Raw genomic sequence first — 46,345 nt, forward strand, 5'->3', positions numbered from 1 at the left:
ACTAAATGTAGCAAATTTGTAGCAAATAATTTAAAAATGAAATTTGCTACAAATTCTAAATAGAACTTAGAATATCTAATGAGCGCTCTTCTTCAACTGCACGGTGTTGACTTAATAGGTGTGTATATACACGTAAAGTCATAGATACATTAGTATGACCTAAACGTTCAGATACATATTGAATATCCACACCTTTTGATAGAAGCCAACTAGCGTGGGTGTGACGCAAACCGTGAAAAGTAATTAATTTATCTGAATTTATTTGATTCAATATATATTTTAATTCTTTATTTGCTGCTGCGCTAGTTATTGGTTTATTCGCATTATTATTAAATACAAAGTCGTTTGCTTTTGAAACTGGTTTCCAATTGATAATCTCGTTAAAAACATTCTTAGGTATTGATATTATTCTGTTGGAAGAGTCTGTTTTAGTGGTACTTAGTTTATTATCTAGGCTAATCCACGCTTTGTTGATATTAATTGAATTATTTGAAATATCTTTCCATTTAAGCCCGGCCAATTCTTCATATCGAGCTCCCGTAAAAATATCAAGGTAAATCATCATATCGGAAGCGGAGCGCTGAGAAGAGGGTTTATGGAGAATATATGAAATCAAATCAGTTATTTGTTTTTCTTCTAAAAATTTTAATTCTTTATTTTTACCATCTTTACCAGTTGCCTTTATATCAGCCATAGGGTCTCTAATTATAATACCGTCATATATAGCAGATTTTATGGCTTGATGAAGTTGATTTTTGACTTTTTGAACTGTTTCGAGAGAATATTTTTTACCAAGAATATTGATAAATCTTTGCGCTTCAGTTCTATTAAACTCTTTTAATTTAATACCTGGCATATACTCATCAATATAGAACTCGACTCTCTCATACCAGGTTTTTGTAGAGGTTGATACATCATTTTTATAAAGTTCATGCCAATTTTTAAAATATTTAGAGAGAAGTATATCTGATACAGAAATATTAAACCCGGTGTTGTTTAATTGTTCTTGTTCGGTGGCCCAAGTTTTTGCTTCTGTTTTCGTTCTGAAACCACTTTTAGTTTTTTTAGCGTATTTATTATTTTTTTTGATTGAAACAGAGGCGGTGTAAGTAGAACCGCGTTTGTAAAAGCTAGCCATTAATTTAAACCTAACCTTTCGATCTTATTAATAGCAGTTTAAAGACATGCTCAGGTCTGGTATAATAAATATCAGAAAAGAGCTAGTAATAGTTATTTTTTGTTTAACGCATATCCCGTTTACTTTGGTCGGTAGGGGATATGCGTTTTTTATTGTTTAACGGCGTTCATATTTTCTGAGAATTTAAGTTTTATTTTTTTGCTTGCAAAAATATATTCTGAAAATATCCCCCGCTTATTGGCAGAATAATTCAAATTATAGGCAAAACGTTGATCAGCATTTTGATATATAGTATTAATTTGTGGAGTGTAGTCATAAGTAGTTATCCAATAATACTCATTTAGGTCAAGAATATTGTTGGCCAAGGATATATGTTGATCTTGATTAAAAAAAGATAGGTATAGATTCTTGCCTTGCTCATAGTAAGGGGGATCAAAGAATATAAAAGAATTTTCCTTATCATAGTATTTATTATTTTTAATAATATTAATTAATTCATTAGCATCAACATTGTACAAATCTATTCTATTTTTTTCTTTTGATATATCTTGTATTTTTTTAATTAATGTTTTTTTATTAAATCTAGCATCGATTTTGTACTTACCAGATTGTTTTCTGCCACCGATTGGGCCACCATTAATAATACCGCTAACGTTCATACGATTAAGCATTAAAGTTGAAAAAGCATTCTCTATAGAGTATGGTTCATCAGCGACAGAAGAATGATTATTTTTTTGCTGTAACCAATATTCAGATAAAAATTCATTTGAGCAAATTCCAGGGGTTGTATAATCGAAAGGAACTTTCTTAATTAAATTAATTAATTTTTCGCTATTGTTGATAATGTTAAACCATAATGAGTGTATACTGGGATCGTAATCATTTATAACAATTTTAGATACCGTATTATGTAATAAAAGATCTATGGCCACACCAGCACCACCGGCAAAAGGCTCAATGTATGTTCCGGTGATGTTATTAACTTGAAGAGTGTTCTTTATAAACTCAATTAGTTGCGACTTTCCCCCGGGATAACGAAGGGGAGTCATTGTTGTTCTTGACATAATTTGACTCCTTTCGTAGTCACCTTATCATATAAAAAGAAGCTTGGCCAGTAACTTGTAAATATCATTCCGCAAAATACGAAGAAAATTTAATTCTAGAAACTGACTTGTTGGCTTGAATGAGACTCTGTCCAAATGTATGGATGCATTGTTTATTGTAATCTGATTCATTAGACCAAAATTGGAGAAGTTGTGTGTCGTTTGCAAATTTGAATAGGTATGCATTGGATTCGGGATCTTTTTTCATTTTTTGAAATGTGCGTTTTTTTGTAAATTCAATATCAAGAAAATCTTTTCGAATAATATCAGGATTCCATTGGAATTTTCCTGCTCTTATTAAATCGCTCCAGAATGGTTGGTATGAATTTTCTACGTAATTATACATTATATGAAAAATTAATGCTTCTGGAGCAAATCCGGTTGGAAGTATAACTTCATTCGATGATAGATTTCGGGTTGTTTTATGTTGTTCAGGATTATATTCGCCTCTAATAGTATCCCAGTTAGCAACCATCTTTTCCTCGTCAGAGTTATGTTCAAATCTACCATCACCATCTAGTAATATGATAGATTTAGAAAAATTATCATCTATTTCATTTAACGTTTGAAGTTGAAGCTTACCTAAACCTAACGGAATTATTTGAAATGAGTTGAGGTCAATATACTCTTCAGGGTATTCAATATTGAAGGCATCAACTGCTAAACGTAATAATTTTTCTCCTGCTTTATCCTCTGTATATATCTTGACTTTAGGTTTGTATATGGTTGAGTCCAAATACATATTCGAGAGAATGGAATAATAATCAGGATGATCGTCAACCATAGGAGCATCACGATTTATAATACTTAAAAGTCTATAATTGTCAGTTCCTCCTGTATTGACCAGTTTGTTGAAGAATTTAACAGCGGAGATTGAATGTGTGGTTAAAAATATTTGTATATTTAGAGTTTCAGATAATTCATTTAATAAATCTAATAATCTTTCCTGGGCATCAGGATGGAGAGATATGTCAAATTCATCGATAGCAAGAACCCCACCCTCATATTTTGGATCATCCTTAATTATCCAAAATTCAAGTAATGCAGAGATTATTTCTGATAGTGAGTCTTGACCAGTGGAGATAGATTCAGTTGCGGCGTTTTTAATCGGCATTTCATAGCGATGAGAGCTAGTACCTTTTTTGGTATCTGTTAAATAACCGTTTTCAGAAATACTATCTCTTAGTACACGATTATACCAACATGAATACATTTTTTTCATTTCGTCGGGAAGGGATTTTTTGTTAACAACGTCCAATTTATCCTGTCCACGAGGGAATACGCGTGCTAAAGAAATATATTTTGTTGGATATGGAAGACGAGTTTCTTTCTTAACATTAGGATAAATTTTTTGCAAACGTAAAATGGCATCTGATATTTTTTTGTCAGTTGATGGACTTTTTTGGGTTCTTGGTACAATGTGAGAGGCTCTTGTATCATCATCTGTTTTAAAATCTAGTTTTCTAGTGAAATTTTCGCTATTGTCATAGTTAGAATATTCAATGGATGCATCATATTTAGAAAAGTCTTCAGCAGAACTAATACTGAAATAATCAGAGTAATCGGGCTGCATTTTTCCTAATAATTTACTTTTTGAATCAAATAAATTTTTTGGGGTTCCACTTGCTGATGATAGCAATGCTAATATATTAGACTTACCAGTACCGTTGTGACCAATAATCATTGTAATTTTACGTCCAACATTAAATGTCATATTGTTAATATTGCGGAATTTTTTAATATTTACTTTTGATAAAGTTATTTTCATAATGATACCTCATATATTATTTTAAAATACAATGGACCCTGTCAGACTCGAACTGACGACCGAACGGTTATGAGCCGTTTGCTCTAACCAACTGAGCTAAAGGTCCGTGGCAGTTTAACGACGTACAGGTCGATATATAACAATAACAAATTAAATTACCTAGTGTCCAACTTCCCAATGATAACCTGCAGGTAGAGAACCACCAGGTTGAATAATATGCGAATGGCCCTTACGCGTCTCCCAAGTATAACCGTCTTGAATGGCCCAATGAGTACCATTATTAGATCCTCCAGAATTACTTGGAGAAGTTTGCGTATATTCATCTTGTTGTGCTTGTTGATAAGATTCACTAGCTTTTATCGAATCAGCTAATGAGATAGAGTTAGCTGTAGATTCTGAATCAGCCATTCTTTGAGATTCCGCAGATTGACTAGCAGAAATTGATTCAGACTCTTCCTTTGTGGCTTTTTCTATACTTTCGGATTTAGCCTTAGCTTTGCTTTCGGACTGAGCATCTGCTTTATTTTTTGATATTTCTCTTGCTTTAGCTTTGTCCTCGGCGTCTGTTTTTTTAATGGCTGATGTTGTGTCTTCGTTTTTCTTATTAACTTCTTTTTGGTAAGAAGGATTGCTTGAGCCAATGATCATTGGGGCTATTCCCGCCAATAGTAAGTAATTAGGATAAAATCTATTTGGTTTCTTTAATATGAATTTTCTTATATAAGAAACAATAGCATAGATGAATATTCCAAACCCCAAAACAATGGCAATTGATGGTAGTACGTAAGAAAGTAAGATAGCTATTAATATACTAATTATTTTAAACCACCATGTAGTGTTCCATAACTCTTTAATTTTATTCATGTTTAACTATAAACTCCTTAAAACGAGCCTTTTAATGTGGATGCTTAGCACATATGTATCCCGCAAGAGCGGGGGGGGATAACTATTTTACATCTGATACTTGAATACCTTTGCTCAAAAGAATGTCCTTTGAAGCGTCATCTGCTGGCATAAATCCTTGAGATAGTAAATCTTTAATGTATAAATTATTATAAATAAATGCAAAAACAAGGCTAATAATCCAAGTACCGTATCCCATTGTAAAACTACCTACGACTAATTCTGCTAAGAAAATAATTCCAAACCATTTCCAGTCTCCTCGGAATAAGGCTGGGAAGAATCCAAAAAATAGAGTGGTCCAAGAAAAGCCTGCTTTAACTTGCTTAACTTGATTAGTGACGGTGTTCTTTAAATTGGCTTTCATATTGCCGTGCTCCTTAAAATTAACCTTTTAATGTGGATGCTTAGCACATATGTATCCCGCAGAGCGGGGGGAGTTAATTATAAATAGCCAAAGCATTCATATTGTTATTTGCAGTTTCAGTTTCTGAAACGAAGGAATTAAAATTACCGTGAGGATCAGTAACTAATTTATTATAGTTAGAAAGAACTTTGATGGCGTCTTTTGCATTATCTAACTTGTCGTCAAATTTGGTTCCAGTGTACTTGGCATTCTTTTTTAATTTGTCTATATCAGCATTGATACTAACAATATCTAAAATAACTGACGTGTTATTCTGTTCGTTTTCTTCTAAAACTTGCTGTATATTATCATTAAAATCATCGTCATCCTCGTCATAAATTGAATCTGACCAAGCATCCTGAATGTCATTATTTTCGTCAATTAAAATAGAGTGGGCATCATATAATTTAGATTTAATGGATCTGTAAGATTGATTAGATTCTTTAATAGCATCGGACTTGGTAATATTATATTGGCCAAATAACAATAAACTTAAAGCAATAAAAACAGCTAAAATAATTGAATTAGCTATTGTTAATTTTTTAAAAATGTCATGCCTATTATTTGATATGGGCGTTTTTTTATATAATATACTAAGAATTATTAGTGAAAATAACGTAATCACAGATAAGACACAAAATATAATAAGTGAAATAAACATAATACTCCTTAAAACGAGCCTTTTAGTGTGGATGCTTAGCACATATTCATTTCGCAGAAGCGGGGGAGTGTTTTATTTGTTTAGTAATTTTTGTTTTTGTTTATCAAATTCTTCTTGGGTTAATATTCCTTTGTCTAATAGATCTTTGTATTTTAGAATGTCTTCAGCTGTATTATCAGAAGATTTAGTATCTTGCTGTTCGGTATTTTCAACCTCATTTAAAGAGTCTCTAAGGGCTGATTTAAATAATTCCATTTCTTTTTGAACAGCATTTTTTTGGACAGGGCCTAATCCAAAATTTTTACTGGTTATTATTATAGAAGTGTTGGCGTCATCTTTATAATTGATAGTGTATGATGTTTTAGCTTTCCACTGAAAAGCTACTTCACCCAATGTACGGTTATTAGAAAAACTTCTATACTTCACCATCGTTTTATCTAATATTTTTTGTGATTTATTTAAATCAAAAGGTAAAATTTGCTCTTCAATAATCTTAGACATATGAAACAATACTCCTTGAACCTTTTAGTGTGGATGCTTAGCACATAATTTCACAATAATGAATAAATTAATACTCGTATTGAACGTCTGTAATGGCGTCAATAACTGTATTTTCATATGTTAAAACTGGAAGATGAAAAGCTTCCATAAAATTGTATGGGTTGCGATATTCCAGTGGTGTATGTTTAAAAGAAAGGTGGGCTAAAATGTTAACCATTCCAGTGTTAGCAATGACCTCAGCTTCGTTTCTTAATCCAATAGAGAAGTTGTAAAGAGAAGGCTCAGAACTTCCATACAGGACATGAGACAGCTCGTGCGCTTTTCTAGCTACGACAGGAACATCAGTATTGAAATTTGTATTAATGATGATAATAGCAGGTTTATTTTCACGAATAATAACTGTGTCTGGATCATCAACTTCAAATTCATCAAAATATAATTCTATATTTTGAGAACAGATAAGCTTATCAACTTCTTCTTCCAACAGTTCAAATTCCATGCATTAATCCTCGTCGCCATCTACTAATTTAATAATGTCTAATATTCCTCGTTTAGCTTTGTCAGAGAGCTCTTTACCTTGGAAACGCATTACAACACCTTTATCCTCTAAAGCAGCGTCTAAATCAATTTCCTCAGGCTCAGTGGATGGGCCTTTTTTATTTGGTATCATTTCATCAGTATTACCTAGCAAATAATCAACGGAAACGTTTAAGACTTTGGCAACTGCACTCAACGCTTCAGAATTAGGAGTTTGTGTTTTCCATTTGTATATGGCATTCTTGCCTAAATTAGCCGTATCGTTTATTGAAACAAGGCTTAATCCTCTTTTTTTTGCGATTAATTTAACTCTTTCAAATATTGTCATTATGCCATTCCTTAAAGTATATTGAATAAAATTAGACATTTGGGGTAATTTTATGTTGATATTTTTAGACAAATGGGTTATATTTAACTCATCAAGTAATTAAGCAACAAAAAAACAAGCAATAATCAATGTAACTGTGGTCAGGAACATTAATATAGCGAGTTTAAGTTGTAATTTTTAGTATGCCTTTATTTTAGACGATTAGCTAATAAAAAGCAATGATTACTTGAAAATTACTTTAATTTATCGAGGAGGGAATAATATGTCTGTTCAAGAGGCAGTTATAACATTACGCAGAGCGCGACGGAATTTTAAAGATCACATAGATGATTATGGTTACGAACGCGAAGAGTTAGCAAAGGTAATCGGTACTTCGCCCCAATACTTATCAAGTTTGCTAAATGGCAATGCCAATGGTAAGACGGCTCGTGAGAAATTACGTAAATTATTTAAGTACACAGGATATTCTGGCGACAACTGGTTGCAACCATAAGGAGAAATAAGAATGAGCGTAAAAAATACTGAATTATTTTATGTTGTCACGTCTGATTCTAATAAAATTTTTGGTCCAAGCCGTATGTTAATGAGGTTAAAAGATGGTAGCTATCATTTTGAACCAAAGAAATTTAAAGACGAGTATGTTTGTAAATTTAGTATGGAAGAAATAAAACGGCTGGAACATAAAGGTGGTTTTAGTTTTAGCCCGTTTCTTGTTAAAGCGAATTAATTATATAGGAGAAGAATTATGAATGAAGTGCAAATTTTTGAAAAATTAAAATACAAGGAAATTAACGGACATTTATTATTTGACGCCGAAGATGCTGCTCGAATGATTGGATTGGTAAAAACTTCAAAAGGAAACACCTATGTTCGTTGGGAACGTGTGAACGAATATGCGTTGTCCACTTTTGGACAACCGGAAATTAGGCGTGGAGATTTCATCACTGAACAGCAGGTTTATAAAATAGCAATTAAAGCAAATTCGCAACAAGCTGAAAAGTTTCAAGATTGGTTAACAACAGAAGTTTTGCCAGCTATTAGAAAAAACGGTGGATATCTAACTGATTCAAAAATTGAAGAAGTTCTTACCGATCCAGATACCATTATTAATTTGGCAAAGAAGTTAAAAGAAGAACGAAATCAAAAGCTAATGCTGCAACAGCAAGTGGCTGAAAGTCGTCCCAAAGCCGATTATTATGACCGGATTATGAAGTCGAAATCATTAGTTGCAATTAGTCAAATTGCTGAGGACTATGGTTGGTCAGCACAGAAGATGAACGCCAAGTTACATGACTTGGGGGTTCAATATAAAGTTGGCAAACAGTGGTTGCTTTATGCCAAGCATAAAAATCACGGTTACACTTTCAGCGAAACGGTTGATATTACTAAAAAGGATGGCAGCAGCGACGTAAAGATGAATACAAAGTGGACACAAAAAGGTCGGGTATTCATTTATAACTTGCTTAAAAATGACGGAGTACTGCCAACCATTGAAAGAGATGATGTGGCCTAAGTGTGGAGGTATAAAAGATGACTACTAAAAAATCTGATATTAAATTGCCTTCTGAGCTAATACTTGCAGTAGATGCAAAAACAGCAGCTGCAATGTTATCGAAAGGTGAAACCTATTTTAAAGAACACATTTTGGGAAGTGATAGGTTTAGGCGTTTGCACGTAGAAATACCGGAATCTCCTGGTAGCTTTTCAGTATCTAAATTGAAATTGTTCGCTGATGGGGAGAGTAGATATGAGTAATAATATTGCGATATATATTTTAGGTGTGTGTGCTCCCATAGTTTTGAAGCAATCTATACAAGCGCTTAGAGCCATGCACAAGCCGGTTACTGCTAAAGGTAAAGAACTTAGCGGTGAACTGTTTGGCCGTGGTGAAGTAGTAGGAGGTTCAGAATGGACGATTTAATTATTTTCATTTCCGGCGGACTGGCAGTACTTTGGTCATGGTTGATTTTAGAACATTTAGATAGACCACATAAGGTTCAAGACAGCAAGCAAAAGTTATTAGAGCCTTGGCAGGTAGCTGACCAGTGGTATAAGCATATTTCAGGAGATAAGTAATGAAAAAAATTGATTACAACGTAATTGAAACAGTTCAAAAATTCGTCATATCGACACTAGAAGACGAACAAACTAAATACAACCCAGGAATGGTTGAAAGTATAGCTAAGATATTAGGTGTAATAGAAGAATACGACCAACATATAATTGATGCTGTCAAAGGGTTCGTCGTAGAGACATTAGGGGACAAAACAAAAAACAACTCAGAAATGGTTGCAGCCATTGCTAAGTTGTTAGATGTAACTACTGATTAATCTTTAATTTTCAAAAATGTGACACTGTCAGGGTCAATAAAATATTTAGTTTCATGATCACCAAGAGAATCAGAAACTTCTAGTGAAACTTTTAGAACGTCAGTTAATCCTAAAAATTTATTGGCTTTAATATGTTCACCAGACGTCAGGTGAATTTCAACTGAGTTATCGTTTGAAAGAGCTTCTTGAATAAATCCTGTTACTGCTTTCATTTAGCTTTCTCCTTTCATTTAGGGACTAGGCAAATGAGCCAGTAAATTACTTGTATCAAAGCGGGAGAGAACAACAATGAAAAAGTCACAAAAAAAGACTAGCCGCCGCCAAGCTTAGCTAGTCAATAAAACAAAATACAGGAGAATTTTATCATGAATGAGCTAAAAATTGTAACTGAATTTGGCGAAATATACGGAATGAGCCAATTAACTAAACAACAAATCGCGAATATGTCTAACGATCAGTTAGAAGAATTTGCCTATATCAGTAAGTATATTGAACCCACTTTCAAAGCTGCCAAGGATGAATTGAAGAGGCGCTTTGAGACAGGGCAAAAGTTTAATCACGCTCAATATACAGAAAGTATGCGGGCTACTATTCCTGACAATGAGAAGAATAAACAGGCATTTTTTAAAAAGTACGGGTTAGATGCGTTTGCTATTAAAACTCCAAAGCAATTAAAGACTAAGTTTGGGGAAGACATTGAATCAGATTTAGATAAAGTGACTGTCTATAAACCTACGCATATTTTGAATTTGAAATAAGAGGCAAATTATGAAGATGTACAAAGCTGGAGAAATACCCACAGTTGGGAATATGTATTTCGTTTATGGCGACGGTGGTACTGGGAAGACAAGCCTAATCCGACAGTTCACTGGTAAAAAATTGTTACTAAGTTACGATGGATCAACTAATGCTATTGCAGATACTGATGATATTGATGTGATTGCGTTTAATTCAGAAGATGCACCGCAAATGCAAGGTCTGACGTTAACAGCGCTAACGAAGTTTATAGAGGGTCACGACGTTATCTTTATTGATAACGTAACCGCTTTACAGAACTGGGTACTGGAAAATATTGACGGTGCTTCAAAAGATGGCCGGCAAAATTATCAGAAGTTGCAACTATGGTTTCGAAATTTAGGAATGTGGTTGCGTAGTTCTAATTTAACAATTGTAGCTACAGCTCACCAAATTGATAACGGTCCGTCTGGATTAGATGGTAAGGGACGATTTGAGCCCGATATGAATACTAAAACATTCAACGCGTTTACTGCGCCGTTTGATGTAGTTGGACGTATTTATAAAGATGGTGATAAGCGTTGGATAGATTTAGACACAGAAAATGGAAATCACGCCAAAAATAGGTTAGATGATCGGAAAATGATTAACGCAGCAGAACTAATTCAAAACAAGGAAGAGGGATAAATATTATGTTTACAGTAAATTCAAAGAAAAAAGCAGGAACACGAATTGTAGAATTCGCAGGTAAGTATAACGTTGAAATATCAGCAGCAGAGTTTAAAATGTCGCAATCAAACCGAGAAATGATGGTTATAACTTATCGGGTCTTAGATGGAGAACAGGAAGGCAACATTATTCCTTATGACAGGTTAGTTGATGATAGTGCTGACGAGGGGGTTACGAATAAAACATATTTTTCTTATGAACGCATTAATTCTTTTCTTGTTGATGGATTACAGGTCGAGAACGGCATTCAGTTCGACTTAAGGCAAGCGTCTCAATTAGTCGGAAAACAATTGTCTGTGAATGTTGGATGGAAGAAAGATAACTACGATAACAAAACAAAATATCAATTAAAGGTGAAGTCATATCATCCACTAATGCAAGACGGATCGAAGCCAGATATGAATAAGCCTCGGCCGCAAGCACCAGACAGCAATTCTGGCAATAGTAATGCATTTAGTAATAGTCAACCATCTTTTGGTGCACAGCCCACAAACACAACCAGTAATCAGGACAATGCGAATTTTGGCAATGCGCAGTCTAGTCCGTTCACACAACAAGTCGCGCAAAGTCAAAAAAGTCCATTTGTTGGCGGGCAAACTGTTAATGATGACGATTTACCATTTTAGGAGTTAGTAATGGCACAAAGAAGAATGTTTAGTTCAAGGATTACTAGTAGTGCAAAGTTTTTAAAAATGCCATCCAGCACTCAAAATCTTTACTGGCACTTAGGACAAAATGCAGATGATGACGGAGTAGTAGAAGCTTATAACGTTATTAATTTAATTGGCGCTAAAGAAGATGATTTACGATTATTAGTTACGAAAGATTTTGTGAAAGTTTTGAACGAAGATTTGGTTGTTTTTATAACTGACTGGCGAGAGAACAATCGAATACGATCAGACCGCAAAATCGATTCAATATATAAAGATCTATTACTTCAGATAATGCCCGATGTTGAATTATTGTCCTCTAAACCCCGAGCTGATGCCAAACCAAAGGCCCAACAAAGTGTTAATAATCAGTTGACGTCCACTGGACGTCCAGATGACAACCAACGGTCCGCACAGGTTAGGTTAGGTAAGGTTAGGTTAGGACAGGTTAAGGATGATGATGATGATGAATATAATCAATCATTAGAAATTCAAAAATCGCCAGAAATTTTCCCTAAAACAACAATCGCTGAATTGTTAGCTGAAAATCCACAAGTGGAAGGATTGGTTAACGACTTGTTTTCAGATTTGATTGTAGATAATCCAGACCAAGCTTTTGAAGCAATTAATGCAGTCGTCGGTCAGTATTGGCGATTGAGAACGCTGTTAGATGATGGCAACGAAGTGCTTATTTTAAAAGAACAAGTACACGGCAAAGGTCAGGGAATACTTGCAGTTATTAAAGAGGCGTCAGAAGCCCAATTAGAGTACATGAAGGTACATTTAGCAAACTTTATTATGTTTGGCCGGTACTTTGAAAATGGATTGATAGACAGGATTAATACGGCAATTTCAAGCGGAGGTATCAGTAATGGCAATTAGTAATTTTGAATTGCAAAAGCTTGAAGGTAAGCGAGATGAATTGAAAAGAAGTTTTGATAAAAAAGCTGAAGATTTATTGAATTTATATGCCGGTGATGATGCAGTTCCAGGACTACTGGAAGATTTAATGGACTTGAATAAACAGTACAAGGATCAAGATGATTTTATCGAGAATAGAGGCTACAACGAATGATTCACCATAAGTTCAGATTTGACATTGAACCGCAGCAACAAGAACGCCCTCGTTTTTCGAAACGGGGCAGTTTTGTTAAAGTTTACGACCCAATCAAAACAGCTAACTATAAAAAGCGGTTGCGACTGATGGGAACAAAGTTCGCTGAAAGTGTGCCTAAAATCGACGAGAAGACGCCTATCCACCTTGAAGTTACGTTTTACCGTCAATTACCTAAAAGTGCCACAAAGTGGCAGAGAAGGCTCGTTAAGCTTGAAAAATGGTTACCGGTAACTAAACCAGATTTATCGAATTATATTAAAGCGTTCGAAGATGGATTAAATACTGTTTTGTGGCACGACGATAGTCAAATTGTCGACATTGTGGCCAAAAAGCGGTTTGGCGATCCACGAATTGAAGTGGAACTTATTGAATTGGAGCAAGGAAAGAAAGATGGATAAAGAGTATAAATACAAAGCACGCAATCTAATCAAAGCACTGTATTTGATAATGGAATGGCTAGTAGTCTGCGCTCTATCAACTTATTGGGTACTTGTAACTGTTGATTTCGCTTTGAAGATAATGACAATCGGATACATTTTTACAGCCGGTGGCACGTTGATTTTGGCGCTGATGGGTATTTATTCAGTGTTTATTATCAAAAAGTTAATTGATGATTTTCGGAGGATCAGAGATGAATAGAATTAAAGAGTTACGGGAGAGTCAGAAAATTTCACAGACGTCATTAGCTTGGAAACTCGATATGCCCCAAAACACGATTAGTCAGTGGGAATCTGGTAAAAGAAAACCATCGAGATATGCTGTTAAATTTTTAGCTGATTATTTCAAAGTTAGTTCCGACTATTTAATGGGTTATGAAGAATGAAGTACGCATATAAAAATAAAGACGGGCTTTATTTCAAAGAACACTATCTGAAAAGTGGTAAGAGAGATTGGCAGTTTACTGATGATTTAAATCAAGCTTATACAGAACGCATGAATACTGCACAGTATGGACGACATATTAAGAATAAGTTTGATGGGCACGAATTTGAAGAGGTTGAGCTATGAAAGGTAAAAGAGCAAAATACGTAGTTTATGATCGAGATGAATTACTAGTGACGTTAGGTGATGTATTTGATGTTTCTGACTTTTTAGAATTGACAGTAGCTTCAGTTTACAGCGCAGTGACGAGAAAAAGTGTTACACAAAGTGGATATACAGTTGAAAGGTTGTAGATGGTGACTAGGGGGCAATAGATGGCTGATAAGTTAGATAAATTACTGACTGATTATTTCACTGGTAGATTGGATATATTAATCAAGCAGAGGGAACAAGAGTTGAGAAATCCAAAGCGTCCAGAAGACCTAAACAAGGATATTAAAGCAGCTAACTCATACAGCAATGCAGTTGAAAATATACTGATGAAACTGGAAGATGATGATACTTTGCAACAGTTAGAGAATCTAAGAGGACAAATTAAAGCTTTGGTTGATATGTTTGATGATCAGCATAAGCAAGTTTACTTTGCGAGATATCGAAATAAATTGAGTTGGAAGACGATCGAGTGGACCTATTTTGTTGATGAACGAACAGGACGTAGGTGGTGCAATGAATTAAAGATTTTGCTATCAGAATATAATATTATATATTATTGAAAGCGATGAGTTATTGTTAAAAGATTAATTATTTTGATTTAGTAATTTGGATTAAGTACAATATATTAATACGATTAGGTTATAATTAACATCTAAAATTAAATATTGGGGAATGCCAAAAAAATGAAAAAAAAGAATTTATTAGTCAAGCCATTTGTAAAATGGGCGGGTGGAAAAAGACAATTACTAGAAGATATAGAGTATTTTTTACCAAAAGGAATAAAAAATTATTATGAACCCTTTGTTGGAGGGGGTGCCGTTTTTTTAAGTATGCAATTTAAAAATACTACGATAAATGATTTTAATTCAGAGTTAACAAACGCTTATATGGTTGTTAAAAATAATGTAGAAGAATTAATCGAAGTTTTGAGAATGCATCAGAATAATAATAGTAGTGACTATTATTATTCTGTACGTGCGTGGGATAGAAATTATGAGATTGATAAAAAAACTGATATAGAACGAGCAGCTAGATTTATATATTTAAATAAAACAGGATTTAATGGATTATTTAGAGTTAATTCGCAAGGGCAAATTAATGTACCTTATGGTAGTTATAAAAATCCAGCAATAGTAAATGAAGATATCTTGAGGGCAGATTCAAGGTATTTGAATGAAAACAATATTAAGATATTAAATGGAGATTATGCAGAAGCATTAAAAGGTGTACAGAGAGGTGATTTTGTTTACCTCGATCCCCCATATGCTCCTGTTTCAGAAGATAAGAATAGTTTTGTTGGATACACGTTAAACGGATTTGGTTTTGAGGAACAGCAAAGATTATTGTCTATTTTTGATGAATTAACCAAAAAAGGTGTATATGCTATGATGTCTAATTCTAGTGTACCTGCTATACATGATTTATATAAAAAATATGCTAAAACTACGGCCATTGTTGGAGCTACTAGAAATATAAACAGTAAGTCTTCTGGTAGAAATAAAGTTGATGAAGTAATAGTCATGAATTATAATTACAAAAACAATGAAATTATAAAGGACTAATATTAATGTCAAGCAAATTAGATGAATCCTGGGAAAAATTATTTGATAAATATAATATATTAAGTGAAATTGAGAGTAACAATATTTTTGAAATATCAGCCGATGATATTAAAGAATTTAGAGAGCCTAGGCTGATGACTAAATTTGATTGGTCAAAAAGCAGGCCTGAATTATTTCGGAAAAATCAATTATCAATATTGCCAAATAGTAGAGGTACTTATGTTATTGGTAAATTTAAAGCTTATGAATCGTTGAATTATCAAGAGCTAAAGCCAATTAATGTTTCAAAACCAGACTGGGTTAGATCGTTTGATAAATTCTCTGTTACTTCGGAATCGGTCGCGTTAAATTTAGCTCAAATGACTGGTATGATAGATCAAGTTATGGGAACAAATGTGGGAGAGCCTGATGCTGTTGATACTATAACAGGTAGATTAAAGTCAGGAGATTTTAAATATAATATTGATTTATTAGGTGGAATGGGGGATAGTTTTGAATTTGAAGTAGGAAATTCTCAAGTTGAAATTGATGCTGGTTATGAAAATATAAGTAATCTTGCTGTTATTGAAGCGAAAAATAGAATACCAGAAGATTTTATGATTAGACAACTTTATTATCCGTACGTGGGATATAATAATTTAAATACAAGAAAAAAAGTACTACCAATCTATTTTACGCATGCTGATGATATATATGGATTTCATATATTTGAGTTTAAAGATATAAATAATTACAGTAGTATAAAGAAGGTTAAGCAACTCAATTTTATTATTGATGAAAATTTAGAAATTCATTTAGATGATGTAAAGTATATTAGTAAAAACAGCCCAAATAATGATGAACCGAATAATATACCATTCCCACAGGCTGACAATTTTACAAGGATTTTAGATATACTCAAATATTTAGGTTCTCCCCAAAACGGTGAAAATTTAGCAATTAATTATGGATTTGATAAAAGACAAGGTGATTATTATGGTAATGCCCTTGTATATTTAGGACTAGCTTTTAGAAATAATCATAAGTTCGAATTAACTGGAATTGGTAAAATAATATCTAAAATGTCTAACAATAATTCTAGAAATAAAAAAATAATAGAATTGGTTTTATCACATAAAATATTTAATTTAGTTTTCGAAAACACTTTAAATAGTGGTGGTGAGTTCGATAATGAATATATTAAAAAAACACTTTTACAATATTCTCCAAGCGTAGGTTCAGAGTCCACTGCTAGTCGTAGAACTAGTACAGTTAAAAACTGGATTAGTTGGGTTTTGGAACAAATTATATAAAAAGCTATACTATTCAAGTTTTTTTGATGTATAGCTTTTTTATTTTGAATTACTAAATTTTAAAAGTATTGATTTTTAATTACAGATATATAATACTTTTAATTAAAATAAAATTAAGAGGGTGGTATTTATGATAAAGGGTGGTTCTGGTGGTGAAAAAACCAATTTGAATGGACTAACATTTGAAAATTCTACAGATTTAGTTAGTAAAATTAATGATGATTTATCAGACAAATATGAAATAAAAGAACATATTTTTCCGAAATCATTTAAATCAGTGTTTAAGAAAAATAAAAACATATGGGATGTTTATCGCAAAGATGAAGATAAAAAAATTGGAATTATAACAAAAAAGAAACAATTTTATAATGTTTTGAGGGAAATATACAATTTAGAGAACATACATTCTAAAACTTGGGAACCAGATGAAGCTTTTTTTAACTTAGAGAGAGGGACGGTATTTATCGTTGAAAAAAAGTTTCAGACAGGTCCCGGTTCAGTCGATGAGAAACTTTTTGGATTTAACGCTAAGAGAATAATATACCAGGAAATTTTTAATCAAGAAGATAAAGAACCTAATATTCCGATCGAATTTGCTACTTTATTAAACTCATCATATTGGTTACATAGAAAGTATAAAGACGAAAATGGTGTAGAAAAAGTAAAAAGTAATTATTATCACGATTACTTTAATTCTTTAAGAAATAATGGTATTCGGATAATGTTCGATAAATATGATTATTGGTGGTTCGGCCTATAAATAATATAAGTATATTAATATTTCGGAATAATTTAAATGCTAATTTTAAAGTTACATATAGGACATATCTATTTAATATAAATCACGCGTTAAATAAATGATTCCAAATTTTTTTGAAATCTCACCCTAAATTAATAGCAATGTCTATAGGGTTGTTGATTTTTTATTTTAAAAAATGAAAGGTATCGATATGGCTACAGAAGAGTTAACAGGTTATATATTTCCACATCCCAAGAGAACAGAATTTTTAGTTGACTTAGATGAACTTAATCGAAATGATTTACGAAAATTGGCTGGTGTTAATGATTTTGGAAAATTGCGTAAATGGAAAATTTTTGCAGACGATTTAAAAGGGAATCAAGATCCGTTTGTTTGGAATAAAAATTTTTTGAATTCATATTGCAAGAAACCTTGGAATAGAAAATATTGGAATGGTATTAAATATATTATTTGGGTGTCATCAACAGACGACGGTAAAATATATTGTGATTTAGTTATGTTGATAAAAGAGTATTCTGCTTGGGAAAATTTTGTAACCCCGCTTTATGATGGTAATTTGTTTGCAAATAGAGATCATTATGCTAGATTCGAAGAACATACCACAGATAATCAAAGAAATAATGCTAATAATATGACTAGAACAACCTTAAAAGGCGATTCTGATAAAAGTTTTCAGCCTTTGGATGAAAATGGAGAGTTAATAGAGATTAGTGATATATTACGTAGTAATAATGTGTCTATTATAAAAGCAAAGGATAAAAACGGTAAAAATGTTCAGAATAATATTATAAAATTATATGATTCAAATTCAAAACAAATTTATGAAGACATTATTGAAAGAAGTGCTTTTAAAATTAAAGGAAATAGTTTAGCAAAAATAAGAGCTTTTATGAATGATGAAATAGATAAATTTATTAATACATGAAATTATATTTATTTAGATTAAATGATGTCCGTTTTTGTCTAAAAAAAGGTGTTAAATTTGTATTATCGAATAATTAATATTGAAGCAGTGATTCAAGGCGTCGAATCATTGCTTTTTTATTCGATTAAATAGTGGTAAATGCAGGAGTTGATCTTGTTCAATTAATGTATTGATAGATTATAAAATTCTTGTAAGTTGCAACGATTAACCACTATGTACTAGTACCAGGTCGACAAAAGCAAGCCAATTCTAAAGTTATTTTAAAAATAGAAATTGGTTATGAAACCGCATGCTGGTCAGGTTTCAAAAATAGTTGTTATTTAGGTGATTTTTTAATCAGGAAGGTTAATAGTATGGACTTGTATAATCGTTTGGATAAAAATAATGCAGCCGTTTTGATGGTTGATCATCAAACTGGTTTGATCTCAGGATTCGTTCGTGATTTTGGTGTTGATGAATATCAACAAAATGTTGAAGCAATGGTAGACATTGCGAATTACTTTAAATTACCAACTGTTTTATCTACAAGTATGGAAAGTGGACCAAATGGACCGCTTATGTCATATATTTCAGAAAATCTACCTAATGCTCCGAAGATTGAGCGCCCTGGAGAAATTAATGCGTGGGATAATCCTGACTTCGTTAAGGCTGTTGAGGATACTCAGAAAAAGCAATTAATTATTTCTGGTGTGGTTACGGATGTATGTGTAGCTTTTGTTGCTTTGTCAGCTATTAATGCAGGTTATGAAGTTTTCGTTGTAGCGGGTGCATCAGGAAGTTATGAAGATAAAATTGCTCGTGACGCTCTTAATCGTATGACTAGCGCGGGTGTTCAGGTTATGAGCTGGTTCTCAGTAGCTAGTGAATTACACCGTGATTGGCGTAATGATGTTGAAGGATTTGGTCAATTGGTTCAGTCACATTTCCCTGCATACAAAAATGTTGTAACTAGTTTCAATGCTAAGAATTAAAAATATTTAGAAAGATTAGGTAAGATAATTTTCACTAAATATTAGATGTTTCTTAGTTAATGTTATAGTAGTGGCGGAATAGGTAGACGCATATCTTTAGGCAGGTTGAAATAGCCCACGAATACTAAGATAGATTTAAAATCCAAAATCATGTAAGGTGCAAATCCTTACCTACTATGTTAAAGCAATGATAAATTTACCCATTTCCAATGTACCTAGTATTTATAGCTATCTTTTTGTACTATGTATGTATTGGAGGATGAAAGCTATGAATAGAGAAGGTTTGTTAGAGATGATAAATAATCCAGAATCAATATTAAAGGCTGATAAAAAACACTTGAGGAAAGAATGAGGCAGCGAAAATTAACTGCTGATGAGCAAACGGAAGCTATGATTGATACATTAAAAGATAAAGGTCGAGAATCTGTGTTGAATATACTAAATGGAGATTTAGGGAGTCTCATTTTTGATGTAATTGAAACTGGTGATAAACTAGGACAAAATATAGCTGATATGAAAAAATCTTTGGTAATTGCTTCTTACGTGCAAAAATCAGATGATCACGAAAAGGCGTTACAACATATTATTGAATTAATTACAGATCCATATGGACTGACATTATATTCAAAATTAACTTAAATACTTAATGGTTCACCAGCAGATAATGATACATTAGATGTTTTAGCAAACGTTTTAAGAAATATAAGTGATGATGATGATTTAAAGGAACACTTTTCAGATAAGAGAGTTGTACTTTCTATGATTGCCAAACTATCACCACTGGCACTTTTGGTACTGCAAAGAAATACTATTTACTGGCCGATTATGAAATTGCCGAAAGGTGGGGGTTTCATTTCTGGTGGAGTATTGAGCGGTGACCATAGTGAGTATATCGCTCAGGAGTTATTAAAGAGTGGAAAGTTTAACAATATTTCAAAAATGTCTTTAGGGTTAGCAATCAAAGAATTAGAAGCAAATGGGTTATGTTTTACAAGTGCAGGAAATATTACAGGAACGCCTGAATATCAAATTATGATACAAGAAGTTCTAACAGAGGCAGGCAAAGATGTATATGACTTAATTAAGTGATGTCAATAAGGTATATTTAATAGGATATTAGATTTTGTATTATTACTCCGATATTTTTTAGCGGTATATGATGTTTATCATATTGAAGCAATGACTTAGGTTGTTGCTTTTTGTTATAATCTATCTTTGGAGGTAGGTTATGTTAAATAATAGAATTGCTGAAAAAGTTGATTATACAAATGTAATTGATATATGGGATCGGTCAGTTAAGGCTACTCATCATTTTCTATCAGAGGAAGATAAAGATTTCTATCAAAATATTATTCCTAATTTTTTTGAGGAAGTTGAATTGATGTTATGGTATGACGATGAAGCGTTGATTGGATTTAGTGGTGTAGACGGTCAAGAGTTAGTAATGCTATTTTTGGACCCACAATTTATTGGTAAACATTATGGAACTCGAATTATAGATTGGCTGAAAATGAATAGAAACATTAACAGTATCGACGTTAATGAGCAAAATGAAAATGCATTAAAATTTTATTTGAAGCAGGGATTTGAGATAGATTCAAGAAGTGAAAAAGATGGGTTTGATAAGCCATATCCAATTTTACATTTAAAGAATATTAGCGTCTAATATTTGTTAGGCGTTTTTTGTTATAATTCATCTTTGGAGGTGTGTATGAAAAAAATAATAGAACATCAAAAACCAGAAATATATATAGATAGCTTTCCAGTCGTTCCTGTAGATGATATTTATTATAAAATGAACGACTCTTTTAATGATGAAAGATATGATGAAACTGTTAGTTACGCTCGTTCGATGATTGAATCCACATTCAAATATGTATATGGGATAATTAAAGGAAATAGTGTTTCTGAAGATTTAAAAAGACAACCTAAACTACATGAATTATCAGTAATGACATTGAAAATATTTAACAATGAACTAGCCAATAGTGAAAATGTCATTAAAATGACTAAACAAGTTATAGATATAATTGATGCAATTGGAAATATGAGAAATGATACTGATTCAGCTCATGGTCCAGAAAGACGAACTATTCCAGTCAATAAAATAGAGGCTAGATTTGTAAAATTCAATGCTGAGAGTATTGTTCAGATGATGTTAGATTTGCTCTTTACTAAGACTCATTCGTTAAAGAGAAATGCTGTAAATGGAATAATTGATACAAATGGATTAAAAAAATATAATGCTTCATCCTATAAGGATGAAGAAAGAGATATCAGTTATTTAGTTTTGCCCGATTCTGGCATTATTCATCAAGTTGAATTAACTTTACCTAGTCATACAAATTTAGAATTAGATAGTGAATTTTTCTCAGAACATATTGCTGATTTTGTTGAAGACGATGTTACGTCGGAAGATGTTTCTGAAAATGGTATTCATAAATATAGGTATTATTCTAAAAAGAAAGATTTTTATTATGATGTACTAATTCAAAATAATGTCATATATATTTCAAGAGAATTTTAATTACAAATAGATTTAATTAGATATATGGGCGTCTAACAAATGTTAGGCGTTTTTTTGTAGGAGAAAAAAACATGCTATTTAACATTATATGTGTATTAGGTTTGACAGTAATGGGACTGCTTTTGTTTGGGGCGGTTCTATTTTTGTTTTATATGGTTGTGATGGTTATTGAAATGATGATTAAAGAACTAATTAAAGTGTGGAAGGAATGAGCAAAGATTATAGACGATTAGAAGATCAGATAATTGGTCGATTGGATAAAGAGAAGAAGCGATAGCAAGAAGCTAAGAAGAAAGGTGGTGGTGATATGACATGACAGATAAATGGGAACAGGCAGAGAATGATTATTTAGCTGGAATGAAGCAAAAAGACATAGCCGCTAAATATGATGTTTCATTAAGTGCTGTAAAATCTTGGAAATCTCGAAAATGGGGCAAAGAAAAGGTCGCAACCAAAAGCAAAAAGGTCGCAAAAAAAGTTGCAGCTAAGTCGCAAAAGGTTGCAACCAAAAATAACGTTAATGATGTGATTGATGAGCTAGATGAATACGGACTTACGGATAAGCAGAACCTGTTTGTAGTGCGGTATTTGAAGTCATTTAATGCAACTCAGGCCTACATGGATGCATATAAAGTTGACTACAATACTGCTAATGCAAGCGGCCCAAGGATGTTAGTAAATGTTAGTATTCAAAAAGCTATCAAACGTATCAAAGCAGCTCGATTTAAGGACGTTGCAGTTGATGAAAATGATTTGATTGCACAATTGGCCAAGCAAGCATTTGCTGATATTGGTGATTATGTGATTATCGGAAGTCACGATGAATATAAAACCGATGAAAACGGCAACGTTTTGGATGTTGATGGCAATCCAGTGATTCATCACAAATCTTACGTTCAGTTAGTTCCGGGTGATCAAGTTGATACGTCGTTAATTAAAAAAGTGACCGTCGGAAAAGACGGCCCGATTGTTGAACTGTTTGATAAGACTAGGGCGCAGGAAAAGCTTTTGGATCTATTGCTTGGTGTTGATGATGCTAAGGTCCGAAAGACAATAACTGATGCAAATATAGCAGAGGCTAAGTTGGAACAAATAACAGCAAAACAAGACGATATTGAAACCGGATTGACCAACGTGATGGATTTGTTGATGAAGGGAGAAGACAATGATAGAGACGCTTAAAAATGCATATACATTAAAGCAACGCGAAGCTTTACATGTAGCATTTGATGGGGATTTTCGGATGTTAATACTTCACGGAGCTGTGCGCACAGGTAAAACTGTTGTCAATAATGATGCCTTTGTAGCTGATGTCTTGAGAATTAGCCGTTTACCTCAACAGGAACGTGGTAGGCGTCCTCAATATATATTAGCTGGTTATTCAAGTTCCACACTTCAAAACAACGTCTTGAATGAATTGACTAATAAATATGGGTGGGAGGCTAAATTTGACCGTCACGGTAATTTCATGCTGTTTGGGGTACAAATTGTCGTTACTTATACTAATTCAGAGCGTGGGGTTGGTTCTATCCGTGGTATGACAGCTTATGGGGCCTACATCAATGAGGCTTCATTAGCTAATCGTGCTGTATTTGATGAAATTTTAAGCCGTGTGTCTAAACCAAACGCACATATTTTTGTTGATACTAATCCAGATACTCCAACACATTGGTTAAAGACAGATTACATTGATAATAAAGATCCAGATGCCCGGATAAAGAGTATCCAATTTGTTTTAGATGATAATACTTTTTTGTCAGATGACTATGTTAAATCGCTAAAAGCTGAAACTCCTAGCGGGATGTTTTATGATCGCAAAATTCTCGGACGTTGGGTTAATAGCGAAGGAGCTGTTTATCGCGATTTTGATGAATCTAAAAACTTCGTAAAAATTGATGACATTCCACCAATAGTGAATTATTTTGCTGGCGTTGACTGGGGATATGAGCACAAAGGTGTAATACAAGTCTGGGGTGAGGATAATAACGGAGCTGTATATTTGTTAGATGAACAAGCTAAGCAGCACCGAGAAATTGATTATTGGGTAGACATTGCAAAGGGCTATGAAAGTAAATATGGCAAGCTTGTATTTTGGTCTGATTCAGCTCGTCCTGAGCACGTTGATAGGTTTATTGAAGAAGGCTTAGATGCTCGTAATGCCGATAAACGCATTCTGAAAGGTGTTGAAGATGTGGCTCAGCGCATTAAGCTAGATAAGCTATTCGTAGTTAAGGATAATGCTCAAGAATTTGCCAAAGAAGTATTTGATTATGTATGGGACGAGCGTAGTGGAAAGCCTATTAAAGAGAATGATCACTCAATGGATGCTGCTAGGTATGCTATTCATAATCAATTCGCCGAAAATAACAAAGTTCAGATTTTGGAAGGTATTTTTTGATGGTATTAAAATTTAGAGATGATAAGTTGTTGGCCGACGAAAACGATGTATTCTATTTTGATCAACAAAGCGATGAAATTATAGACGAGAAAGAGCTAGGAGAATTAATTAGCGTACATTCACGTAATGTTGTAAGACGCTTCAATAAATTGATGCGTTATTACTTAGGTAAGCACTCAATTTTAAATAAGCAAAGCAAGTCGAAAGGTAAGCCGGATAATCGAATTATTATTAATTTTGCGAAAGAAATTGTTGATAATGAAGTGGGATATTTTGCTGGAACACCAGTTAAATTTGATTATGATGAAAATGGTGTCAGCAATAATGAAATTGATAAGCGAATCGCCGACTTTGTAAATATTAATATGTTGTCTGACACAGTAGCCGAGTTAGCCAAGCAGGTCGATATTTTCGGACGAGCTAACGTGTTGTTATACCAAGATGAGGATGCTAGCACTTTAGTTAAGCCTATTGATCCTAGGCAGTCATTCATCGTTTACGATACCAGCATTAATAAAAATAAATTATTTGGAATCTATTACAATCAAATTAAGCGAAACGGGACAGTGCGTGGAGTTCTTTATACTAAAACGCAATGTTTTGAGTTTACAGGTAATACGTCCGGGGAAATTATTATGGGAGATGCAATTGATAATGTATTTCAAGACGTCCCATTGGTGGAATTTTATGCATCTGTTGAACGGCAAGGGTTATTTGAACAAGTAATATCACTGATTGATTCAGTTGAGCAAGCATTTAGCAATAAAAATAATGATATTGACTACTTTGCTAATACAATTATGAAGATCGTGAATGCTGCTATTAAGCAAGAAGACGTTGAGGCAATGATTGATAAACGTCTATTAAATGTTAAAAGTGTTTCTGGTGAAGGCGGTGGAGTTGATATCGATTTCTTAAATAAGCCCGATGCCGATAATATTCAGGAGCATTTCTTAGAACGCGCAATCGATTTTATTTATTCAAAATCAAACAGTGCTAATTTTAATGATGAGGTGTTTGGTAATGCGTCAGGAACGGCACTTGAGTTTAAGCTTCAGTCAATGTCTAATGCTGCAGGTATGAAGGAACGTAAATTTAAGACAGCACTGAAACAGGTTTTCAAGCTTGCATTTCAAGTAGGGGCCACGCTTCCATACGCTCCAGGAGCTGAAAAGAATATCAGTATGACATTTAAGCGAACGATTCCGCATAATGTTCAAGATGAAGCTAATACAGCTAAAACGCTGTTAGATGTCACTGATGAGCACACGGCCCTTTCTGCATTATCGATTGTTGATGACCCAGATGCTGTAATTGAAGCAAAGAAGAATGACCAAAGTGGTAAAGCGGAAAATATGTTGGATATGATAAAACAGACGGAGAGCAGCGACAACAATACTTCTGACAAGGAGTAGTTAGTATGACGTTATTAGAAGAAAAGATTCATTTATTAAATACACAAAAACACGATGTTGAGCTTGATAAACAGGTATCAGATATCATTGAACAATATGAACCTTCAATTAGCGCTGAACTAAGCGCTTTTTTTGTTGGCCACAGTATTGACGGTTATATGAATACAAACATTTTAAAAACAGCTCCTAAAACGAGTGATATATCTAAGTTGAAGCAGTGGGTTAAGCCTATTCACAAAATTAATGAAAAGCAGGTAAATAAACGTAAATTAGCGTATGTAAGCTTAGGTTTGGCAGATATGGAAATGTATATTCAATCAATGGTGGGATTGTTGTTGCTACCTACGGGGATGTACCTATATCAAATGTTTACTGAAGAGCTATCCAAGCAGTTTACTGATGAGTGTCAGCGACAGGGTGGGCAACAGCGAGGATTAAAGTCTGATGTTGCAAAACGTCTTTCCAAAATTAGCTTTAATGATTTAAAGCCAGAGCAGGCTTTTTGGAAGAGCTTTGACTTAACTGTGGCTAATTTATCATTGGAGCTAAATGAAGCGGTTAAACAAGGCGTTAGTAGCCAAGAATGGCAAAAGATTGTAGGTGGCTAGATGGACTACGAAGATTATTCAGATAGTGACTTTGAAGCTGAATTAAGCGCCTATGTTAAAGACCATAAAAATCAGCAGGAAAAAGATGACGCCGAAAAGCACAAACGGTTAGGTGAAATGGTTGGTGGTTTTATGGGCTTGTGGTGGTATTTGCGCTCATTTCGTAGCTCCGCCATTCGTAACATTAAAACCTATTCGGCAGTCGCTGATAGAGAAGCTAAGCTTGATGCATGGGAACGGCTAGATAACCCCAAGGTAACGTTAATCAATGAATTTGGTGCTTGCGAGAAATGTATTCCATATCTTGGCCAAGAATATACTTTGGAAGAAGCTAGAGCGATTATTCCTATTCACTATAATTGTCGCTGCACATTCGTATTAGTTGAAGAACCAGCATTGGTATCTGGTCTGATTGCTGGCGCTTTTAGAGAACAAGAAGATGATACTAATCGTGATAAGGAAGATGATGACAATGCAACTGCAGAATTAAATGCAGAAATAGAGGCATGGCTTGATAAGTATGACATAATATCTGATATTCCACAGAAGGTTATTGAAGCTCAAAATAAGCATATTCCAGAGTCAAGTGACTTTATTCCTGGGCGAAGTTATCTGTTGCCCGATATGTACAAAAAAGTTCCAGGAACTAAGAATAAGTTTGATTACACGTCGATTGAAACGTTGTATAATAAGTACAAATGGAATGCTGACTGGGCAGAATTTGGAAACGGTAATGTTAGGGCTATTGTTACAACAAACCGTTATATTGGGTATGTTGTTTTTAAGGATGGTTCTAAGATGTTAACGAATAAATTTACAGTTCATTATAGTCGTAAAAAAGGCGGATATCATATAGTTCCGACACTAAAATAAATTGGGAGGTTACATTGATGATTAATTGGGAGCAATTGACGTTAAATCACAATAAAATATCATTTGAGTATAATGGGAAGACCATTACCGGTGTAGTTAATTATTATTTTGATGAAGCTGATGAATATGATGAAGATCCAGATGAGCGAATTGAGTCTTCTTTTACTTTAAAAGGTTCAAAAGTTGCAAAAGCTTATAACATTCGTGAAGTATCCAACGTAAAAATTTTAGATTAATAAGCGTTTAGTACATTGTTACTAAGCGCTTTTATTATGCCCAAAACGTGCTCATGGCTTAAAAAGGTGCAAGGAAATTCATTGCTGACGAGCATTAAACGGAGGAAAGTATATGGCTGAAGAATCAGGTAGTGCAATAAATGAACAAACAGTTGAGAGCGAAGTCACCTTTACGGAGGACCAGCAAAGCAAGGTTGATGAGTTAATCGGGAAACGCTTAGAGCGAGAGACGGCTAAGAATCAAGATGCAATTAACCAAGCGGTAGCTAAGGCTAAGGAGCAGTGGCAGGCAGAAGCAGAAGAGAATGCGAAGTTATCTAAGATGACCGATGCTCAAAAGCAAGAACACGATCAACAAAAGCAAAACGAAGCTTTAGAAGAAGCTAATGCCGAAAAAGAAACATTGAAGCAAGAACTTAATCACTTAAATATGGTGAATGCGGCTTCAAGTTTATTGGCAGATAAGGGTGTCGTGGCTGATGAAGCTACTTTGAAGTTTGTTGTGCGTGAAGATGCTGATGCTACTCAAGAAGCTGTGGAAGAGTTTGTAAAGTTAGTTGAAGACAAGGCTGAGGCTAAACGTCAAGAAACGCTTAAGGGTTCAACGCCGAAAATTGGTACAGGTAATGGAGGTCAAAGCAAATCATTTGGAGCATTAGCTGCTGAACGGGTAAATCAGCAAAATAATGCTGATGTGGCCGATGATTTCTTTGGCATCAAAAAATAGGAGGATAAGAGATGAAGTTTAAGACAAAAACAGTTGACCAAATTAATTGGTTAGCTTCTTCGCATATGCAAGCGTTCACTGAACAAGCGGTCAATGATATGCAAAGTGGTGAAGCGTTTAAGAAGAACGGTGCAGTTGTAGGTTTGGTTGTTAATGATGTTAAAGCGACTGCAGAAGATCCAATGCCAATTTCAGTTATGTATGAAGGTTGGGTTATCGCTGGTAATTTACCAGTCGAACTATCAGACGCCGATAAGGTGGCGTTAAAGGCTTCTGGAATTAAGTTCCGGGGTGAAGAAGGAACTAAGACTGAAGACAAGCCATCAGAACCCATCAAGAAATCAAAAGAAGGAGTTAAATAATGAGTGATATTTTTGAATTATTTCCACATCAAGACATTTTAGATTATACAAAAGCAATTCAACCTACCAATTTGTTAGGTGCTTCATTGTTTCCAAGTCGTAAGGCACAGTCAAATGATATTAAGATTTTGACATCAGGAACAACAACTCCAACGATTGCTCATGTCCATGCTTTTGATACAGAAGCTGAAATTGGTTCACGTACAGCAAAGGTCACTGAGCAAGAACCATTCTTTGTCAAGCGTAAGATGGTTTTAAAAGAAGATGACTTGGTTAAGCTGCGGACGCCACGAACGCCAGAAGAACAATCATATATCCAAAATGAGGTTTATAACGACACTGGTAATTTGATTCGGTCTATTGAAGCAATGGCTGAAAATATGCGTATGCAAGCGTTGATGAAGGGTAAAATCAATGTAAAGGGTGCTGACGGTAATGCTTATAAGGTCGATTATCAAATCAATAAAGCACATCAAGGAACGGCTGATTTTTCTGATGAGAGCATTGATCCAATCGAGACAATTATGAGTTGGGCTCAATTGGTAGATGTAGCTCCAACTCGTGCTGTATTGTCAGCTAAGGCTTTGGCTGCATTGCGTAAGAACCCCAATGTAATTGCCAATATTTTCGGGTCTAACAATGGTCGGACAGTTATGCAGTCAGACTTAGATGCGTTTATGACATCAAATGGGTTGCCAGTTTTGCGCGCATACAACGGAAAGTATAACGAAGTAGGATCTAATGGGAAGTTAGAATCTCATAGTTATGTTGATGATAATGGATTCGCTATGTTCGCTGATGGAATTGTTGGAGAAACTGTCTATGGATTGACTCCGGAAGAATCACGAGCCGTAGCTGCTGGTGATGTAACTTCTTCTGAAGTTGGTAATGTTTATACAGATATGTATGAAGAGTTGCATGACCCAATTCGGACAGTTGTTAAGGCTTCTGCGATGGTAGTTCCAACTTTGGCACAAGCTGATAATATTTTCCAAGCAACTGTTTTGAAGTAAGGAGGCTTAAAATGGCTCAATTGAGTGAAAAAAGCACGGTTAATGACATCAAGGACGTTCTTGATAAGCTGAAGATTGAGTATCCAAATTCAGCAAATAAGAGCGAATTATTGAAGCTGGTCCCAACAGAAGAAGGGACTGGCGAAGAAGGACCATCGGAAGGAGATAATAACACTCCCCAAGACAATATTGATACTCATACTCCAGTAGTGGGTGTGAAGCCTGATATAACTGATCCAATCATTGATGTACCAGATGAGCCGACAGTTCCAGATGTACCAATGAAACCTGAGGGTGATAGTTGGTCTGATATTATTATGGGCGGTGGTCAAGACGGACCTAAGAACAACATTCCAGAAGAAAATTATTATACGGTTGTCGAAGGTGATACATTAGTTTCAATTGCTAATAAGTTTGGGACATCAGTGGCTAAAATTAAAAAGCTAAACGCAATGACTTCAAATGTTGTTCGAATTGGTCGCAAGCTTAGATTGGTGTAGCCATGGCTAGTGTATTAGAAGTAGTTAGGCGGATTAAGATTGTTGCGCCTCAATTCGACAGTTTGAACGATGAAACGTTAACTACATTGGCCAATGACGCAATTCTAGTCGCGCAGGAAGATGGATTTAAAGGCCCGATGTTAGTGATTGCAGCTAGTTATTTAGCAGCCCATTATGCCAGTGTAGTTAATAGTAAAAATAGCAATGTAGTGAAGCAAAAACTGGCTGTTATGGAAGTTACTTATAAAAATGATTCGTTTAAAAGTGATTACTTAAACCAATATAATAATTTGTTAAATACGCTGACGGACCATGGTAAAAATAAGGTTACTTTTATTTAGGTAAGCGATATGGAAATAGGTTTTAATACAACGGTTGAAAGCAACTTTGATTTAAATGAAATTATTTCGCGTATGAAGTCCGTAGAGGGCAAAAAGGTGGAAGCTGGAGTGTTCGGTGGTTTTGCCGAAAAGAAAGCTATGTGGAACGAATATGGAACTAGCAGAGGTATTCCGGCTCGTCCATTCTTACGCAATAGCCAATATGAGCATGAATCTGAGTGGAGTCGTCAAGTAGGACGGGATATGGTTGAAGTGTTTAGAGGTTCAATTAGTGGACAAGCAGTTGGATTAAAGCTTGGCCAAAAGATGGCAGATGATATTAAAGCGACAATTGATGCCGGTAATTTTGCAGCATTATCCGCTTCAACAATTAGACGTAAGGGCTCAAGCCGTCCATTGATTGACACCGGCGATATGCGCGCTTCGATTACACACAAGGAGTATTGATTATGGCATTTTATTTGGATATGGACTCATTGATCCAAATGTTTGGCGTTCCTTTGACAGTCCTCGAGGGCAAGAATGAGGGACAGTGGATTGATGGTGTGTGGCAGGAAAGCTCTACTAATTCGGTTGAATTGAATGAACCATTTTTAACTTTTGAAATAGTCGGGTCAATGTTGGCAGGAATACTGGAAAGTAACGATTCCGGGGAGCAATTGACTGATAAAGCTGCATGGTTTTCGGAGCATGACTATAATTTAGGGACTAAAGTAATTCATAATAACGTCCCCTGGAAGATTACAAGAAAACAGTTATACTTGGATTACTCTAATGTCGTTCAGTACGAATTAACTCGGGAAGGAGGTCTTGATGGAAGAGACGTTTGATTACAGTGTTTTATATAAATCATTTGCTAATATTATTAGCGAGCAGCAACGATTGACTATGATTGAAGCTGGGGGTGTCGGTCAACAACCTGAACCGCCGTTTGTCATTTTCGATATTATTAGCCCGCATATTAATATTTACGATGACCATGATATAAATGAGCATGAAATATTTGAAGCAGTAGTTAGCTTTACATTGTTTTCATATACTAAGCTTCAAGCACTTAATTTAGCAGAAACATTACGTAAATTAATGTATTCTGACAGCGCTCGTGATATTTTACGACAAAGGGAAATTATTATCGCGGAAGTGATGCCTACTAACATCAGATCTATCCAAAACAAAGACAATGATAAATTTATGGTTGGCTTTGATATGCGTTTGAGGTTACGGGACCCATTTGGGGATGATATCCCTACAGTAGGGTCAGTTGAAATTAATGAAACATAAAGTCGTCTATTTTTTGATAGAGGGCTTTTTATTTATGAAAGGAATTTGAAATGGCAAGTGATTTATTAGATGTGCATGTAGTCTTAGATGTACAAACGCCAACAGTCCCGTTGAATTTAGGGAATATGGCAATTTTTGTGGTTGGTCCGGCAGATGCAGGGACTGAACCTGGAGGTGGGTCAACTGTTTCCGAAGGGGAAACTGTATTAGATGATGTTGTGTTGACATCTTACGAAGAAATCGGAGATTTAGGCATTGACTTGGGAACAGAAGCAGATGATATCGCTAAAGGTTTCTTTGCGCAGAATGGACACGGGAAGAAGTTGTTCATTTATGGTGTGCCTAATAGCTTAGATGCATCCGAGACAACTAAAAAATTTGACTTAGTGTGTGGTGATGATTGGGAATTTGCGTCAATTATTCCAGGAATTGATAACGATATTACAGCGCTATCAAACGGTATCGAAGCCCTAGGGCGAAAATTCTTAGTTTTGAGTGGTAGCGGATTTGAAGGTGACTCAGCGGACACAATTGCCAAGCTTAAGACGTTGAAGGACGCTCCATTTATTGAGAATACACGTACATTGATGATTATCGGCACTGATAAAGACGCTAAATATAATATTGGTGCGCTTGTCGGTGCAATTGGTAATAAGACGCCAGGTTCTGTGACTTGGAAATTTAAAGGATTACAAGGGTCAACGCCGTTAAATGTCTCAGGAGCAGTGGTAAAGCAAGCTGATGACACGCATGTCAATTTATATGTCACTAAGGCTGGAAAGGCTCAAACGTCAGAAGGTTTGACGTTAAGCGGTGATTATATCGATGCATTACATGCGGATGACTGGATTCGCGCTGAACTTGAGACAGAGATTCAAAAGTTGTTGCAAGACAACGATAAAATTACGTTTGATGCCACTGGAATTGGACAAATTGAAGCTGTGGTAACAACGGTATTACGAACCGCTACTGAAAATGGAATCATTTTAATTGATTCTGAGACTGGTATGGGTAAATTTACTGTAACTGCATTGTCTCGCGATCAAATGTCAGATGCAGATGTAGCATCTCGTAAATATAACGGATTATCGTTTGAATATATACGGGCCGGTGCGATTCATGATGTAACTATCCATGGAACGATCGATAACATTTAAGGAGGAATAAAGATATGGCAGACAGCGGTATTAATATGTATGACGCGAAAGACGTTACATTAACGGTCGATGGCGTAGTTATCCAAGGATTTCAAGATGCGGATATGATTACCTATTCATTCAAAGAAGAACAAGTGCGGACATCTGTTGACGCGCAAGGGGTTCCTTCTTTGGCCAAAAACAATAATCACTTAGGAAATATTGTTATTAATTTGAGCGGTAATTCAAAGTCGCATAAATTCTTGAATAATTTAGCGAATACACGGAAGGTATTTCCAATTGTAATTAAGTCTGATCTTGAAAAGGTATCAAGTACACAGTGCATTATTGCTAAGCCTGCGGATGGTGCATTTGGAAAAGATACACCAAAGCGGACGTATACTGTAGAAGCATTGTCTATGGAAGTGACTGCTTTGTAGAAATGTGAATACATTTGTATTCGGTCGTGTTATAATGAAATCATCAAATGAAATGAGGTGATTTATATGGCAACGACAACCATTCGTATTCCAGATGATCAATACAACGAAATTCAAGAATTGGCTAATTTTCACGGTATGAAAGTATCCGATTTTATGCGTGATACTTTGTTAGAACGTGTAGAAGATGAGAATGATTACACGGCAGCAATTGAGGTCTTAAATCAGCATAACGAATCAGTACCATTGGAAGATGTAATGCGCGAGGTTTTCACTGAAGATGAAGTATAGTGTTAACTTTGATAAGAAGGCATTGAAAGAATTTCGTAAACTTGATAAACCGGTTCAAAAAAGAATTGTTACATGGCTTGAACAACATATTTCAGGCTCGGAAAATCCTAGATTATTAGGAAAAGCACTGGAAGGAAATTTCAATACATTGTGGCGCTATCGTGTAGGCAACTATAGAATAATTGCTGATATTAAAGATGATGAATTCATTGTATTGATAGTTAAAACCGGCAAAAGAAATGATGTTTATAAGTCTCGATAATTTCGGGGCTTTTTTTGTTGGCTTGGGTTCGAATCCCAAGTCAATGTTTGTGGAATCGTCCACATAAAATAATTACTAGGCTGTATGCCTGCAAACCACGGAGGGTTTAAAAAATGAATGAAGCAAATGTAAATAACGAAGCAATGAATAACGTAACTGCTACTAACGAAGCGGTGAACAATGCCGCAGCTAAGTCAAAGGAGGCAGCGAATAACTTGCAAATTCCACAAGAAACCAAGTATGGAAAGCAAGAGAACTGGAAGTATACAGATAAGAACGGCAAGGAATGGGATTATAAGTTCCAATATCCAGGAATGCGGACAACTATGGAAATTTTGGACAATTCGCGTATGGCAAATGGAATTGTGTCTCGGACAACCTTCGCGGACTTACTATTGGAACATGTTGTCGTTGAGCCTCGTAATTTAACTATCGACGACTTCGATGAACGGCCAGGTATGAACGATTTGATTGATGCGGCCGATGAATTTCTTGGACAATTTAACGACTAAAGGATATAAAAATGAACTTCATTTAAAAAAAGCTATTGAAGATAACTGGTTTTTTGATTGGCCAGTAATTATGGGAATAGCTTCGAGAGAAGAAGTTAATGCAGCTAGCTTGAAAGAATTGCAATATTTAAACGGGCTGGCTGATAAAAAACAAGAGATGACAATGATGCCATTTATGGGGAAAGGAGGATAAAATTGGCGGGATATTCTACAACTATTAATACAGAATTGCATGTCAGCGGTTTGGATCAACTTGAGAGAGCTAACTCGCTGTTAGAGAAGCTCAAGGGCGAAGCAAAGTCTTTATCTGGTATTGGTAGTTTCGGTGGTTCTTCAATGTTCAACGGCTACATTGAAGGAGCAAATAAAGCAACTGCATCCATAGAAAAAATGCATTCTATGGCTGAGAAAGCCAATACAACAGCTAAATCTTCTAACAGCGACCAGTATTCTAAGCAAGCTGCTGAAATTAATAAAGTAACTGAAGCATATAAAAAAATGGAAGCAGTAGCTAAGCAGTCAAATGAGACTGGTGTGCGTGCTCAGCAAAATGTTGAAAAACTAAGTGCTGGTGGCGAGAAGTTACGTAACTCATTTAAGGAAGTAGCATCAATGTTCTCAGTGGGGATGCTAGGCGCTTCTGCTGTAATGGGTGCTATGGATGGCGCTAAGAAACTCGTTGCTAATGGTTGGGAAACATTAAAACAACGCCAGCAAGGTCAAGCGATGTGGGCTACATCTATTCAAGATGCTCATGGCGACATAACTGGTAAGCGATTAACTGGTCAGGCTCGACGTGCTAATGATGCGGTATTTGCTACATCGTTGAAAGCTGGTAACGACTTCGCGGAAGGTAATTCTATCGCTAAGCAAATTTATTCATCTGATGCTGGAGCATATTCTGGGAATGTCGGTAAAACTAATAGCATGTTGAAGGGGATGTTTAACATTCAGGATGCTAATGCGTTAAATCAGCGTGAGATGGAATCCTTTAAGACAGCAGTTGGTAACATCGGTGATACTGGTCATATGTCCGGAACAATTGCTAAAAGTTTGAATCTGCTCGATGGTAAAATCAGTCGCAAGATTCGGCAAGAATATAAAAAAGAGACCGGCCATGATTTGGGCAAAAACGCGCAAGGTGGTTGGGACTGGAAATCTGTTGACGCTCAAACTGCGTTCAAAGCTATTGATCAATATGGTAATTCTGGTGGTATTGGTAAAGCATCTGAGCGTTATAACTCAACTTTGCCTGGAATGCTTCGATCGGCTAAAGCTGGAAGTGGTGCTTGGATTTCAAAAATTATGGAATCTTTTGGAAGCAATATCGCTAAAGGCGGAGCTTTTAAGGATTTAGTTGGTGGACTATCCAAAATGTTTACTAATGCCGGAGCGATTGAAAAGAATGCTCAGGGAGTTTCTAAAGCATTATCATCAGTAGCGAACGGATTAGGTGGATTTATTAAAATGGTCGCACCATACGCTTCGAAATTTGGTAAAGGAGCTTTTGATGGAGCTAAGGACGTATTTAAGCTGGTTGAAGGTTTTGGAAAAACTATAGGTGATATTGGATCTAAGATAAGCGACGCGCTTCCTAAAGGAGCGAAAGATAAATTATCCGATTTTGTAGGTGAGGTCGGAAAAGTAGTCGGTGCTGTTGCAGCCGCTAAGTTAGCTTTTTCGGGTATTAAAGGTAGCATAGGGCTGTTAAAAGATGGCGTCAAAGGCCTAGGTAAAATGATTCCAGGACTAAGCAAATTACTTGGATTAGGTAAAAATACACCAAAGAATGATTCAATTTTTAGTAAAGCTACAAGTACATTTAGTGCTGCTGTTGATAGATTTGCTGGTGGTAGTGCTGCGGGATCAGCTAATGACTTATTAGGTGGAAATTCAAACGGTAAATTCAAAGGAACTAGAACAGAACGTCTGCATGGTTCTATTTGGAGCAAAATCAGTAAAAAAGGTGAAGCGTTACAGGGACTTGATATACCAGTTACACGAGAAATTGGTGGAACTACTGTCAATAGTCGATTGACAAGAAATAAGCCTGGAATGTTTAGTAGAGTAACTGGGAGAGGTTTTTCAAAAATCGGGTCCATTGGAACGGCAGTAAGTGCAACTAAATTTGGTAGCATGGTTGGTAAATTTGGAGGAGCATTAGGTAAAACTACTAAATTTCTAGGTAAAGGATTGCCAGGTTTAAACACTATTATGGCAGGACTTGATACTATGAATGTGCTTAGTTCAACTAAAGCGGGGTCACTTGCCAGGCATAAAGGTGTTGGTTCTGCTGTTGGAGGTGGAATCGGTGCAACTATTGGTGGTGCGGCAGGCTCTTTACTTGGACCGTTAGGAACTGTAGCAGGTGGAATGGCTGGACAATGGGTTGGAGATAAAGTTGGTTCCTGGGCAGGATCGTTATTCGGTGGAAGTAAAGATAAACCATCTAAGCCATCAAAAGCAAGCCAGATAGCAAACGCGCAATCTAAGGCTCAAGCGTCTTACGAAAAAGACCAATTTGTTGATTCACTCGGTACTATGGGAATCGGTAAAAACGATTCTAAGTCTATTTATAAAACCATGGGTAAAGCAAGTAAGTCTACTAGTTCAAAACAGCAAAAAGCCTTATTGAAACTAAATGATGCAATTCAAAATGGTGATGTTGGACAAATTCAAGCGCTGTCTAAAGAATTAGAGAATAGACAAAAAGCTGATGAAGCCAAAATGAAAAAAGCTTCTAGTAAAAAAGGTAAGAAATCATCTCTTAAAAAGAATAAAAAAGCATCAAAAGGTATTTATGATAGTGATTCAGCGGTTAAAGAACACGATAAAAATCGTAAGAAAATCGATAAAAGTACCAAAGGCATGTCTAAGAGTTTTAAAAATTTCAAAAAAGATTTTAATAAAAATTCTAAAGATGTAACTAAACAAAACGATAAGATGAAGAGCGCCAATAATAAACGGCTAAGCAAAATGGGAAAAGATATTGGTAAGTCTTTTAAAAATGCTAAAAAGAAGGCTAGTGATGGAGCTAAGGGCATTGGTAAGTCGTTAAAAAATGTTGGTAAAGGTGCAGAAAAAGGTGTTAAGAAAAATCTAGGTAAACTGGGTAAATCTACGAAAACAGCTTTAAGTAAAGCTAATAAGGCAGCTAAAAATGAATCCAAAAAATTCAGTAAGGCATTTAAGAATTTAGGCAAGGGTGCTGAAAAAGGTATCAAAAAGAATTTGAATAAAATTTCAAAAGTTACCAAGACTTCATTGAATAAAGCTAATAAGACTGCTAAAAGTGCATCTAAGAAGTTTGCTAAGTCATTTAAAAATATGGGAAAAGGCGCCGAAAAGGGGATTAAGAAGAATCTAGATAAAATTTCCAAGGTAACTAAAACCTCTTTGAATAAGGCAAATAAAACAGCTAAGAGCGCATCAAAAAGCTTCAATAAGTCATTCAAGAATTTGGGTAAAGGTGCAAGCAACGGCCTTAAAAAAGAAATGAATAAGTTAAGTTCAGCAACCAAATCAGGAATGAATAAAGCTAATAGCGCCGCTAAATCTGGTGCTACAAAGATTACCAATACCCTAAAAAATGGAATTAAGGCTGGTAATGCTGCTAAAAGCGCATTTAGTAAATTAACGAGTAATGTTAATAACGAGATGAACAAAGTTGATTCAGCAATTAAGTCTGGATCAAACAAATGGTCGTCATCGGTTAAAAGTGGAGCTGATAAAGCAACTAATTCTTTGAAGACTAGCCTAAACGGAATGGTTAATGCTGCTAAGTCGGCTACGAGTAAGGTTGCAAGTTCATTTGATAAAATTGGAAGTTCGGCCGATACGGCCTCTGGTAAAGTAAAAGCTCTCCAAACAGCTATTGACAACTTGAAATCAAAGACAATTACTATAACTGCTAATGTAAAAGAGACTAAAAGCGCTACTGGTACATCAGGAGCATTATCCGCTTTTTCTAAATTCATGCCACACTATGCAAGCGGAACTACTGCCGGAGGACATCCAGGTGGTGCTGCTTTGGTTAATGATGCTCCAGGAGCTAATTGGCGTGAGGCGTTTATGTTGCCTAGTGGACTAGTGGGATTGTTCCCTAATGAACGAAACGTCCACACAGTGCTTCCACAAGGTACTCAGGTACTCGATGGGAATAGTACTCGGAAAATGTTCCCTAGATATGCCAATGGAACGAATGGAGCCAAGCAATCATTTAATGCTAATACAGGCGGAAATAAAAAAATCGAAGTCAATATGAATATTAATATTAACGGAAATGCTAGTGCTAATGATGCTGATGCTATTGCTAATAAGATGGGTGAAAAGTTAATGACAATTTTGAATCCCATAACAATTTAACCAAAAGAAAGGAGGCATATATGGCTTATTTACAAGGCTCTCATGGGAAAAAGGTTGAGTTAACAATTGAATCGGAGAATGAAAATCTGGATTTGAGCGTATCTACTCATCCAGTAGAAACTGGTTCACCGATAACTGATCATAGTCAGCTCAATAATAAAAGTTTCTCGTTTACCGGATTGATCATGGGAAAGGACCAAAGTGAAGTCGATGATAAATATGTTCAATTGCTTTGGTGGTGTCAAGATGGCGAGGTTTTGTCATACCGTGGCGCTATTGTCCATAATGGGCTGATTATATCAAGGTTAAGCAAGACTTTTGATGAAGGTGGATATACTAATGCTGTTAAGGTTGAAATTGAACTAACAGCTGTTTACATGGTTAAACTGGACTGGGTTAAAAATAAGAATTACGGTAAAAAGCAAGCGAATCCTAATGGTGGAGTTTGGGTTACCGTTGTTCCAGGTAACACTTACTGGGGATGGTGGCAGCGTTATGGGACATCCATTGACCAATTACGTGCGTGGAATCATTGGCCGGACAGACAGATTCCAGTTGGTGTGAGAGCGAGGGTGAAATAATGTCAAAAAGAGCTTATATTGAAATTGATAAAAATGATTTACCGGAAATTTTCGAAATTGAGCTAGCAGGCCAAAATGTTTACTTAAAATTCGATTTTAATTATGTTGGCCAATTTTATACAGTTGATTTATTTGATAACAACATGGAACCGATTGTTATTGGTGAAAAGTTGTCATATGGACGTAAATTGTGGAGCGGGTTAAGTAATCCACTAATTCCAAACGTTGACATTATGCCATTTGATGAAAGTTTGAAAGAAAAGACTATCACCCCTGAAAATTTAGGAGTGACAGTCTTTTTATATTTGATGACATTAGAAAACGACGGGGATTATTTGTGATATGAGTCAAAAAGAACAGTTTTTATTTGAAGTTTATGTAGACATTTATACAGAATCCGGCCTTTTGAAGTACGTTCACAAGTCGACTGCCAACCAAGGCGGGTCATTAGATATTGAATTTAGCTTGCCTTTTGACAATTCGAGTGATCAAAGTACCGGAGAGGTAACAATTTGGAATATGAGCCGAGTTAGTGCTAACCGGATTCATCAAGGTGATCGAGTACAGATTAGGGCAGGGTATCGTAATGATATCGGCATTATTTTTGATGGCCACATTTTTAGGACTACTATCCCCAATTTTGAAGATGCTGACCAGCAGTATATTTTGAGGGTAGTCGAGGGCAATGAGTATCGGCGCAATAAAGACATTAAATTAACTTTTGGAGAAGGGACTAATGCCCGCACGATTATTAATAAAATAACGCAAAAATCAGGTATTAACTTAAACATCATTTCTATGAAGGAAAATCATGTTTATAAAGAAGGTTATAGTGTAGATGGCTCACCATTTGATGCGTTGTCTGAGGTGGCCGAGGATTGTCACTCTGCTCTATATTATCGACGGGGACAGCTTACGCTTAGGTATATGTATGATGGAAACAATACTGGTACCTGGCAATTAAACAATGGAACGGGAATGATTAGCTCTCCGGTGATGGAGCGACGCGATGACGATTGGTTAAAAAGCGAAGATAACGATGGAAATGGGCGCTATCAATATTCTGTCGATAGTATTTTAAATTATCGAATTACAACGGGAGAATACGTGCATATTAAAAGTACATTTGTTGATGTAAATGGGACAGTCATTAGTGGTGAGCATTCTTTTGATGGAACCAGCCCCACGACCTCGTTAGAGATTGGGGTGCAATAATGAATAGAATTAAAAATAGGGATAATGAGGTCTCGTTTTTTCTACATGTATTACCAGATACTATTAAAAGTGAGGTCAATGTTGCTCAATTAGGTAAAGTAGCTAAGCTATACGATGATAATAAGAAAGCCTATGTTGAACCCCTTGCTTTGAAAAGCAACGGTGATAAGCGTCCAGTATTAGTTGGTGTGCATATCGGGCGATTGCTTAGAAACGAGATAAAAGTTGGCGATGTAGTTTTAGTGACCTTTTTAGATCGCTCTATCGCCAATTTTACCGGCGATAACAAGCCTTTTGAGTTAAGCAGTAATCGTATGCATAGTCTAAATGATGCATTCATTATATACGTTTATTAGCTAAGGAGGCATTAATGATTGATTTAAAATTGACTGATGATGGTGGTTTAGATTTAGAAACGCCTATTGATGATACTGAACAAATTAAGCAAGGAATTCGTATTTTGCTTGAAACGCAACTTGGTGAATTTATTGAAGATAAGGAAATGGGCCTGGATGTTGAAAATATTCTAGGTGAACCATATAACGAGTTAGTAATTAGGTCAGCAGTACAAGAGGCTTTGAAACAAGATAAGCAGATAAATCGTTTTGATAGTTTTCAAGTGTCTATCGAGCGAGACCATCGTTCAGTTTTTGTGAATTTGAAACTATATATAAATAAATATGAATATGAGGATATGGAGGTTGAACTAGGTGCTAAATGAAAAAGGATTTTCTAGGCCAGCCAAAGAGGAGCTGGTGCAAGAATTATCAGCTAAATGGATTGAATTGTTTGGTTCCAATAGTGATGTTTCCTCGCATTCAGTAGCAGGGATTATTATCAGATTACTGGCATTCTTTTTTGATTTGGTTTATCAACTCTCAGAAAAAGTTTATTACTCTCAATATCTGAATACAGCTTCTGGTGTTTCTTTGGATCGTATTGCAGCTAATTTTGGGGTTAATAGAAATAGTGCGACACGAGCTATTGTTGATTTGCTATTTACTGGTACACCGGGATATGTAGTGCCAAGTGGCTCGTTGTTTAAAACCAGTGATGATAAAGTTTATCAATTGGGCAGTTCGGTGATCTTAGATACTAAAGGAACCAATACTGGTACTGCGTATGCGGTTGAGTTGGGTGTTGATTATAATGTTCCAGCCAATACGGTTATAAACCAGGTAGAAGTTACTACTGATATTTTTTCAGTGACTAACTCAGAGCCTGCACAAGGTGGGGCTGATGATGAAACGGACGCTGAGTTAGCCAGACGTGTTCGCTTGGCTAATGATACTAAGCCATCGAGCCCAGTAAACGGGGTGATTTCCGCTGTTATGAAGGTTCCCGGTGTGAAAAATGTGCAAGTTATTCTAAATAATACAATGGAACCAGATGAATATAATAATCCGGCAAAATCCATCCATGTTTACATCGACGGCGGGGAAGAATCTAAAATATCTACAGCATTATTTGAATCTGTGGCTGCTGGAATTTTGATGGTTGGAAGTAAAGAAACTTATTTGACTGATTTATCAGGTAACCCAAATAATCACGTTGCATTTGATTTTGCGGAGCAACAAATCATCTATGTAAACGTAAAACTTTCTGTTAATACTGATTTTGAGTTAGATGGATTAGAACAGGTTGAAAAGGCGATTGCTGAATATTTAGATACTGTAAAAATGGGCGGAATTGTACGTTATTCGTATTTGTATAAATACATTTATGACAACGTCAAAGGCATAGTTGTAGCAGATGTCAAAATTGGAGATGAAGTAAATAATTTATCAATGGCAGATGTCCATTTAAAGCAATTTGCTACAGCTAAATCGACTAATGAAAGCATGGTGATTACCAAAGATGGAATTTAATTTTAAAAATTTTTTCTTGGATCATTTACCTGGTCCTTTAAATAAGCTGGATAAAAATTTTAAAAAATTAGCAGCGTACTTTAATTATGAATTTAACTTACTGGTATATTTATTTAATCAAATTGAAAAAATGCGTTCTTTGGACGATGCCAAAGGCAAGGTGTTAGATGAAATTGGAGATAATTATAATCAGCCGAGAGGGGAAGCTGATGATGAATTTTATCGAATTATGATTCGTTCAAAAAGAGCTTTGAATTCAGGTAAAACGACAGTCAATGGTTTACTTGATATTATCAGCCAGTCTTTAAACGTGAAGCCGGATGGCATTGTAATAGAACCATTACGAAGCTATAAGCATAGCAAAGAAGATATTGGCGAGCCTTTAGCTATATCAATCAAAAATATTCCACTCCAGTGGATTGATAAAGAATGGGAACAAAATTATATTATTAATCGCATTCGTGATGGTGTAGCGGCAGGTATTAGAGTGGATGAAATCAGTTTTATTGATAAATCAGATTCTGTTTTGTCAATTAGAGGTATTTCTAGCTCTACGTTAATTTACAAAGTATACGAAAATTACGAAAATAAGGAAGGAGCGTAAATGTCTAATAAATTCTCAGCATTCGAATTTACGGATGAAGGACTGAAAGTTATTTCAGATGTTTTGGCTAATCAAGGTAAAATGTCGATTATGTCGTTTTACACTTTTGATAAAGTCATTACTAAGCAATTAGAATATGACCAAATTCAAACTAATAATCCAAAACAATTTAAACCAGTAGGAACAGTCACGGCTAAACCAAATAACACAGTTGAATCTCGTCTGATATTGGATAATTTAGACGTAACTAGCGATTACTCATTGAAAAGTGTTGCCTTAGTTGGGCAATATAATGATATTAATTTTGTCTTAGGAGTAATTTTTACGAATGAGGCTACAACTATTCCGAAATATGATGGTATATCTGGGCAGTCTATTGCTTTAGATGTGTCATTTGCCATTTCAGATACATCTATCGTTACAATCAACACTCAGTTGGCGGGGATGCTAACTGTTGAAGATTATGTAGCATTGATGAAGTATATCGATTCGAAAGATGCGTTAAAATCTGATGATGATAAAGTAGTTCATTTGTTTAATAATGAAAAAATTGATGGCATTAAAACATTTTTAAATACTATTATCGGAAGTGTGTCTGGTAATTCCGGAACAACCAATCGAGTTAATACGTTGGATTTAAATACATCAGTTGATTTGAACAAAATGGACAATGGGTTATATCTAGCCACATCGCTCGATAAAACGACCACTAATAAACCTGCGAAGGCTGGCGAAGTTTATGTTTTAGTAGTTGAAAGTTATGAACAACGTTTTATCGATTTACAAACTAATAAGCAATATTATCGAAGTATTAACGGTTCCGTTTATAACAAATGGGAGCGTTTTTTTACTGTATCTGAAATGAATGATTTAAATGCTGATTTGGTCCATAAAACTAAAGATGAGTCTATCGATGGCAATAAGAACTTTTTGCAAAAGATTATTGGTAGCATCACCGGTACATCTGGGACGGCTATTAAATTGTTGACGGGTCGAAGTATTCAAACGAATTTATCATCGAATAGCGCAACGAAATTTGATGGATCGGTAGATATTAAACCTGGTGTAACTGGAACGTTATCAGTAACAAACGGTGGTACTGGAACCACTACAGGTAATGCGCCTAGTGCATCAAAGTTGAGCCCTGGTAGAAAGATTAACGGGGTTCTATTTGATGGTTCAAAAGATATTAATGTGATTGACCACAATGCGATTCATAAAAACGCAGCATTGTCTCTAAAAGATTACTCAGTATCGTTATTTGGAGTAGCTGGGGCATTGAAATTTCATGTTACTGATACAGGCGTAGGGGTCACAATCAATGGGAATTTGAAAAATGTTAAGCCAAGCGATGGAGCTATTAAAACAGGCGCAGTAATCCCTACTGGTGTACCGCTTCCGCCGTATGATATTTCAATCCCTTGGACAAGTTGGTCTGGAATTACCGGTGTCACTAATCGGACAGGGTTCTTTGGATTTTTCAAATTGGTTAAGGGCTCAAGAGATATCTACTATAAGCAACAAACGATGAAAGATAATGGCACCACGGAGTACACGCCTGGTACTTTAGGAATAGACACAAGTGGCTGGTACCCAACACATTAAGAGGAAGAAAATGGAACAAATAGCAAAGTGGTTATATTTTAATTTGAACGGACCAACTGAAACGTCGGTTCTTTTTTTATTCATGTTAATCGACACTGTGTTCGCCAATACGTGGCGAAGGCGTCGAGGTGTGGCTATAACAAGCGGTGGCGGATTAGGGGGCTTGATTAAGTCAATTCCATTGGCTCTAATGCCAGTGATTATTTGGAGCTTTGAAATTCCATTGTCAGTTGCACCAGATCATATCGCAGGGTTACAGATGAATTTTAACCCGATGATTTTTGATTTAATAGCATTTTCAGTTTTTGTTTTGATTGGTTGGTATTGGTTAAAGTCAATTTTGGCCAACGCTAAATTAGCTGGATATGATATTCCCAATTGGTTGGAGAAGTATATCGAAGATGAGTATCACATTAAATTAGGAAAAATTGAAACTGAACCTAATTCAGCTAAGAAAGATCAAAAGCAAGTGTCTAAGACTTATGGTAGTCGTAATGACATTAAATAGGAGGAATTAATAATGACAGAAGTATATTCAAATTTAGCAACTAGTTTAGACCCTCGGCCCATGTACAACGGCGGAGAGCGAACTCGAGCAGTAGATTTTGTAGTAATTCATCACAACGCAACAACGAGCAAGGAAGCAGATATTGGAACCTGGGTCGTTGGTTCTGGTGCTTATACGTCGGCGCACTACGAAATCGCTAATAATGAAATTATTGGGACACTGGGTGAAAATTATGTTGCTTATCACGCAGGCGGGACAGGTGGCAGTGACGTGCCAACCATTTCGGACATTAACAATCGTTCAATTGGTCTTGAGTTTTTAAACTCAACTGGGGCACCAGATTGGGAAGTTAGCGATGAAACTTTGCGTTCTGGAGCAAAACTGTTAGCGGATATTTGTGAGCGGTACGGATTGCCGATTGACCGGAGTGTAATTAAGCTACACCGAGAAATTACAGCGACTGCTTGCCCTGGCGGCCTAGACATTGATAAATTAATCCAATACGCACGAGAGGAAGCAGGGGTAATTGGTTCAGATAACGTTGAAGAATCAGATGCCATTAAGAAGTTCAAGCAAGATGGTGGAGCATTTACGTTGTTTAAGCCATTCAAAGTTGACGAAGTAAAATGGATTTACGGTATGTGGCAAGCTATCAGCTATGAGATGACTGGAGGTACTGGTAACTGGTATAACAACGGAATTCCATTGGCACTGGTAAGCCGCACTGATGGCGGAGATAATATGAACATTACGCCTGGCGCAACTGTTAAATTAGACCCAGAGTATAATATTGGAACGATTGATGCTTACGATGCTTTCACTAATGGAATATATATTATTTGGGGTGGTAATTATGATGGTACGTGGTTTGACGCAGACGCTGTAATGAGTCACTAAAATAGAATAAACTAAAATCCTACTGACTAAATTTCTAGTTGGTAGGCTTTTTTGTTATGTACCGTAAACGAGCAGTAGCAGACAGCAATGTACAGAAACAATAAACAATGATTCATTTTGATCGTCGGTATATCAACGCTGGTGGTAAATTTTAGTTGTATTAATTTGTAGCAAATTTGTAGCAAATTGTGTGGTTTTTGGTGATTTTTAACGGGAAATAGTGGGAAATAGCAAAAATTTAAAACAAACAAAAACCCAGTTATATCAACGTCTTGGCTGATATAACTGGGTTTTTAAAAAATGATAAATTATTCTAGTATGCCGTTGACAGG

The 46,345-nt window shown here is 35.4% G+C and carries 68 protein-coding genes and 1 tRNA gene; 58 read left to right on the forward strand and 11 right to left on the reverse strand.

Features of this window, described 5'->3' with window-relative positions; translation table 11 throughout:
* Nucleotides 1-55 precede the first annotated feature (55 nt).
* From IV73_RS00585 to IV73_RS00630, 10 genes are all read right to left on the reverse strand, one after another.
* A complete protein-coding gene (locus tag IV73_RS00585; protein WP_057753355.1) occupies nucleotides 56-1,138 on the reverse strand; it encodes a site-specific integrase in 1,083 nt (360 codons plus the stop codon).
* A gap of 149 nt (nucleotides 1,139-1,287) precedes the next feature.
* A complete protein-coding gene (locus IV73_RS00590; protein WP_057753357.1) occupies nucleotides 1,288-2,202 on the reverse strand; it encodes a DNA adenine methylase in 915 nt (304 codons plus the stop codon).
* A 64-nt stretch (nucleotides 2,203-2,266) separates the two neighbouring features.
* On the reverse strand, nucleotides 2,267-4,009 hold the full coding sequence (locus tag IV73_RS00595) for an ATP-dependent nuclease (RefSeq protein WP_057753358.1): 1,743 nt from the start codon (nucleotides 4,007-4,009) through the stop codon (nucleotides 2,267-2,269).
* Nucleotides 4,010-4,041: 32 nt separating this feature from the next.
* Nucleotides 4,042-4,115: transfer RNA gene (locus tag IV73_RS00600), tRNA-Ile, on the reverse strand.
* Nucleotides 4,116-4,168: 53 nt separating this feature from the next.
* Nucleotides 4,169-4,873, reverse strand: coding sequence for a hypothetical protein (locus tag IV73_RS00605; protein WP_057753360.1), 705 nt, complete (start codon nucleotides 4,871-4,873; stop codon nucleotides 4,169-4,171).
* Between the two features lie 82 nt (nucleotides 4,874-4,955).
* Nucleotides 4,956-5,276: a hypothetical protein gene (locus IV73_RS00610; RefSeq protein WP_057753362.1), complete on the reverse strand. Its 321-nt coding sequence runs from the start codon at nucleotides 5,274-5,276 to the stop codon at nucleotides 4,956-4,958.
* 73 nt (nucleotides 5,277-5,349) lie between these two features.
* The gene (locus tag IV73_RS00615; protein WP_057753364.1) at nucleotides 5,350-5,976 is read right to left on the reverse strand and encodes a hypothetical protein; all 627 of its coding nucleotides are present in this window, start codon (nucleotides 5,974-5,976) and stop codon (nucleotides 5,350-5,352) included.
* Between the two features lie 72 nt (nucleotides 5,977-6,048).
* The gene (locus tag IV73_RS00620; protein WP_057753365.1) at nucleotides 6,049-6,477 is read right to left on the reverse strand and encodes an SHOCT domain-containing protein; all 429 of its coding nucleotides are present in this window, start codon (nucleotides 6,475-6,477) and stop codon (nucleotides 6,049-6,051) included.
* 67 nt (nucleotides 6,478-6,544) lie between these two features.
* Entirely contained in the window at nucleotides 6,545-6,976 is a 432-nt protein-coding gene (locus tag IV73_RS00625; RefSeq protein WP_057753367.1) for a hypothetical protein, read from the reverse strand.
* Between the two features lie 3 nt (nucleotides 6,977-6,979).
* Nucleotides 6,980-7,342, reverse strand: coding sequence for a helix-turn-helix domain-containing protein (locus tag IV73_RS00630; RefSeq protein WP_083485514.1), 363 nt, complete (start codon nucleotides 7,340-7,342; stop codon nucleotides 6,980-6,982).
* A gap of 262 nt (nucleotides 7,343-7,604) precedes the next feature.
* Here IV73_RS00630 and IV73_RS00635 point away from each other — a divergent pair, with 262 nt between their 5' ends.
* The 7 genes from IV73_RS00635 to IV73_RS00655 are packed head-to-tail and all read left to right on the forward strand — an operon-like array spanning nucleotide 7,605 to nucleotide 9,672.
* Nucleotides 7,605-7,835, forward strand: a complete 231-nt coding sequence (locus IV73_RS00635; protein ID WP_057753369.1) for a helix-turn-helix domain-containing protein — start codon at nucleotides 7,605-7,607, stop codon at nucleotides 7,833-7,835.
* 12 nt (nucleotides 7,836-7,847) lie between these two features.
* Nucleotides 7,848-8,069: a hypothetical protein gene (locus IV73_RS00640; protein ID WP_057753371.1), complete on the forward strand. Its 222-nt coding sequence runs from the start codon at nucleotides 7,848-7,850 to the stop codon at nucleotides 8,067-8,069.
* Between the two features lie 18 nt (nucleotides 8,070-8,087).
* Complete coding sequence (locus IV73_RS00645) at nucleotides 8,088-8,855, forward strand: phage antirepressor KilAC domain-containing protein (RefSeq protein ID WP_057753373.1); 768 nt, start codon at nucleotides 8,088-8,090, stop codon at nucleotides 8,853-8,855.
* 17 nt (nucleotides 8,856-8,872) lie between these two features.
* Nucleotides 8,873-9,097 carry a hypothetical protein gene (locus IV73_RS00650; protein ID WP_057753374.1) on the forward strand — a complete coding sequence of 75 codons (225 nt, stop codon included), beginning with the start codon at nucleotides 8,873-8,875 and terminating at the stop codon, nucleotides 9,095-9,097.
* Complete coding sequence (locus IV73_RS06570; RefSeq protein ID WP_157049516.1) at nucleotides 9,090-9,263, forward strand: hypothetical protein; 174 nt, start codon at nucleotides 9,090-9,092, stop codon at nucleotides 9,261-9,263. Before IV73_RS00650 ends, IV73_RS06570 begins: the two co-directional genes overlap by 8 nt.
* On the forward strand, nucleotides 9,251-9,418 hold the full coding sequence (locus tag IV73_RS06575; protein ID WP_157049517.1) for a hypothetical protein: 168 nt from the start codon (nucleotides 9,251-9,253) through the stop codon (nucleotides 9,416-9,418). Before IV73_RS06570 ends, IV73_RS06575 begins: the two co-directional genes overlap by 13 nt.
* A complete protein-coding gene (locus tag IV73_RS00655; protein WP_057753376.1) occupies nucleotides 9,418-9,672 on the forward strand; it encodes a hypothetical protein in 255 nt (84 codons plus the stop codon). Before IV73_RS06575 ends, IV73_RS00655 begins: the two co-directional genes overlap by 1 nt.
* Here the strand turns inward: IV73_RS00655 and IV73_RS00660 are convergent.
* Nucleotides 9,669-9,884 (reverse strand): hypothetical protein, encoded by a 216-nt coding sequence (locus IV73_RS00660; protein ID WP_057753378.1) that lies wholly within the window; start codon nucleotides 9,882-9,884, stop codon nucleotides 9,669-9,671. The genes IV73_RS00655 and IV73_RS00660 overlap by 4 nt on opposite strands.
* Before the next feature lie 153 nt (nucleotides 9,885-10,037).
* Here IV73_RS00660 and IV73_RS00665 point away from each other — a divergent pair, with 153 nt between their 5' ends.
* The 51 genes from IV73_RS00665 to IV73_RS00910 all read left to right on the forward strand — a co-directional run bounded on the left by IV73_RS00665 (nucleotide 10,038) and on the right by IV73_RS00910 (nucleotide 46,013).
* Nucleotides 10,038-10,430 carry a hypothetical protein gene (locus IV73_RS00665; protein ID WP_057753380.1) on the forward strand — a complete coding sequence of 131 codons (393 nt, stop codon included), beginning with the start codon at nucleotides 10,038-10,040 and terminating at the stop codon, nucleotides 10,428-10,430.
* 10 nt (nucleotides 10,431-10,440) lie between these two features.
* Nucleotides 10,441-11,094, forward strand: a complete 654-nt coding sequence (locus IV73_RS00670; RefSeq protein WP_057753382.1) for an AAA family ATPase — start codon at nucleotides 10,441-10,443, stop codon at nucleotides 11,092-11,094.
* 5 nt (nucleotides 11,095-11,099) lie between these two features.
* Complete coding sequence (locus IV73_RS00675) at nucleotides 11,100-11,762, forward strand: DUF669 domain-containing protein (RefSeq protein ID WP_057753384.1); 663 nt, start codon at nucleotides 11,100-11,102, stop codon at nucleotides 11,760-11,762.
* A gap of 9 nt (nucleotides 11,763-11,771) precedes the next feature.
* Nucleotides 11,772-12,668, forward strand: coding sequence for a hypothetical protein (locus IV73_RS06740; protein WP_057753386.1), 897 nt, complete (start codon nucleotides 11,772-11,774; stop codon nucleotides 12,666-12,668).
* Nucleotides 12,658-12,861 (forward strand): hypothetical protein, encoded by a 204-nt coding sequence (locus IV73_RS00685; protein ID WP_057753388.1) that lies wholly within the window; start codon nucleotides 12,658-12,660, stop codon nucleotides 12,859-12,861. Before IV73_RS06740 ends, IV73_RS00685 begins: the two co-directional genes overlap by 11 nt.
* The gene (locus IV73_RS00690; RefSeq protein ID WP_057753390.1) at nucleotides 12,858-13,301 is read left to right on the forward strand and encodes a RusA family crossover junction endodeoxyribonuclease; all 444 of its coding nucleotides are present in this window, start codon (nucleotides 12,858-12,860) and stop codon (nucleotides 13,299-13,301) included. The genes IV73_RS00685 and IV73_RS00690 overlap by 4 nt, the downstream gene beginning before the upstream one ends.
* Nucleotides 13,294-13,542 (forward strand): hypothetical protein, encoded by a 249-nt coding sequence (locus IV73_RS06645; RefSeq protein ID WP_057753392.1) that lies wholly within the window; start codon nucleotides 13,294-13,296, stop codon nucleotides 13,540-13,542. The genes IV73_RS00690 and IV73_RS06645 overlap by 8 nt, the downstream gene beginning before the upstream one ends.
* Complete coding sequence (locus tag IV73_RS00700) at nucleotides 13,535-13,726, forward strand: helix-turn-helix domain-containing protein (RefSeq protein WP_057753394.1); 192 nt, start codon at nucleotides 13,535-13,537, stop codon at nucleotides 13,724-13,726. The genes IV73_RS06645 and IV73_RS00700 overlap by 8 nt, the downstream gene beginning before the upstream one ends.
* Nucleotides 13,723-13,911: a hypothetical protein gene (locus IV73_RS00705; protein ID WP_057753396.1), complete on the forward strand. Its 189-nt coding sequence runs from the start codon at nucleotides 13,723-13,725 to the stop codon at nucleotides 13,909-13,911. The genes IV73_RS00700 and IV73_RS00705 overlap by 4 nt, the downstream gene beginning before the upstream one ends.
* Complete coding sequence (locus tag IV73_RS06585) at nucleotides 13,908-14,078, forward strand: hypothetical protein (protein WP_157049518.1); 171 nt, start codon at nucleotides 13,908-13,910, stop codon at nucleotides 14,076-14,078. The genes IV73_RS00705 and IV73_RS06585 overlap by 4 nt, the downstream gene beginning before the upstream one ends.
* A gap of 21 nt (nucleotides 14,079-14,099) precedes the next feature.
* Nucleotides 14,100-14,498 (forward strand): DUF722 domain-containing protein, encoded by a 399-nt coding sequence (locus tag IV73_RS00710; protein ID WP_057753398.1) that lies wholly within the window; start codon nucleotides 14,100-14,102, stop codon nucleotides 14,496-14,498.
* Between the two features lie 123 nt (nucleotides 14,499-14,621).
* A complete protein-coding gene (locus tag IV73_RS00715) occupies nucleotides 14,622-15,500 on the forward strand; it encodes a DNA adenine methylase (protein WP_057753400.1) in 879 nt (292 codons plus the stop codon).
* 5 nt (nucleotides 15,501-15,505) lie between these two features.
* Nucleotides 15,506-16,792 (forward strand): type II restriction enzyme, encoded by a 1,287-nt coding sequence (locus IV73_RS00720; protein WP_057753402.1) that lies wholly within the window; start codon nucleotides 15,506-15,508, stop codon nucleotides 16,790-16,792.
* 130 nt (nucleotides 16,793-16,922) lie between these two features.
* On the forward strand, nucleotides 16,923-17,552 hold the full coding sequence (locus tag IV73_RS06590; RefSeq protein WP_057753403.1) for a hypothetical protein: 630 nt from the start codon (nucleotides 16,923-16,925) through the stop codon (nucleotides 17,550-17,552).
* 190 nt (nucleotides 17,553-17,742) lie between these two features.
* Nucleotides 17,743-18,477, forward strand: coding sequence for a hypothetical protein (locus tag IV73_RS00730; RefSeq protein WP_157049520.1), 735 nt, complete (start codon nucleotides 17,743-17,745; stop codon nucleotides 18,475-18,477).
* A 353-nt stretch (nucleotides 18,478-18,830) separates the two neighbouring features.
* Nucleotides 18,831-19,448 (forward strand): isochorismate family cysteine hydrolase YcaC, encoded by a 618-nt coding sequence (ycaC, locus tag IV73_RS00735; protein ID WP_057753408.1) that lies wholly within the window; start codon nucleotides 18,831-18,833, stop codon nucleotides 19,446-19,448.
* 348 nt (nucleotides 19,449-19,796) lie between these two features.
* Entirely contained in the window at nucleotides 19,797-20,087 is a 291-nt protein-coding gene (locus IV73_RS00740; RefSeq protein ID WP_057753411.1) for a hypothetical protein, read from the forward strand.
* Between the two features lie 120 nt (nucleotides 20,088-20,207).
* Nucleotides 20,208-20,537, forward strand: coding sequence for a hypothetical protein (locus IV73_RS00745; RefSeq protein ID WP_057753412.1), 330 nt, complete (start codon nucleotides 20,208-20,210; stop codon nucleotides 20,535-20,537).
* Between the two features lie 139 nt (nucleotides 20,538-20,676).
* Nucleotides 20,677-21,114, forward strand: coding sequence for a GNAT family N-acetyltransferase (locus IV73_RS00750; RefSeq protein WP_057753414.1), 438 nt, complete (start codon nucleotides 20,677-20,679; stop codon nucleotides 21,112-21,114).
* A 45-nt stretch (nucleotides 21,115-21,159) separates the two neighbouring features.
* Nucleotides 21,160-21,975, forward strand: coding sequence for an abortive infection family protein (locus tag IV73_RS00755; RefSeq protein ID WP_057753417.1), 816 nt, complete (start codon nucleotides 21,160-21,162; stop codon nucleotides 21,973-21,975).
* 312 nt (nucleotides 21,976-22,287) lie between these two features.
* Entirely contained in the window at nucleotides 22,288-23,157 is an 870-nt protein-coding gene (locus IV73_RS00760) for a terminase small subunit (protein ID WP_083485516.1), read from the forward strand.
* The gene (locus IV73_RS00765; protein WP_057753419.1) at nucleotides 23,141-24,373 is read left to right on the forward strand and encodes a PBSX family phage terminase large subunit; all 1,233 of its coding nucleotides are present in this window, start codon (nucleotides 23,141-23,143) and stop codon (nucleotides 24,371-24,373) included. Before IV73_RS00760 ends, IV73_RS00765 begins: the two co-directional genes overlap by 17 nt.
* Nucleotides 24,373-25,788 (forward strand): phage portal protein, encoded by a 1,416-nt coding sequence (locus tag IV73_RS00770; protein WP_057753421.1) that lies wholly within the window; start codon nucleotides 24,373-24,375, stop codon nucleotides 25,786-25,788. Before IV73_RS00765 ends, IV73_RS00770 begins: the two co-directional genes overlap by 1 nt.
* A gap of 5 nt (nucleotides 25,789-25,793) precedes the next feature.
* Nucleotides 25,794-26,396, forward strand: coding sequence for a hypothetical protein (locus IV73_RS00775; protein ID WP_057753423.1), 603 nt, complete (start codon nucleotides 25,794-25,796; stop codon nucleotides 26,394-26,396).
* Nucleotides 26,397-27,269 carry a polymorphic toxin type 50 domain-containing protein gene (locus IV73_RS00780; protein ID WP_057753425.1) on the forward strand — a complete coding sequence of 291 codons (873 nt, stop codon included), beginning with the start codon at nucleotides 26,397-26,399 and terminating at the stop codon, nucleotides 27,267-27,269.
* Between the two features lie 17 nt (nucleotides 27,270-27,286).
* Nucleotides 27,287-27,505: a hypothetical protein gene (locus IV73_RS00785; RefSeq protein ID WP_057753428.1), complete on the forward strand. Its 219-nt coding sequence runs from the start codon at nucleotides 27,287-27,289 to the stop codon at nucleotides 27,503-27,505.
* 112 nt (nucleotides 27,506-27,617) lie between these two features.
* Nucleotides 27,618-28,232 carry a capsid assembly scaffolding protein Gp46 family protein gene (locus IV73_RS00790; protein ID WP_057753430.1) on the forward strand — a complete coding sequence of 205 codons (615 nt, stop codon included), beginning with the start codon at nucleotides 27,618-27,620 and terminating at the stop codon, nucleotides 28,230-28,232.
* 11 nt (nucleotides 28,233-28,243) lie between these two features.
* The gene (locus tag IV73_RS00795; RefSeq protein ID WP_057753432.1) at nucleotides 28,244-28,594 is read left to right on the forward strand and encodes a hypothetical protein; all 351 of its coding nucleotides are present in this window, start codon (nucleotides 28,244-28,246) and stop codon (nucleotides 28,592-28,594) included.
* Nucleotides 28,594-29,607, forward strand: a complete 1,014-nt coding sequence (locus IV73_RS00800) for a major capsid protein (RefSeq protein ID WP_057753434.1) — start codon at nucleotides 28,594-28,596, stop codon at nucleotides 29,605-29,607. The genes IV73_RS00795 and IV73_RS00800 overlap by 1 nt, the downstream gene beginning before the upstream one ends.
* Nucleotides 29,608-29,618: 11 nt before the next feature.
* Nucleotides 29,619-30,107, forward strand: a complete 489-nt coding sequence (locus IV73_RS00805; protein ID WP_057753436.1) for a LysM peptidoglycan-binding domain-containing protein — start codon at nucleotides 29,619-29,621, stop codon at nucleotides 30,105-30,107.
* A 2-nt stretch (nucleotides 30,108-30,109) separates the two neighbouring features.
* Nucleotides 30,110-30,448: a DUF4054 domain-containing protein gene (locus tag IV73_RS00810; RefSeq protein WP_057753438.1), complete on the forward strand. Its 339-nt coding sequence runs from the start codon at nucleotides 30,110-30,112 to the stop codon at nucleotides 30,446-30,448.
* 9 nt (nucleotides 30,449-30,457) lie between these two features.
* A complete protein-coding gene (locus IV73_RS00815; protein WP_057753440.1) occupies nucleotides 30,458-30,895 on the forward strand; it encodes a hypothetical protein in 438 nt (145 codons plus the stop codon).
* A 2-nt stretch (nucleotides 30,896-30,897) separates the two neighbouring features.
* Nucleotides 30,898-31,278 (forward strand): hypothetical protein, encoded by a 381-nt coding sequence (locus IV73_RS00820; protein ID WP_057753442.1) that lies wholly within the window; start codon nucleotides 30,898-30,900, stop codon nucleotides 31,276-31,278.
* Complete coding sequence (locus IV73_RS00825; RefSeq protein ID WP_057753444.1) at nucleotides 31,262-31,729, forward strand: phage neck terminator protein; 468 nt, start codon at nucleotides 31,262-31,264, stop codon at nucleotides 31,727-31,729. The genes IV73_RS00820 and IV73_RS00825 overlap by 17 nt, the downstream gene beginning before the upstream one ends.
* Before the next feature lie 50 nt (nucleotides 31,730-31,779).
* On the forward strand, nucleotides 31,780-32,886 hold the full coding sequence (locus tag IV73_RS00830; protein ID WP_057753446.1) for a DUF3383 family protein: 1,107 nt from the start codon (nucleotides 31,780-31,782) through the stop codon (nucleotides 32,884-32,886).
* A gap of 14 nt (nucleotides 32,887-32,900) precedes the next feature.
* Nucleotides 32,901-33,305, forward strand: a complete 405-nt coding sequence (locus IV73_RS00835) for a phage structural protein (RefSeq protein ID WP_057753449.1) — start codon at nucleotides 32,901-32,903, stop codon at nucleotides 33,303-33,305.
* Between the two features lie 66 nt (nucleotides 33,306-33,371).
* The gene (gene relB, locus IV73_RS00840) at nucleotides 33,372-33,596 is read left to right on the forward strand and encodes a type II toxin-antitoxin system RelB family antitoxin (RefSeq protein ID WP_057753451.1); all 225 of its coding nucleotides are present in this window, start codon (nucleotides 33,372-33,374) and stop codon (nucleotides 33,594-33,596) included.
* On the forward strand, nucleotides 33,586-33,858 hold the full coding sequence (locus tag IV73_RS00845; protein ID WP_057753454.1) for a type II toxin-antitoxin system RelE family toxin: 273 nt from the start codon (nucleotides 33,586-33,588) through the stop codon (nucleotides 33,856-33,858). The genes relB and IV73_RS00845 overlap by 11 nt, the downstream gene beginning before the upstream one ends.
* Before the next feature lie 113 nt (nucleotides 33,859-33,971).
* Nucleotides 33,972-34,370 carry a hypothetical protein gene (locus IV73_RS00850; RefSeq protein ID WP_057753457.1) on the forward strand — a complete coding sequence of 133 codons (399 nt, stop codon included), beginning with the start codon at nucleotides 33,972-33,974 and terminating at the stop codon, nucleotides 34,368-34,370.
* Complete coding sequence (locus IV73_RS00855; protein ID WP_057753460.1) at nucleotides 34,342-34,563, forward strand: hypothetical protein; 222 nt, start codon at nucleotides 34,342-34,344, stop codon at nucleotides 34,561-34,563. The genes IV73_RS00850 and IV73_RS00855 overlap by 29 nt, the downstream gene beginning before the upstream one ends.
* 2 nt (nucleotides 34,564-34,565) lie before the next feature.
* Nucleotides 34,566-38,735, forward strand: a complete 4,170-nt coding sequence (locus IV73_RS00860) for a hypothetical protein (protein WP_057753463.1) — start codon at nucleotides 34,566-34,568, stop codon at nucleotides 38,733-38,735.
* 20 nt (nucleotides 38,736-38,755) lie between these two features.
* Complete coding sequence (locus IV73_RS00865; RefSeq protein WP_057753465.1) at nucleotides 38,756-39,316, forward strand: LysM peptidoglycan-binding domain-containing protein; 561 nt, start codon at nucleotides 38,756-38,758, stop codon at nucleotides 39,314-39,316.
* Nucleotides 39,316-39,657 (forward strand): phage baseplate plug family protein, encoded by a 342-nt coding sequence (locus tag IV73_RS00870; RefSeq protein ID WP_057753468.1) that lies wholly within the window; start codon nucleotides 39,316-39,318, stop codon nucleotides 39,655-39,657. The genes IV73_RS00865 and IV73_RS00870 overlap by 1 nt, the downstream gene beginning before the upstream one ends.
* 1 nt (nucleotide 39,658) lies before the next feature.
* A complete protein-coding gene (locus IV73_RS00875) occupies nucleotides 39,659-40,531 on the forward strand; it encodes a phage protein (protein ID WP_057753470.1) in 873 nt (290 codons plus the stop codon).
* Nucleotides 40,531-40,887, forward strand: a complete 357-nt coding sequence (locus tag IV73_RS00880; protein WP_057753473.1) for a hypothetical protein — start codon at nucleotides 40,531-40,533, stop codon at nucleotides 40,885-40,887. Before IV73_RS00875 ends, IV73_RS00880 begins: the two co-directional genes overlap by 1 nt.
* A gap of 14 nt (nucleotides 40,888-40,901) precedes the next feature.
* Nucleotides 40,902-41,252 (forward strand): contractile injection system sheath initiator, encoded by a 351-nt coding sequence (locus tag IV73_RS00885; RefSeq protein ID WP_057753476.1) that lies wholly within the window; start codon nucleotides 40,902-40,904, stop codon nucleotides 41,250-41,252.
* Nucleotides 41,242-42,399 (forward strand): baseplate J/gp47 family protein, encoded by a 1,158-nt coding sequence (locus IV73_RS00890; protein WP_057753479.1) that lies wholly within the window; start codon nucleotides 41,242-41,244, stop codon nucleotides 42,397-42,399. Before IV73_RS00885 ends, IV73_RS00890 begins: the two co-directional genes overlap by 11 nt.
* Complete coding sequence (locus tag IV73_RS00895; RefSeq protein ID WP_057753484.1) at nucleotides 42,389-43,003, forward strand: hypothetical protein; 615 nt, start codon at nucleotides 42,389-42,391, stop codon at nucleotides 43,001-43,003. Before IV73_RS00890 ends, IV73_RS00895 begins: the two co-directional genes overlap by 11 nt.
* Complete coding sequence (locus IV73_RS00900) at nucleotides 43,004-44,608, forward strand: pyocin knob domain-containing protein (RefSeq protein WP_057753487.1); 1,605 nt, start codon at nucleotides 43,004-43,006, stop codon at nucleotides 44,606-44,608.
* Between the two features lie 10 nt (nucleotides 44,609-44,618).
* Nucleotides 44,619-45,116: a phage holin family protein gene (locus IV73_RS00905; RefSeq protein ID WP_057753490.1), complete on the forward strand. Its 498-nt coding sequence runs from the start codon at nucleotides 44,619-44,621 to the stop codon at nucleotides 45,114-45,116.
* A 12-nt stretch (nucleotides 45,117-45,128) separates the two neighbouring features.
* Nucleotides 45,129-46,013, forward strand: a complete 885-nt coding sequence (locus IV73_RS00910; RefSeq protein WP_057753493.1) for a peptidoglycan recognition protein family protein — start codon at nucleotides 45,129-45,131, stop codon at nucleotides 46,011-46,013.
* Nucleotides 46,014-46,345 lie beyond the last annotated feature (332 nt).

Origin of the sequence: Weissella kandleri (genome assembly GCF_001438705.1) — a bacterium.
Taxonomy (GTDB): Bacteria; Bacillota; Bacilli; order Lactobacillales; family Lactobacillaceae; genus Weissella; species Weissella kandleri.

Excerpts from the sequence above, each read along its gene's own strand:
- IV73_RS00585 (WP_057753355.1), bottom strand. The coding sequence starts at position 1,138 with ATGGCTAGCTTTTACAAACGCGGTTCTACTTACACCGCCTCTGTTTCA.
- IV73_RS00590 (WP_057753357.1), bottom strand. The coding sequence starts at position 2,202 with ATGTCAAGAACAACAATGACTCCCCTTCGTTATCCCGGGGGAAAGTCG.
- IV73_RS00595 (WP_057753358.1), bottom strand. The coding sequence starts at position 4,009 with ATGAAAATAACTTTATCAAAAGTAAATATTAAAAAATTCCGCAATATT.
- IV73_RS00605 (WP_057753360.1), bottom strand. The coding sequence starts at position 4,873 with ATGAATAAAATTAAAGAGTTATGGAACACTACATGGTGGTTTAAAATA.
- IV73_RS00610 (WP_057753362.1), bottom strand. The coding sequence starts at position 5,276 with ATGAAAGCCAATTTAAAGAACACCGTCACTAATCAAGTTAAGCAAGTT.
- IV73_RS00615 (WP_057753364.1), bottom strand. The coding sequence starts at position 5,976 with ATGTTTATTTCACTTATTATATTTTGTGTCTTATCTGTGATTACGTTA.
- IV73_RS00620 (WP_057753365.1), bottom strand. The coding sequence starts at position 6,477 with ATGTCTAAGATTATTGAAGAGCAAATTTTACCTTTTGATTTAAATAAA.
- IV73_RS00625 (WP_057753367.1), bottom strand. The coding sequence starts at position 6,976 with ATGGAATTTGAACTGTTGGAAGAAGAAGTTGATAAGCTTATCTGTTCT.
- IV73_RS00630 (WP_083485514.1), bottom strand. The coding sequence starts at position 7,342 with ATGACAATATTTGAAAGAGTTAAATTAATCGCAAAAAAAAGAGGATTA.
- IV73_RS00635 (WP_057753369.1), top strand. The coding sequence starts at position 7,605 with ATGTCTGTTCAAGAGGCAGTTATAACATTACGCAGAGCGCGACGGAAT.
- IV73_RS00640 (WP_057753371.1), top strand. The coding sequence starts at position 7,848 with ATGAGCGTAAAAAATACTGAATTATTTTATGTTGTCACGTCTGATTCT.
- IV73_RS00645 (WP_057753373.1), top strand. The coding sequence starts at position 8,088 with ATGAATGAAGTGCAAATTTTTGAAAAATTAAAATACAAGGAAATTAAC.
- IV73_RS00650 (WP_057753374.1), top strand. The coding sequence starts at position 8,873 with ATGACTACTAAAAAATCTGATATTAAATTGCCTTCTGAGCTAATACTT.
- IV73_RS06570 (WP_157049516.1), top strand. The coding sequence starts at position 9,090 with ATGAGTAATAATATTGCGATATATATTTTAGGTGTGTGTGCTCCCATA.
- IV73_RS06575 (WP_157049517.1), top strand. The coding sequence starts at position 9,251 with ATGGACGATTTAATTATTTTCATTTCCGGCGGACTGGCAGTACTTTGG.
- IV73_RS00655 (WP_057753376.1), top strand. The coding sequence starts at position 9,418 with ATGAAAAAAATTGATTACAACGTAATTGAAACAGTTCAAAAATTCGTC.
- IV73_RS00660 (WP_057753378.1), bottom strand. The coding sequence starts at position 9,884 with ATGAAAGCAGTAACAGGATTTATTCAAGAAGCTCTTTCAAACGATAAC.
- IV73_RS00665 (WP_057753380.1), top strand. The coding sequence starts at position 10,038 with ATGAATGAGCTAAAAATTGTAACTGAATTTGGCGAAATATACGGAATG.
- IV73_RS00670 (WP_057753382.1), top strand. The coding sequence starts at position 10,441 with ATGAAGATGTACAAAGCTGGAGAAATACCCACAGTTGGGAATATGTAT.
- IV73_RS00675 (WP_057753384.1), top strand. The coding sequence starts at position 11,100 with ATGTTTACAGTAAATTCAAAGAAAAAAGCAGGAACACGAATTGTAGAA.
- IV73_RS06740 (WP_057753386.1), top strand. The coding sequence starts at position 11,772 with ATGGCACAAAGAAGAATGTTTAGTTCAAGGATTACTAGTAGTGCAAAG.
- IV73_RS00685 (WP_057753388.1), top strand. The coding sequence starts at position 12,658 with ATGGCAATTAGTAATTTTGAATTGCAAAAGCTTGAAGGTAAGCGAGAT.
- IV73_RS00690 (WP_057753390.1), top strand. The coding sequence starts at position 12,858 with ATGATTCACCATAAGTTCAGATTTGACATTGAACCGCAGCAACAAGAA.
- IV73_RS06645 (WP_057753392.1), top strand. The coding sequence starts at position 13,294 with ATGGATAAAGAGTATAAATACAAAGCACGCAATCTAATCAAAGCACTG.
- IV73_RS00700 (WP_057753394.1), top strand. The coding sequence starts at position 13,535 with ATGAATAGAATTAAAGAGTTACGGGAGAGTCAGAAAATTTCACAGACG.
- IV73_RS00705 (WP_057753396.1), top strand. The coding sequence starts at position 13,723 with ATGAAGTACGCATATAAAAATAAAGACGGGCTTTATTTCAAAGAACAC.
- IV73_RS06585 (WP_157049518.1), top strand. The coding sequence starts at position 13,908 with ATGAAAGGTAAAAGAGCAAAATACGTAGTTTATGATCGAGATGAATTA.
- IV73_RS00710 (WP_057753398.1), top strand. The coding sequence starts at position 14,100 with ATGGCTGATAAGTTAGATAAATTACTGACTGATTATTTCACTGGTAGA.
- IV73_RS00715 (WP_057753400.1), top strand. The coding sequence starts at position 14,622 with ATGAAAAAAAAGAATTTATTAGTCAAGCCATTTGTAAAATGGGCGGGT.
- IV73_RS00720 (WP_057753402.1), top strand. The coding sequence starts at position 15,506 with ATGTCAAGCAAATTAGATGAATCCTGGGAAAAATTATTTGATAAATAT.
- IV73_RS06590 (WP_057753403.1), top strand. The coding sequence starts at position 16,923 with ATGATAAAGGGTGGTTCTGGTGGTGAAAAAACCAATTTGAATGGACTA.
- IV73_RS00730 (WP_157049520.1), top strand. The coding sequence starts at position 17,743 with ATGGCTACAGAAGAGTTAACAGGTTATATATTTCCACATCCCAAGAGA.
- ycaC (WP_057753408.1), top strand. The coding sequence starts at position 18,831 with ATGGACTTGTATAATCGTTTGGATAAAAATAATGCAGCCGTTTTGATG.
- IV73_RS00740 (WP_057753411.1), top strand. The coding sequence starts at position 19,797 with ATGAGGCAGCGAAAATTAACTGCTGATGAGCAAACGGAAGCTATGATT.
- IV73_RS00745 (WP_057753412.1), top strand. The coding sequence starts at position 20,208 with ATGATTGCCAAACTATCACCACTGGCACTTTTGGTACTGCAAAGAAAT.
- IV73_RS00750 (WP_057753414.1), top strand. The coding sequence starts at position 20,677 with ATGTTAAATAATAGAATTGCTGAAAAAGTTGATTATACAAATGTAATT.
- IV73_RS00755 (WP_057753417.1), top strand. The coding sequence starts at position 21,160 with ATGAAAAAAATAATAGAACATCAAAAACCAGAAATATATATAGATAGC.
- IV73_RS00760 (WP_083485516.1), top strand. The coding sequence starts at position 22,288 with ATGACAGATAAATGGGAACAGGCAGAGAATGATTATTTAGCTGGAATG.
- IV73_RS00765 (WP_057753419.1), top strand. The coding sequence starts at position 23,141 with ATGATAGAGACGCTTAAAAATGCATATACATTAAAGCAACGCGAAGCT.
- IV73_RS00770 (WP_057753421.1), top strand. The coding sequence starts at position 24,373 with ATGGTATTAAAATTTAGAGATGATAAGTTGTTGGCCGACGAAAACGAT.
- IV73_RS00775 (WP_057753423.1), top strand. The coding sequence starts at position 25,794 with ATGACGTTATTAGAAGAAAAGATTCATTTATTAAATACACAAAAACAC.
- IV73_RS00780 (WP_057753425.1), top strand. The coding sequence starts at position 26,397 with ATGGACTACGAAGATTATTCAGATAGTGACTTTGAAGCTGAATTAAGC.
- IV73_RS00785 (WP_057753428.1), top strand. The coding sequence starts at position 27,287 with ATGATTAATTGGGAGCAATTGACGTTAAATCACAATAAAATATCATTT.
- IV73_RS00790 (WP_057753430.1), top strand. The coding sequence starts at position 27,618 with ATGGCTGAAGAATCAGGTAGTGCAATAAATGAACAAACAGTTGAGAGC.
- IV73_RS00795 (WP_057753432.1), top strand. The coding sequence starts at position 28,244 with ATGAAGTTTAAGACAAAAACAGTTGACCAAATTAATTGGTTAGCTTCT.
- IV73_RS00800 (WP_057753434.1), top strand. The coding sequence starts at position 28,594 with ATGAGTGATATTTTTGAATTATTTCCACATCAAGACATTTTAGATTAT.
- IV73_RS00805 (WP_057753436.1), top strand. The coding sequence starts at position 29,619 with ATGGCTCAATTGAGTGAAAAAAGCACGGTTAATGACATCAAGGACGTT.
- IV73_RS00810 (WP_057753438.1), top strand. The coding sequence starts at position 30,110 with ATGGCTAGTGTATTAGAAGTAGTTAGGCGGATTAAGATTGTTGCGCCT.
- IV73_RS00815 (WP_057753440.1), top strand. The coding sequence starts at position 30,458 with ATGGAAATAGGTTTTAATACAACGGTTGAAAGCAACTTTGATTTAAAT.
- IV73_RS00820 (WP_057753442.1), top strand. The coding sequence starts at position 30,898 with ATGGCATTTTATTTGGATATGGACTCATTGATCCAAATGTTTGGCGTT.
- IV73_RS00825 (WP_057753444.1), top strand. The coding sequence starts at position 31,262 with ATGGAAGAGACGTTTGATTACAGTGTTTTATATAAATCATTTGCTAAT.
- IV73_RS00830 (WP_057753446.1), top strand. The coding sequence starts at position 31,780 with ATGGCAAGTGATTTATTAGATGTGCATGTAGTCTTAGATGTACAAACG.
- IV73_RS00835 (WP_057753449.1), top strand. The coding sequence starts at position 32,901 with ATGGCAGACAGCGGTATTAATATGTATGACGCGAAAGACGTTACATTA.
- relB (WP_057753451.1), top strand. The coding sequence starts at position 33,372 with ATGGCAACGACAACCATTCGTATTCCAGATGATCAATACAACGAAATT.
- IV73_RS00845 (WP_057753454.1), top strand. The coding sequence starts at position 33,586 with ATGAAGTATAGTGTTAACTTTGATAAGAAGGCATTGAAAGAATTTCGT.
- IV73_RS00850 (WP_057753457.1), top strand. The coding sequence starts at position 33,972 with ATGAATGAAGCAAATGTAAATAACGAAGCAATGAATAACGTAACTGCT.
- IV73_RS00855 (WP_057753460.1), top strand. The coding sequence starts at position 34,342 with ATGAATTTCTTGGACAATTTAACGACTAAAGGATATAAAAATGAACTT.
- IV73_RS00865 (WP_057753465.1), top strand. The coding sequence starts at position 38,756 with ATGGCTTATTTACAAGGCTCTCATGGGAAAAAGGTTGAGTTAACAATT.
- IV73_RS00870 (WP_057753468.1), top strand. The coding sequence starts at position 39,316 with ATGTCAAAAAGAGCTTATATTGAAATTGATAAAAATGATTTACCGGAA.
- IV73_RS00875 (WP_057753470.1), top strand. The coding sequence starts at position 39,659 with ATGAGTCAAAAAGAACAGTTTTTATTTGAAGTTTATGTAGACATTTAT.
- IV73_RS00880 (WP_057753473.1), top strand. The coding sequence starts at position 40,531 with ATGAATAGAATTAAAAATAGGGATAATGAGGTCTCGTTTTTTCTACAT.
- IV73_RS00885 (WP_057753476.1), top strand. The coding sequence starts at position 40,902 with ATGATTGATTTAAAATTGACTGATGATGGTGGTTTAGATTTAGAAACG.
- IV73_RS00895 (WP_057753484.1), top strand. The coding sequence starts at position 42,389 with ATGGAATTTAATTTTAAAAATTTTTTCTTGGATCATTTACCTGGTCCT.
- IV73_RS00900 (WP_057753487.1), top strand. The coding sequence starts at position 43,004 with ATGTCTAATAAATTCTCAGCATTCGAATTTACGGATGAAGGACTGAAA.
- IV73_RS00905 (WP_057753490.1), top strand. The coding sequence starts at position 44,619 with ATGGAACAAATAGCAAAGTGGTTATATTTTAATTTGAACGGACCAACT.
- IV73_RS00910 (WP_057753493.1), top strand. The coding sequence starts at position 45,129 with ATGACAGAAGTATATTCAAATTTAGCAACTAGTTTAGACCCTCGGCCC.